The organism is Pseudomonas sp. S3_B11, from assembly GCF_054667715.1.
In genome coordinates this window covers 5,559,947-5,615,963 of sequence record NZ_CP162749.1, presented here as the reverse complement: position 1 = coordinate 5,615,963, position 56,017 = coordinate 5,559,947, and the positions used below count along the sequence as shown (strand labels likewise).

Below are 56,017 nucleotides of genomic sequence, written 5' to 3'. Positions count from 1 at the left end.
ACTGCTGGCGCTGATGCAGGACCAGTTGGCGTTCCTCAAGCGCCACGGCATCGCGGCGGCGAGTATCGATTCGGCCCAGGGGCGTGACGAAGCCAACGATGCCATGGCGCGGGCCCGTTCGGGCGAGTTGAAGATCCTGATGATCTCCGTGGAGCGCCTGAAGAACGAGCGCTTTCGCAATTTCTTGCAGCAGGTGCCGATCTCATTGCTGGTGGTGGACGAGGCCCACTGTATTTCGGAATGGGGGCATAACTTTCGACCTGACTACCTCAAGCTTCCCGATTACCAGCGTGAGTTCAATATTCCTCAGGTCTTGCTGCTGACGGCCACCGCGACACCCAAGGTCATCGCCGACATGCAGGCGAAGTTCGCCATCGCCGCCGTGGATGTGGTGACAACCGGTTTCTACCGCTCGAACCTCAATCTGCTGGTCGAGCCCGTGCTGGGAGCCGACAAGCGCGCACGGCTGGTGCAGTGGCTGGGCGAACGTGCCGGGCAGCCGAGCATCGTCTACGTGACCTTGCAGCGAACCGCCGAGCAGATCGCCGAACACCTGGGCCGGCACGGGATCGAGGCCGAGGCCTATCACGCCGGTTTGCCCCATGAACAACGCGAAGATATCCAGCGGCGGTTCATGGGCGGGCAATCCAGTTGCATCGTCGCGACCATCGCTTTTGGCATGGGCATCGACAAGAGTGACATTCGCAACGTCGTGCATTTCGACCTGCCCAAGTCCATCGAGAACTACAGCCAGGAGATCGGCCGCGCCGGGCGGGACGGGCAGCCTTCCGATTGCCTGGTGCTGGCCAACCGCGACAGTCTCAACGTGCTGGAAAACTTTGTGTATGGCGATACGCCGGAGCTTGCAGGCATTCGTTGCGTGCTCGATGAGCTGCAGGCCGCCGCTCCCGATGGGCAATGGGAGTTCTTGCTGGGCCCCCTGGCGGACCAGAGCAACATCCGGCAGTTGCCACTCAAGACGTTGCTGGTCCAGTTGGAGCTACGTCGGCTGATCGCGCCGCGCTATGCCTATTTCGCGGAGTACCGCTTCAAGTTCCTGACTGAGCCACAAGAATTGCTGGCGCGCTTCGAAGGCGAGCGAAGGGACTTCGTCTCGGCCATCATCCAGACCTCCAGTCGCGCCCGGGCCTGGGCCACGGTGAATTTCGACGGGATGTACCAGCAATATCACGCTGAGCGTAATCGCGTGGTCAAGGCGCTGGATTATTTCCAGGAAAAAGGCTGGATCGAGCTGGAAAGCAAACAGATGACCGAGGTGTACAGCGTGCTGGAAGGGGGCCTGGATACGCAGGTCTTGAGCTCCGAGCTACACGCCTATTTCACCCGGCACGAGCAAGGTGAAATCGCGCGGATCCACGCCATGCTCGAGTTGTTCGCCACCGACCGTTGCCTGGGTTATCGCCTGGCGCAGTATTTCGGCGATGACAATGCGCCACGCGAGTGCGGCCATTGCTCGGTGTGCCATGGTCATGTCGCTCGCCTGCCGGAGCCGCCGGCGTTGCCGGCGCTTGTGGATAAAAACTTCGAGGCGCTGTGTAGCGACTTTATCCACAAACATGAGCAGCACAGCGGCAGCGTACCGTCTGCCGAGCGCCTCACCTGCTTCCTGTGCGGGATCGGCATGCCGCTGTTCACCCGATTGAAGGCGCGGAAAATCCGCGGATATGCCGCACTGGAGGCGTATCCATACGCTGAAGTTCGTCAGTGGGCCCAGGCGCACCTGTGAGCTGCATCCATCCGCTGAATGCCCTGCATCACACGAATAAATTTCAAAAATATTCGGTGGCTGACTAAGGTGAAGGCTGTCTTTGGATCGCCAACAAGAGAGCAAACATGAGCCAGACACCTTTTGATATTCAGCGTGCCGCGGTGGTCGGTGCAGGCACCATGGGCCGGGGCATCGTGATGTGCCTGGCCAATGCCGGCGTGGCGGTGCAATGGGTCGACAACAATCCACAGATGCTCGAGCAGGCACTGGTGGCCGTGGCCGAGACCTATGCCCATGGCGTGCGCCAGGGCCGTATCGATCAGGGTGAGGCAGACGCGCGTATCGCCCGTGTCACCCGGGCGGATGATTACGCTGCGATCCGCAATGTGGACCTGGTGATCGAAGCGGTTTACGAAAACCTCGAACTCAAACAGAAAATCTTTCGTGAGCTGGACGGCCTGCTCAAGCCCGAGGCCATCCTGGCGAGCAACACCTCGGCGCTGGACATCGATGCCATCGCCGCTGCCACCCGCCGGCCGGCCCAGGTCCTGGGCCTGCATTTCTTCAGCCCGGCGCACATCATGAAGCTGCTGGAGATCGTTCGCGGTGCACAAACCTCCAAAGCGGTGCTGGACGCGGCGCTGGTGCTGGGCAAGCGCATGGGCAAGGTCAGCGTTGTATCAGGCAATTGCCATGGATTCATTGGCAACCGAATGCTTCATCCTTATGTGCTGGAAGCGCGCAAGATGCTACTGGAGGGGGCATTCCCCTATCAGGTGGATGCGGCGTTGCAAGGCTTTGGCTTCGCCATGGGGCCGTTCCGTATGTACGACGTCGTTGGCATCGACCTGGAGTGGCGCGCCCGTGAGCTGGCGGGCAAGGGCCAGGATGCGCCCGAGGTGCAGGTGGACAACCGGTTGTGCGAGCTGGGACGGTTCGGCCAGAAAAGCGGCAATGGGTACTATCACTACGAGCCGGGCAGTCGACAGGCCGAGCATGATGTCGAGGTCGATGCGCTGGTGCTACGGGTCAGTGAAGCGCTGGGTTTCCAGCGGCGCGAGATTGGCCCGGAGGAAATTCTCGAGCGATGCTTGCTGGCGCTGGTCAACGAGGGAGCGAAGATCCTGCAGGAAGGCATTGCCGAGTCAGCCCATGACATCGACCTGGTCTACCTCAACGGCTACGGCTTTCCTGAGGACAAAGGCGGGCCGATGGCCTGGGCCGACGGGCAGGGGCTGGAAGATATCCACGCACGCCTGCTGGAGCTCGAAACGAAGCAGGGCGACCAGTGGAAGCCCGCGCGCCTGATCGGCGATCTGGCAGCGCAAGGCAAGGGCTTCGCGCAAGCCTGAGGCCGGGCCACGCCAAGATCATTGAACAACCGTAAAGGACACCTGATGCCCCAACGCAACGAATACCGACACTTGCAAACCATTACCACGCGCTGGCACGACAACGATGTGTACGGTCACGTCAATAACGTCACCTATTACAGTTTTTTCGATAGCGCAGTGAATACCTACCTGATCGAAGTCGGTGGCCTGGATATCCATGATGGAGAGGTGGTGGGGTTCGTAGTGAGTTCAGCCTGTGACTACTTTGCCTCGATCGCTTTTCCTGACCGGATTGAAATCGGCCTGCGGGTCGGGAAGTTGGGCAGCAGTTCGGTGCAGTACGAGCTGGCGGTGTTCAAGGTCGGCGAGGAGGAGGCCTGCGCGGCGGGACGTTTTGTTCACGTATTCGTGGACCGGGCATCGAATCGGCCGGTGGCGATTCCGGACCGGCTACGTGGGGCTTTGGAATTGTTGGTGGTCTGAAACAAAAAATCGCAGCCTCCTGTCAGCTCTGGGAGCTGCCGGAGGCTGCGATCTTCAACGGCGGTTATCAGTCAGCCGTTAGTCGCGGTAGTAGCGATGATGTTTGCGATGCCCGTAGGCATGGCCACGACCTGGGTGGCCATCACGGTAGTAGCGGCGATCACCGCGGCGACCGTCGTAGTGACGATCATCGTCATCGTCCTTGCCCATGTAGTTGCCCAGGGCGCCACCAGCGCCGCCGCCTGCTGCCGCACCGATCAGGCTGCCTGTGGTGCCGCCGACGCTACGACCGACCACGTTGCCGCCGGCTGCGCCCAACGCGCCGCCGATCGCCGCTTCGCCGCGGCTGTGTTTGTCTGCGCCGACTGCACTGCCGCCCGCGCCGCCCAGCGCCGCGCCGATAGTGGAGCCGGTGTTGCCGCCCAGGGACTGGCCGACGACCGAACCCAAAACCCCGCCCAATGCGCCGCCCACACCTGCTTCGGCAGTACCGCCGGCAGAAGCGATGCCACTGGCCAGGCTAAGGGACAACAAGAGAATGGAGGAGAACTTCATAGAGGAGCCTCAAAGGGATGACGGCGCGATCCTGAGGCTGGCTTCGTTTGGTTACAATAGAAATCCGACGAGTAACACGACTTGTGCACAATTCTCTAAGTTATTGTTTTTTGGTGGGAACTTAAGGCAAATCGGCCGGTCTTTAGCTACTTCGGACAGGCCGTTTTTTATGGAAAACGGCCTTTTTTGTGGGCGTTCGAAAAGTACGATCATGGGAGCAAAACTGTGAGGGAGCAAAGCTTGCTCGCGAAACAGGCGACTCTACTTCTGCAAGACCGCACCGCTTCCATCGCGGGCAAGCCTTGCTCCCACACAACCTAATCTACTCGCACGTTATATCAGGCCGACTTGGCCAGGATCAGTCCATTCTCGCTCGCCGCTTCCAGACGGATCGCGACGAATTTCGACGTTGGGGTGTGGCTGCCGTCGCCCGTGCTTTCCAGTGGCACCAGTGGGTTCACTTCAGGGTAGTAGGCCGCAGCCTGCCCGGCAGGAATGTCGAATGCCAGCAGGGTAAAGCCCTTGACCCGCCGTTCGCGGCCGTCATCCCAGAGCGAGACGATGTCGGCTTTCTGCCCCGGCTTGAAGCCCAGGCGAATGATGTCCGCTTCGTTGACGAACAACACGTCACGCTGGCCCTTCACACCGCGATAGCGGTCATCGAGGCCATAGATGGTGGTGTTGTACTGATCGTGGGAACGCATGGACTGCATGATCAGGTCGGGCAACTGGCCGGTGGCCCGGGTGCGTTCATGCACAAGGTCGGTCGGTAACCGGTTGGGCTTGAAGTTGGCGCGGCCCGACGGGGTGTTCCAGCGCCGCGAACCGGCGCTATTGCCCAGGTAGAACCCACCAGGGTTCTTCAGCTTTTCGTTGAAGTCCTTGAAGCCGGGTACGGTGTCGGCGATCAGGTCGCGGATGCGACTGTAGTCGGCCACCAGCCAGTTCCAGTCCACCGGACGGCTACCCAGCGTGGCGGCCGCGATGCCGGCGATGATCCACGGTTCGGAGCGCATCTGGTTCGACAGCGGCTGCAGCTGGCCCATGGAGGCATGCACCATGCTGAAGGAGTCTTCCACGGTCACCGCTTGCGCACCTTCGGTTTGCAGGTCGATGTCGGTGCGGCCCAGGCATGGCAGGATCAGCGCTTCCTTGCCGTGAGCCAGATGGCTGCGGTTGAGCTTGGTGCTGATCTGCACCGTCAGGTCGCAATTGGCCAAGGCCTGGAACGTTCGATGGCTGTCCGGCGTGGCTTGGGCGAAGTTGCCGCCCAGGGCGATGAACACCTTCGCCTGGCCGTCGGCCATGGCGTGGATCGCCTCGACCACGTTGTGGCCGTTTTCACGCGGTACCTTGAATTGGAAACGCCGCTCCAGCGAATCGAGGAACGCCACTGGCGGACGCTCGTTGATGCCCATGGTGCGGTCGCCCTGGACGTTGCTGTGGCCGCGTACCGGACACAGGCCTGCGCCTGGCCGGCCGATGTTGCCGCGCAGCATCATCACGTTGGCGATTTCCTGGATGGTCGCCACCGAATGACGGTGCTGGGTGATACCCATCGCCCAGCACATGATCACGTTCTCGCTCTTGGCGTACATGCGCGCCGCTTGCTCGATGTCGACCAGGGTCATGCCCGATTGCTCGACGATCTGTTCCCACGGCGTGTCGTCGACCGCCGCCAGGTAATCCAGCACGTTGGTGCTGTGCTCATTGAGGAACGCATGGTCGAACACTGCCGCAGCGCCGGTGTTCTGCGCTTCGCGCTCCCACTGCAGCAGGAACTTCGCCATGCCGCGCAAGATCGCCATGTCGCCACCCAGGGCCGGGCGGAAATAGGCGGTGTTGGTCGGCTTATTGCCGTTGGTGAGCATTTCGATCGGGTTCTGTGGATGCTGGAAACGCTCCAGGCCACGTTCCTTGAGCGGGTTGATGCAGACCACTTGGGCGCCGCGTTTCACCGCCTCGCGCAGTGGTTCGAGCATCCTCGGATGGTTGGTGCCGGGGTTCTGGCCCCAGACGAAAATCGCATCGGCGTGTTCGAAATCGTCGAAGGTCACTGTGCCCTTGCCCACGCCAACGCTCTGGGACAGCGCTACGCCGCTGGCCTCGTGGCACATGTTCGAGCAGTCGGGGAAGTTGTTGGTGCCATAGGCACGCACGAACAGCTGATACAAGTAGGCCGCTTCGTTGCTGGCTCGGCCCGAGGTGTAGAACTCGGCCTGGTTCGGGCTGGACAGCCCTTGCAGGTGCTTGCCGATCAGGTCGAACGCTGCTTCCCAACTGATGGGTTTGTAGCGGTCGGTTTCGGTGTCGTAGCGCATTGGCTCGGTCAGGCGACCCTGGTACTCGAGCCAGTAGTCGCTCTGCTCCAGCAGCGAGTTCACGCTGTGCTTGGCGAAAAATGCGCCATCGACGCGGCGCTTGGTGGCTTCCCAGTTCACGGCTTTGGCGCCGTTCTCGCAGAACTTGACCACGCCGCTTTCCGGCGAGTCACCCCAGGCACAGCCTGGGCAGTCAAAACCGCCATTCTGGTTGGTCTTGAGCATCATACGGATGTTTTTCAGTGCATTGTCGCTGGTCAACCAGGCCTGAGCGACGCTGATCAGCGCACCCCAGCCACCGGCCGGGCCCTTGTAGGGCTTGTAGCGCGGTACGGGTTTCTGGTCGGCTTGTTGATGATTGCTCACGCTTGTTTCTCCATCGCAGGGCTGTAGACCCGCGGCGCACTTTTTTGCGGCAGGTGGATGAGGTTGAGGTTGTGTTGGCGAGCCCACTGCACCGCAAGGCCGGTGGGCGATGACAGGCTGACCAGGGTCTGGATGCCGGCCCGCAGGACTTTCTGGATCAGTTCGAGGCTGCAACGGCTGGTGACGATCGCCACGCCGCCGGCCACCGGGATCTGCTGCCGGACCAACGCGCCGATCAGCTTGTCGAGGGCGTTGTGTCGGCCAATGTCTTCGCGACCCAGCAGCAATTCGCCTTGGGCGTTCATGAACAACGCGGCGTGGACTGCGCCGCAGTATTGGCCCAGGGGCTGAAACTGGCTGATACGGTCACGCAGGCCATCGAGCCATTGCGCCGGTGGTAGCGGTGCGCCGGGCAGCACCTTGAGGTTTGGCAATGCCTGTTCCACTGCTTCCACACCGCACAAGCCGCAGCCACTGGTGCCCGTCAATTGCCGGCGTTGCTGCTTGAGGTTCCAGAAGGCGCGGTTGGCGATGCTCACCTCGGCATGGTGCGCAGCACCCGTGCCGCTCAGTTGCAGGTCATAGATGTCCGATGCGTCTTCAATGATGCCGCTGCCGAGGCTGAAGCCGACGATGAAGTCTTCAAGGTCGGTGGGGGTGACCAGCATGACCGCCTGGCTGATGCCGTTATAGGCAATCGCCAGCGCCACTTCCTCGGCCAGCGCGGTGCTGTCCGATTGGGAGTGGTCCAGATTGCAGTAGCGATAGCTCTGGCTGGCGGCCGGCGCGGATGTTTCCATCGCTGGCGCTGGACTGACCGGAGGCTTGTCGTTCATAGGCATCACTGAAAGTAGGAATAGTGTTAAGACTAAATGCGGCAATCTGCCACGTCTAATCGCTATTACTGATCTCTCAATAGATGACGTCGATCAAGATGTTGTCGATGATTTCTGGTAGAGGGCAAAACAGGCCTCTGCCAAGGCCGAGCGTGGGGCGCCGCGCCGCATGATCAGGCCCAGCGGGACCAACGTTTGCGCGCTTTCGATGGGCTGGATGCGCAAATCTTCGGTCAGCACATTCAGGCCGCTGTCCAAGGGCATCACCGCGCAACACAGTCCACCGTGCACAGCTTGTAACAATTGATGCACCGCGTCGGTTTGCAACAGCGGTTGAGGCGTGAGGCCCCGGCTGTGGAAATTGTGGTCGATGGATTGGCGAAAGTGCATGCCGCTGGTGAGCATGCCCAGGGGCAGCTCTATCAGCGCTTCCCAGCTCAGCGGTTGTTCGCCAAAGAAGAAAAAGCGCTGGTCGTAGAGCAAACCCATGCGGGTGTGGCTGAAGGGCAGGGCTTCGAAGCGTTCGTTGTCCAGGCGTTCCAGGTAGGAAATACCCAGGTCGATACGGTTGTTCGCCAACTGTTCGAGGATGCGTTCGGAGCTCAGGGACGACAATTCGAAACGCAGGCTGGGGTGCTCGGCGTGCAAGCGCTGCATCATCGCCAGCGGGTCGAAGTCCGACAACGGCACCACGCCCAGGCGCAGCGTACCCACCAGGTTGCCACGACAGGCCGCCGCTTCGGCCTGCAGCCCGTCATAGGCCGCCAGCACCGTGCGCGCCCAGGCCAGCACTCGTTCCCCCGGCGCGGTGAAACCTTCAAAACGCTGGCCGCGGTTGACCAGCGGCAGGTCGAGTTCTTCTTCAAGGCTGCGCAGGCGCATCGACAGGGTCGGCTGGGTGATGTGGCAGCGTGCGGCGGCTTGGCCGAAGTGGCGGGTTTCGTCGAGCGCGATGAGAAATTTCAGCTGCTTGATGTCCATCTTCGCTCCAGGGCGCAGGAAGGTTCGGATTCTAGCGCTTGCGCGTGGCGGGGTCATTGGTCGGTTGGGAACCGGGTTCGTCTCGCCTGGTCTAGTCTTTGCGTCTGGACACTTAAATCAAGGAGCGTGTGCCATGAGTATTTTTAGCTTTGTGAAGGAAGCAGGTGAAAAACTGATCGACCTGCTGACCCCCGGCAATGCCAATGCCAGCGAACAACTGAAAGCGCATATTGAAAAGGTCGGCCTGGGTAATCCGAATGTCCAGGCGACCATCGACGGCGACAAAGTCATCGTTACCGGTGAGGTAGCGAGTCAGGAAGAGAAGGAAAAGATCCTGTTGGCGGTGGGCAATATCGCCGGTGTCGGCAGTGTCGACGACCAGATTACGGTGACTGGCCCGGTGGCACAGGCGGCGCGTTTCGTGACCGTGAAGAAGGGCGACACACTCAGCGCCATCTCCAAGGCCGAATACGGCGACGCGAACAAGTACAACAAGATCTTCGAGGCCAACAAGCCAATGTTGGCGCACCCGGACAAGATTTATCCGGGGCAGGTGTTGCGTATCCCCGAGTAACCTTCAGGACTGTGGTGCCTTCATCGCGAGCAAGCTCGCTCCCACACTGGATCTGTGGCGAACAGGGATCCAACTGTGGGAGCGAGCCTGCTCGCGATGAATACGGCGCGGTTCAAAGCCCGGCAATCAAGTCCCGATAATCCCTCAACGCATCAAACTCCCCCGTGTCCTTCGGCCCTTTGCGGCTATCCGGCTCGCTCACGGCCAGCAAGTGCGCCACGCCGAAATCCCGGGCGCTGCGTAGCACCAGCAGGGTGTCGTCGATGAACAGGCTACGGGCCGGGTTGAAATTCAAGTCGGCTTGCAGCGCGTCCCAGAATTGCGGGTTTTCCTTGGGAAAGCCGTAGTCGTGGGAGCTGATCAAGCGGTCGAAGTAAGGGGCCAGTTCGATGCGTTCCAGCTTCAGGGACAATGAATCGCGATGGGCGTTGGTGATCATCACCACGCGCTTGCCAGCCCGCTGGATCGCCGCCAGGAAGGTATCGGCGTCCGGGCGCAAGGCGATCAGGTGCGCGGTTTCCAACTTCAGTTCGCGCACCGGCAGTTTCAGCTCGGCGCTCCAGAAATCCAGGCAATACCATTGCAACTGGCCGGCGTTGCGCTCGAACAGCGGCTGCAGCTCCATCTCGGCCATCGCCCGGCTCACGCCATGCAGTTCGGCGTAGCGCTGGGGCAGATGTTCGAGCCAGAAATGGTTGTCGTAATGCAGGTCCAGCAGGGTGCCGTCCATGTCCAGCAGAACCGTATCGATCTCATGCCAGGGCAGCAAAGCCATAAAACTTCTCCAGCGATAATCGGATATCCGACACAAACAATCAGAATAGGCCGGGTATAGTAGCCCGCTATCGCCCAGGGAGCCGTTTATGCGCCAGAAACCCACCATACTCGATCGCCAGATCGTCGCTACCAGCCGCCTGTTTTGCGTGGAAGAACTGAAATTGCGGTTTTCCAACGGTGTGGAGCGCACCTATGAACGTCTGGCGAGCAAGGGCGCAGGTTATGGCGCGGTGATGATCGTAGCGATGCTCGATACCGACCACGCGGTGTTGGTGGAAGAGTATTGCGGCGGCACCGACGCCTATGAACTGTCCCTGCCCAAGGGCTTGATCGAGCCCGGTGAAGATGTGCTGGCTGCGGCGGAACGGGAGCTCAAGGAAGAGGCCGGTTTCGGTGCGCGCCAGTTGGAACACCTGACCGAACTGTCGCTGTCCCCCGGCTACATGAGCCAGAAGATCCAGGTGGTGCTGGCGACCGATCTGTATGAAGAACGGCTGGAGGGTGACGAGCCCGAGCCGATGCGTGTGGACAAGGTCAACCTGCGTGAGCTGTCGGCCCTGGCACAGAACCCGCAGTTCACGGAGGGCCGGGCCTTGGCGGCGCTCTACCTGGCCCGTGACCTGCTGACCCAGCGTGGAGCGTTCCTGTCATGACTTTCCCTCATTCGTTGATGGCTCCTGTGGTCGAACTGGCGCTCCAGGCCGGTGAGGCGATCCTGCCGTTCTGGCGCGCCAATGTGCAAGTCAACCACAAGGCCGACGAGTCGCCGGTGACCGCCGCGGACATGGCCGCTCATGATGTGATCGTAGCCGGGCTGATGGCGCTGGCCCCGGATATTCCGATCCTCTCCGAAGAAGACGCCGATATTGCCCAAAGCGTGCGCGCCGGCTGGCATCGCTGGTGGCTGGTAGACCCGCTGGATGGCACCAAGGAATTCATTTCCGGCAGCGAGGAGTTCACCGTCAACATCGCGTTGGTGGAGCAGGGCCGTGTGGTGTTCGGCGTGGTGTCGATGCCCACCAATGGGCGCTTTTACGTCGGCGGCGCAGGGCTGGGTGCCTGGCGTGGCGACAAGGGAGGGCAGCCCTTGCCGATCGCGGTTCGTGGCACACTGGCGCCAGGTGAAGCCTTCACGGTGGTTGCCAGTCGCCGGCACACCAGCCCGGAGCAGGAACGCCTGCTGGACGGCTTGAGCGGAAGCCTGGGTGAGCTGCAACTGACCAGTATTGGCAGTTCGTTGAAGTTTTGCCTGGTGGCCGAAGGCGCGGCAGATTGCTATCCACGGCTGGCGCCGACCTCCCAATGGGACACCGCCGCCGCCCAGGGTGTATTGGAAGGTGCGGGTGGCGAGGTGTTGGACTTGAGCGGCGAACCGTTCTGTTATCCACCGCGTGAGTCGCTGTTGAATACGTCGTTCCTGGCGTTGCCGGCGAAAGCGGCGTGGCGTGCAAAGTTGTTGGAACTTGCCCGTTCTTAAGCTGGCGCGATCCTTTGTGGCGAGGGGGTTGTGGGAGCAAAGCTTGCTCGCGATACAGGCGCCTCGATCTCTGCAAGACCGCAGCGCATCCATCGCGGGCAAGCCTTGCTCCCACACAGATATACCTCGCCACAGGGGGCGGCGGTGTTTTAGCGGTGCAACACGTACTGCCCCTCAAACTGCACCGCCACGTCCTCGCTGCCGGTATTCATCACCCGCGTCTGCAACGCCAGCCGCGCCCGTCCGTAACGCCGGTAGGTAACCAGGAAGCGCTTCCAGACCTTTTCCTCGGGCGCTTCGCAGACGACGGTCGCATCGCGGGTCACTGGCAGCGGATAACTGATCTGCCCTTCCTGAATCACGATATGCCCGTCTTCGATGCCTTCCTCGCGCAGGGCCAGGTGCAGCCAGCCCCAGCCGCCGAGCACCGCGCCACAATACAGGCTGCCACCGAACATGGTGCTCTTGTGGTTGACGTTGGCCGCAAGCGGCAAGAACAGGCGCAGTTGCCGGGTCTGCCAATCGAGCACCTTGAGGCCCATGTCCCGGGTCAAGGGGATGTCGTGGTGCAGGATCGATTCCAGGTAACGACTGTCGCGGTTCATTGCGGGGCCTTTTGCTTGAAAGGGACATGACGATAACTCAATCGGACTCATCGGCCGAACCATGGCTGCTGTCGCCGAAGTGCAGCCCATGTTTGCGTAACTTGTCGTGCAAGGTCTTGCGTGGAATGCCCAAGGCTTCGGCCAGGCTGCGCACCGAGCTGTGGGGGCGGGCCAGTTCGGCGGCGATCAGGGTTTTCTCGAAGTTTTCCACCTGTTCGCTCAAGCCGCCACTGACCACTTCCACCGGTGCGCCGGGGCTGCCGTCGGGCGCGCTGTTGTCCAGGGCCAGTTCCAGGCCCAGGGCAAAACGTTCGGCGGCGTTCTGCAGTTCCCGCACATTGCCCGGCCAACTGTGGCGCAGCAGCAGCGCCCGTTGTGCCGGTTGCAATTCATGGGGCGGCAGCCCGTGGCGAGCGCTGGCTTCGTCGGCAAAATGCTGGAACAGCATCAGCGCATCCTCCCCCCGCTCACGCAATGGCGGTATGCGCAGCGGCGCGACGTTCAGGCGGTAATACAGGTCGGCGCGAAAACGCCCCTGGTCGGCGGCCTGGCGCAAGTCTTCCTTGGTCGCGGCTATGATGCGGATATCCAGCGGGATCTGTTGATTGCCCCCCAGCCGCTCCACCACGCGCTCCTGCAGCAGGCGCAGCAGCTTGACCTGGACATCCAGGCTCATGCTTTCAATTTCATCCAGGAACAGCGTACCGCCGTTGGCGAATTCGAATTTGCCGATGCGGCGCTTCTGCGCGCCGGTAAAAGCGCCGGGTTCATGGCCGAACAGTTCGCTTTCCACCACCGACTCGGCCAAGGCCCCGGCGTTGATCGCCACGAAGGGGCCGTTGCGCCGGCCTGAAAGGTCGTGCAATGCACGGGCGACCACTTCCTTGCCGGCACCGGTTTCACCGAGGATCAGCACGTCGGCGCGGGTGGCGGCCAGTGCACCGATCTGCTCGCGCAGGCGCAACATGGGTGTCGATTGGCCGACCAGGCGGGCGCTGAGTTCATGGCGATCGCTCAGGGCCAGGCGCAGGCTGCGGTTGTCCAGGACTAGCCGGCGCAGGGCCAGGGCCCGGCGTACGCTGTCGAGCAGGTGATCGCTGGCGAAAGGTTTTTCCAGGAAGTCATAGGCTCCGGCGCGCATCGCCTGCACCGCCAGTGGCACGTCGCCGTGGCCGGTGATCAGCAGTACCGGCAGCTCCGGGTCCTGGGCGTGGAGTTCGCCCAGCAGTTCGAGGCCATCCATGCCCGGCATGCGAATATCGCTGACTACCACGCCCGGCCAGTCACGGGGCAGTTGCACGGCCACACCCTTGGCTTCGGCCAGGGGCAGGATTTTCAGGCCGGCCAGGTCGAGGGTCTGGCTCAGGGCCTGACGCAAATGGGGATCGTCGTCGATCAGCACCACCTCAATCCGGTTGTCGATGGTCATACACTTCGGTCCTCGGACGGTTGCAGGCTCACCCCGGGGGCGCCGGCTCGCAGTTTCAGGGTAATCAGGGCGCCGCCTTCCTTGTGGTTGGCGAACGACAGTTCGCCGCCAAAGGCGCGCATCAGGGTGTCGCAGATCGCCAGCCCCAGGCCAAGGCCCTGGGTGCGGGTCTTGGTGGTGTAGAAGGGTTCGCCGGCACGGCCCAGGGCTTCCATGCAAAACCCCGGGCCGTTATCGCGGATGTACAGGTTGACGCCGGTTTCGGTGGCCTGGGCACTGAGCCAGAGTTTGCGTGGCGGGCCTTTCTCGGTGAGCGCATCGAGGGCGTTGGCCAGCAGGTTGCCGAGCACCTGGCGCAAGCGGGTTTCGCCGGCCTCGACCCACAGCGTGGCGGCCGGCAAGTCGCGGATCAGTTCCACTTCCATGCTGCGTCGGCGTTTGGCGAGCAGCGCCAGGGCGTCGTCCAGCGCCGGTTGCAGGGCGACGCTTTCCGGCGCATGTCGGTCGCGGCGGGCGAAGGCGCGCAGGTGGGCGATGATCGAGGCCATGCGCCCGGTCAATTCGCTGATCAGCTTGAGATTGCCCCGGGCGTCTTCGGTGCGTTGGTGGTCGAGCAAAATCTCGGCGTTTTCCGCGTAGCTGCGAATCGCTGCCAGCGGTTGGTTGAGTTCGTGGCTGATGCTCGCCGACATGGTGCCCAGGGCCGACAGCTTGCCGGCCTGCACCAGGTCATCCTGGGCGCGGACCAACTCCTGCTGAGCCTGTTCGCGCTCCAGCACTTCCTGCTTCAGCCGTCGGTTCAGTCCTTCCAGGTCGCTGGTGCGCTCGGCCACCCGGCCTTCCAATTCGTGACGGGCCTTGGCTTCGAAGGCGATTCGATCCAGGTAATGACGCCGGCGTTGCATCATCAACCCGAGCAACAACATCAAGACCAGCAATGCCGCGCCACCGATGGCGACCACGGTGCGCACCGGACGATCAATCAGCGTGCGCGGGGCGAGAATGCTCACGCTCCAGCCGGTTTCCTCGATGGACTGGGTCTGGGGCAGCCAGGCGTTGGCGTCCAGGTTCAGCGGCTTGGGATCGCGGGTCGGATACGGTTGTACCGCGCTGATGGCCTCGCGCTCGGCGTCACTCAAGGGCCGGGTCGCGCGAAATCGCCACTCTTGTCGCGACGTGAGGATGACCACGCCGTTGTGGTCGGTCACCAGCAATTGTTCGGGAGTCTTGCCCCACAGGCTTTCGGTGTGGTCGAGGTCGACCTTGACCACCAGCACGCCGATGACTTTTTCGCGGTCGCGCACGGCGGCGGCAAAGAAATAACCACGTTTGGCCGATGTCGTGCCCAGGCCGAAGAAGCGGCCCAGGCGTCCGGCCATGGCTTCGATGAAGTACGGCCGGAAGGCGAAATTGCGTCCGACGAAACTGTCGTGTTTGTCCCAGTTCGACGCGGCCAGGGTCTTGCCGGAAGGGTCCATCAGGTACATGACTTCGGCGCCGGTCTGGGCGCTGATATTTTTCAGCAGCCGGTTGGCGTTGCCTTGAGTCACGCCATCGTCCGGCGCCGACAACGCGGAACGCAAGGCCGGCAGGTCGCCGAGAATCTGTGGCAGCACCTCATAACGGTGCAGCGTGCCCAGCAGGTTGGCGACGTAGAGGTCCAGGGTCTGGCGGTTCTGCCCGGCCAGCTCACTGCGGTAATAACGTTCGGCCAGGTGCTCCAACGGCCACAGCAACGGCGCCAGGCACAGCGCGAGCAAGGCCAGGCTGCGCCAACGGGGTCTGCGGGGAAGGGTGGAATTCATGAGCCTCGGACGCCTGTGGTGACAGGCGTATTATGCCTAGTTGCCTTGCAAATACTATTTGTAAGGCAGTACTAGGCTTGTCCGGCAAGGCACTGCTGCAACGCGCTTCGCCAGTCCGGTTGGCTCACCCCCCACTCCTTGAACAGGCGCGTGCAATCCAGGCGCGAGTTAAGTGGCCGCGGGGCTGGAGTCGGATAGGCGCTGGATTCAATGGGCTCCAGCAGCGCACACGGTTTGTGCCGATCGAGCAGGTTTTCGCCGATGGCCTGGGCGAAACCGAACCAGGACGTCTCGCCCCGGGCTGTCAGATGATAGGTGCCCCAGGGGCCGGGTTGGCCGGCCTGCCAGCGCTCGATCAGTTGCGCGGTGCTGTCGGCAATGGTGCCGGCCCAGGTCGGTGCGCCGACCTGGTCGGCGACCACCCGCAGTTGCGGTTTTTCCTGCAACAGGCGCTGCATGGTCAACAGGAAGTTGCGGCCCTCGGTGGAGTACACCCAGCTGGTGCGCAGAATCAGGTGCTGGCCGCCAGCCTGGCGGATGGCATTCTCGCCGGCCAGTTTGCTGCGTCCGTAGACACTCAGCGGGTTGGGCGTGTCGTCTTCGGTGTAGGGGGCCGGCTTGAGGCCATCGAAGACGTAGTCGGTGGAGTAATGAATCAGCGGGACGCCCAGCGCAACCGCTGCCTGGGCCAGGATGCCCGGTGCCGTAGCATTGATGGCGAACGCCCGCTCCGGTTCACTTTCGGCCTGGTCGACGGCCGTGTGGGCGGCGGCATTGATGATCAGGCCGGGCTTGAGGGCTTCGATGGGCGCGCGCAGGGAATCCGGTTGTACCAGGTCGAGCTGGTCGCTGCCGCGTACGGTCAACTCGCCCAGGCCGCTCAGGCGCGATTGGAGCGCCCGGGAAACCTGGCCATTCTGGCCGATGATCAGGATACGCAAGGGGGCACTCATGGAAACAGGTCGGCCTCGTGCAGGGCTTTGCCATTTAGGTCCTTGGCCGAGAGGATCGGCGCGCCTTCGAACTCCCAATCGATGGCCAACCGCGGGTCGTCCCAGCGAATGCAGCGCTCGGCCGAGGGTGCGTAGTAATCAGTGGTCTTGTAGAGGAAGTCCGCTGATTCGCTCAGTACGACGAAACCGTGGGCAAACCCTGGCGGGACCCACACCTGCCCGTGGTTCTGCGCCGACAGGCGTACGCTGGCCCATTGGCCGAAGGTCGGCGAGCTGCGGCGGATGTCCACCGCGACATCCAACACTTCCCCCGCCGTGACGCGCACGAGTTTTCCCTGGGCCTGTTCGATCTGATAGTGCAGGCCCCGCAGCACGCCCCTGGTGGAGCGTGAATGGTTGTCCTGAACGAACTGCAGAGTGCAGCCAGTCGCTTCGGTAAACGCCCGGGCATTGAAGCTTTCGTAGAAAAACCCTCGGTCGTCGCCAAAGACTTTCGGTTCGATGACCAGGACGTCTGGCAAGCGAGTGGCGATGACATTCATCGTGTTTCTCCGGCGATCTTGAACAAGTACTGGCCGTAGCCGGTCTTGCCAAAATACTGGGCGCGTTCAAGGACGTGCTCGCGGCTGACCCAACCTTGCTGGTAGGCAATTTCTTCCAGGCACGCCACTTTCAGGCCTTGGCGATGTTCGATGGTCTGCACGTATTGCGAGGCTTCCAGCAGGCTGTCGTGGGTGCCGGTGTCCAGCCAGGCGAAACCACGGCCGAAGCGCTCGACGTGCAGATCGCCGCGTTGCAGGTAGGCATTGTTGACGTCGGTGATTTCCAGCTCGCCGCGCTTGGACGGCTTGATGGCCTTGGCGATCTCGATCACGTCGTTATCGTAGAAATACAGGCCGGTCACCGCGTAGCTGGATTTGGGCTCGGTGGGTTTTTCTTCGATGGACATCGCCCGTCCTTCGGTATCGAAGTCGATCACGCCAAAACGCTCAGGGTCCTTGACCCAGTAGCCGAACACTGTCGCGCCACCCTGCCGGTTGACGGCGGTCTGTAATTGCTCGCCAAAATGCTGGCCGTGGAAAATGTTGTCGCCCAGGATCAGGCACACCGAGTCGCTGCCAATGAACTGTTCGCCAATCAGGAACGCCTGGGCCAGGCCATCGGGCGTCGGCTGCTCGGCATAGCTGAAATGCACGCCAAACTGATGACCGTCGCCCAAGAGGGCGCGGTATTGCGGCAGATCCTGTGGGGTGGAAATCACCAATATGTCCTTGATCCCGGCGAGCATCAGCACCGAGATCGGGTAATAGATCATCGGCTTGTCATAAACCGGCAAGAGTTGCTTGGAAACCCCAAGGGTGATCGGGTGCAAGCGTGTGCCGGAACCGCCGGCCAGAACAATGCCTTTCATCATGCCATTGCATCCTTGTTGTCGAGCGAGCCCAGGCGCTCGCCTTGATAGCTGCCGTCCTGGACACGTTGACACCACAGCAGGTTTTCGAGGTACCACTGCACGGTCTTGCGCAGCCCGGTCTCGAAGGTTTCCCGTGGTGTCCAGCCCAGTTCCCGTTCGATCTTGCTGGCGTCGATGGCGTAGCGCAGGTCGTGGCCGGGGCGATCCTGGACGAAGCTGATCAGGTCGGCGTAGTGCTCGACCCCTTCGGGTTTGCGTGGCGCCAGTTCTTCGAGCAACGTGCAGATACTGCGCACCACGTCGATGTTTTTCTGCTCGTTGTGGCCACCAATGTTGTAAGTCTCGCCGACCGCGCCTTCTGTAACGACCTTGAGCAGTGCACGGGCATGGTCTTCGACGAACAGCCAGTCGCGCACTTGCTGGCCGTTGCCGTAGACCGGCAACGGCTTTCCGGCCAGTGCGTTGAGAATCACCAGTGGAATGAGCTTCTCGGGGAAGTGAAACGGCCCGTAGTTGTTCGAGCAGTTAGTCAACAGCACGGGCAAGCCATAGGTGCGTTGCCAGGCGCGGACCAGGTGGTCGGACGCCGCCTTGCTCGCCGAATACGGTGAGCTTGGGGCGTAGGCGGTGGTTTCGGTGAACAGGTCATCCACGCCGTGCAGGTCGCCATACACTTCGTCGGTGGAAATGTGGTGGAAGCGAAACGCGCGCTTCTGCGGCTCGGGCAGGACCTGCCAATAGGCTCGAGTGGCTTCCAGCAGGCTGTAGGTGCCCACGATATTGGTCTGGATGAAGTCCGCCGGGCCATCGATGGAGCGGTCTACATGGGACTCGGCCGCCAGATGCATGATGGCGTCGGGCTTGAATCGCGCCAGCACTGCACTGACGGTTGATTGATCGACGATATCGGCCTGGACGAATTCGTAGCGGCTGTCGTGATCGATGCTGCTCAGCGATTCGAGATTGCCGGCATAGGTCAGCTTATCGAGGTTCAGGACCTGGTGCCCGGTATCAAGAATCAAGTGCCGTATGAGAGCCGAGCCGATGAAGCCAGCACCGCCAGTGATGAGAATACGCATCCAGTAAGCCTTTTGGACCAGAGAGTAGAGCGATAAGAGCATAGCTTGTAGGCATGGCGGGGGCGGCGCAAGAGGGATATTGCTGCGTCGACAGGCGACCAGCGCAAGAATGAACCTGCGCATTGGGATAGATCCCCGCACCGCAGGCCCAGTACCAGGGTGCGTAAGTAAGAGGGGTTGCTTATCCCCTGACTCAGTGGCGTGATAGGCATCCGATCAAAACCACCTCAGGGGTCGTTGTATGCCACTCACTACGTTGGTTCACCGTGCCAGTTTGCCAAGCCCACAGATCAGCGCCGAGCAGGCGTTGGTGCTGTTGCGCTTGAATTACGGACTCAGCGGTGACCTGCGACCCCTTGGCAGCAACCAGGACCTCAACTACCGCGTAGACAGCGAGCGCGGGCGCTTTGTGCTGAAAATTTGCCATGGCGACTACGCCGTCCAGGAGCTCCAGGCCCAACACGCAGCTCTCAAGCAGTTGGCCGGACACGGCGTGGTGAAGGTGCCGCGGGTGATTACCGCCAGTAACGGCCAGGACCTGCTGACATTGGACGTCGACGGCCAAGCGGTTCACATGCGACTGCTTGAGTACATCGATGGTGAGTCCGTCACGCAGCTCAAGCACTTGCCGCCTGAGCTGGTGACCGGCCTGGGCCGCCTGTGCGCGGAAATGGACTTGGCCCTGGCGACGTTCGACCACCCAGGCCTGGAGCGCACGCTGCAATGGGACGCTCGCCACGCCCCTGCCCTGGTCGATCACCTGTTGCCGGTCATCGACGACGATCAACGGCGACAACTGATCGCCGAGGTTGCGCAACAGGCCGAGCGGCGCTTGCAGCCGCTCAAGGCCAGCCTGCCGGTGCAGGCGATCCACATGGACATCACTGATGACAACGTGGTCTGGCAGCGCGATGCCCAGCGCCAATGGCAATTGCAGGGCGTCATCGATTTCGGCGACCTGATCCGCACCTGGCGCATCACTGACTTGTCGGTGACGTGCGCGGCCCTGCTGCACCACGCCGACGGCGACCCGTTCTTCATCTTGCCGGCGATCAAGGCCTACCAGGCGGTCAACCCCTTGCAACGCGAAGAACTGTTGGCGCTGTGGCCACTGATCGTGGCGCGCGCCGCGGTACTGGTGCTCAGCGGTGAGCAGCAGGTTTCCATCGACCCGGACAACCAATACAGCCGCGACAACCTGGCCCATGAGTGGGAGATTTTCCGGGTCGCCCACTCGGTGCCCTTCGAGCTGATGGAAGCGGCGATTCTCACCGCCGTCGGCCACAGCCTGCCGCCCATCGCCAGCGAAGGCTTTGCGCCGTTGTTGCCGACCCTGGTGGGGAGTGAGTTCGCGCTGATTGACCTGGGTGTACTGAGCCCGCATTTCGAGGCCGGCAATTGGGAGCAGCCGGGGATCGACCAGCGCCTGCTGAGCGAGGCCGCGGGCGTTCATGGCCTGGCCGCCAGTCGCTATGGGCAGTACCGGTTATCCCGCACGAGGCCGGACAGCCCCGTCGAACCCGATACTTATCCACTGCACGTGGAGTTGAGCGTTCCTCGGGGGACGCCGCTCGAATCCCCGTTCGCTGGGGTCGTGCACAAGGCGGCCGACGGTCTGTTGCAGCTGGACAGTGCGCAGTTGAGCGTGCGGCTGTGGGGCGTGACGTCGCCGCTGCATTCCGGCGCGGCACTGGTCAAGGGGCAGGTGCTGGGCGAAGTGACGGGGCCGTTGCGGGTTCAGTTGTGCCGTGGTGCCCAAGTGAATCCACCGCTGTTCTGCACGCCCTCCAGGGCACTGGCCTGGCAGGCGCTATGCCCTTCGCCGGCGGTGCTGCTGGGGCTGGCTTGCGATGCCGAGCCGGAGATCGATCCCGAGGTGCTGCTGGCCCGTCGCGATGCGAGCTTTGCCCGTTCGCAGAAGCACTATTACGTCGATCCGCCGCGTATCGAGCGCGGCTGGCGCAATCACCTGATCGACATGCAGGGCCGCTCCTACCTGGACATGCTCAACAATGTCGCGGTGCTGGGCCACGGCCATCCACGCATGGCGGCAGTGGCTGCCCGGCAGTGGTCGCTGCTCAATACCAACTCGCGTTTCCACTATGCGGCGATCGCCGAATTTTCCGAACGCTTGCTGGCGTTGGCGCCGTCCAACATGGACCGGGTGTTCCTGGTCAACAGTGGCACCGAGGCCAACGACCTGGCGATCCGCCTGGCCTGGGCCTACAGCGGCGGGCGGGACATGCTCAGCGTATTGGAGGCCTATCACGGCTGGTCGGTGGCGGCCGATGCGGTCTCGACGTCCATCGCCGACAACCCCCAGGCCCTGAGCAGCCGCCCGGACTGGGTGCATCCGGTGACCGCACCGAACACCTATCGCGGCGAATTCCGTGGCGCCGACACTGCGCCAGACTACGTGCGCAGCGTCGAACACAACCTGGCGAAAATCGCCGAAAACAAGCGCCAACTCGCCGGCTTCATCTGCGAACCGGTGTACGGCAACGCTGGTGGGATCGCGCTGCCGCCCGGTTACCTGAAGCAGGTCTACGCGATGGTGCGCGAGCGCGGTGGGGTCTGCATCGCCGACGAAGTACAGGTCGGTTACGGGCGCATGGGCGAGTTTTTCTGGGGCTTTGAAGAACAAGGCGTGGTGCCGGACATCATCACCATGGCCAAGGGCATGGGCAACGGCCAGCCGTTGGGTGCGGTCATTACCCGCCGGGAGATCGCCGAGGCGCTGGAAGCCGAGGGGTATTTCTTTTCGTCGGCCGGAGGCAGCCCGGTCAGTTGCCAGATCGGCATGGCGGTGCTGGATGTCATGGAAGAAGAGAATCTCTGGGAAAACGCCCGGGTGGTGGGCGGGCACTTCAAGGCGCGGCTGGAGGCCTTGATCGACCGCTATCCATTGGTCGGCGCGGTGCATGGCTCCGGGTTCTACCTGGGCGTGGAACTGATCCGCGACCGCGACACGTTGGAACCGGCCACTGAAGAAACCACGGCGCTGTGCAACCGCCTGCGCGCGTTGGGGATTTTCATGCAGCCGACCGGCGATTACCTGAACATCCTCAAGATCAAGCCGCCGATGGTCACCACGCGCCAGAGCGTGGATTTCTTCGTCGATATCCTGGTGAAGGTCTTGGACGAAGGGCTGTAACTAATCTGGAACGCCAAGCTGTTCCCCTTAGTGGGAGTGAGCTTGCTCACGATGGACGGTGCCCAAGCCAATATTGATTTGGCTGACTCGCCGCTATCGCGAGCAAGCTCGCTCCCACAGGGTTTGGCACAAACTTTATGAAATCGATTTTTGTCGGTTTTTTTCGCCATTTTTTGATGGTGCTTAGTTTTTCTGGCTTTATTAGTCGATATTTATCGTTTATAAAGTTGCCACTGCCCATCGCCCAGGAGACGACCCATGACAACGTTGCACAGCACTCCCCGCGCGGATGGTTTCCACATGCCTGCCGAGTGGGCGACCCAGACCCAGGTCTGGATGATCTGGCCTGAGCGCCCGGACAACTGGCGCTTGGGCGGCAAGTCCGCGCAGGCGGCCCACGTAGCCGTCGCCAAGGCCATCGCCCGTTTTGAACCGGTGACCGTGGCGGTGTCTGCGGCCCAATACGAAAATGCCCGGGCGCGTCTCGACGTGCCGAATATCCGCCTGGTGGAAATGTCCAGCGACGACGCCTGGGTTCGCGACACAGGGCCGACGTTCGTCATCAATGACAACGGCGAAGTGCGCGGTGTCGATTGGGATTTCAACGCCTGGGGCGGTTTCGACGGTGGCCTGTATGCGCCGTGGAACCGTGATGCGCAAGTGGCCGGCAAGATCCTCGAGATCGAGCGCAGCCCGCGTTATCGCACCGAAGGTTTTGTGCTCGAGGGCGGCTCGATCCACGTGGATGGTGAAGGCACCCTGATCACCACCGAAGAGTGCCTGCTCAACCGCAATCGCAACCCGCACTTGAGCCGCGAAGAGATCGAGGCGGTGCTCAGCGCGCAGTTGGCGGTGGACAAGATCATCTGGCTGCCGGACGGGCTGTTCAATGACGAAACCGACGGCCATGTGGATAACTTCTGCTGCTACGTGCGGCCAGGTGAAGTGCTGCTTGCCTGGACCGACGACCCGCAAGACCCGAACTACACCCGCTGCCACGCGGCGATGAACGTGCTGCAAAACAGCACTGACGCCAAGGGACGCCCGTTCACAGTGCACAAAATGCCGATTCCGGGGCCGTTGTACGCCACCGAGGAAGAATGTGCCGGCGTCGATGCGGTGGAAGGTTCCCAGGAGCGCAACCCAACCGTGCGGCTGGCCGGTTCCTATGTGAACTTCCTGATCGTCAACGGCGGCATCATCGCCCCAAGTTTTGACGATCCGCTGGACGCACCGGCCAGGGATATCCTGCAGAACCTGTTCCCGCAGCACGAAGTGGTCATGGTGCCAGGGCGCGAACTGTTACTGGGGGGCGGCAATATCCATTGCCTTACTCAACAGCAACCTGCACCGCGGGCAAAATGAGTGGCGATGTAACAGCTGGGTGATATCGAACGCGTCGGCTCTAGGTCGGCGGTTTTGGATCCACCCTGGCAAGCCCGCGGCCCGATTGGCGCGCGGGTTTTTTTGTGCCTGTTTATTGGCGTGGCGGATACATTGGCATAGCTCTTGTATCTGTGCTTCGGCAGTTCTGGGGAGAGAACTGAGTTGTTTTGTCATAAACCTTGGATAAATTGGCCGCTCATCAACCAGGAGAGGGCGCTGGAATGAATATGACAAGCGAGCGCACATGCCATCCCTTGGCCGTTAATGGTGAGTCGCTTCAAGCCTTGGCGCAGTGGTTGAAGTCCAACGGAACGCGTCAGATCAGAGAACCTGATCCGCGCCGGATGATCGTTGAGCGTTACCCCGCTGGCCTGTTCAGCGAGGCGGAGCTGGAAGCGTTGTGGGATGTGATGCAAGGATAGAATTCGACGGATTGATAAAAAGCGCTGGCCGGGATGGCAGCGCTTTTTTTGTGTCCGCTGGCTTTCGAATTCACGCAAATCCCTGTGGGAGCGAGCTTGCTCGCGATAGCGGTGGATCAACAACACTGCTGTTGACTGACACACTGCCATCGCGAGCAAGCTCGCTCCCACAAGGGGTGGTGTTCAAATTCAGTGGGCATTCGACCGATCCGCGAAATAGATTGAAAGCCATTCCGGCGTTTTTCCGCAGCTCTCCCGAGGCTACCCTGCTGTCATCGAATCCTGACGGCTAGCGGAGTTCCCATGACCACCCTTCACTACATCTACGACCCTCTGTGCGGCTGGTGCTACGGCGCCAAGCCGCTGGTGCAGGCCGCCCGGACCGTTTTGCCGGTCACTGCCCATGGCGGCGGCATGATGACCGGTGCCAATCGCCAGCAGGTTTCGCCGCAATTGCGCAATTACGTGATGCCCCACGACCGGCGCATCGCCGAATATTCCGGGCAGCCATTTGGCGAGGCCTATTTCGAAGGTTTGCTGCGTGATCACAGCGCCGTGTTCGATTCGGCGCCGCCGACCGCCGCCATCCTCGCTGCCGAACAGCTCGGCGGCCACGGCCTGGAATTGCTCGGGCGCCTGCAAACCGCGCACTACGTCGAAGGCCGGCGCATCGCTGACGAAGCCGTCCTGCTGGAGCTCGCTCAATCCATTGGCCTGCCGGCCCAGGCGTTCCTGGCGGCGTTGCGCGCGGTTGACGTGCAGGCCCATATCAAGGCCAGTCGTACCTTTCTGGCCCAGGTCGGCGGCCAGGGTTTCCCGACCTTTGCCCTGGAGCAGGACGGCCAGTTCATGCTGATCGACATCGGCCCTTGGCTCGGCAAACCCGAGGCATTCGCCCAATGGCTGACGCAAGCCTTGTCGGAGCAGGCCTCTACGCCATCGGCGGCCTGCGGTCTGGATGGTTGTTCGTTTTGATCGATTCTTAGATGTTTTTCGCCTAATTACAGACGATTCACGAAATTGACACACCGTTGAGGGCGCGACTAGGATTCGTCCTACGCCTGTGGCTAACAGCCATGACTCTTAAATAATAAAAAGGCCCGACACGATCATTCGTGGGCGGGCCTTTTCATTATTTTCAGGAGCAAGAGTCCGAAAAAGAGCGCAAAAGCGCCATTTCGGTTGCCCGCCGCAGTGCGTATCAACCCGTACAAGGAAAATAATCATGTTGAACAAGCGCATTAGTTTGATCGCACTGGGGATCTTGAGCACGACACACGCCATGGCCAACGACCAGGCTGAGTCCAAAGGGTTCGTTGAAGACAGCAGCTTGAAAGTGCTGTTGCGCAACGCTTATATCAACCGCGACTACAAAGATGGCAACGAAGACAAGGCCGAATGGGGCCAGGCGGCCATAGGTACCTTCTCGTCCGGTTTCACCCAGGGCACCGTGGGCGTAGGTGTGGATGCGTTCGGCCTGTACGCGCTGCGTCTGGACGGCGGTAAAGGCCGCAGCGGTGCGGGTGGCATCGACTTCTTCAAGCAAGGCGACAGCGGCAACGCGGCCGATGACCTGTCCAAGTTCGGCGCAGCGGTCAAGTTCCGGGTCTCCAACACCGTGCTGGCCTACGGCGACCAGATGCCGGCTCTGCCGGTGCTCAGCTACGACAACTCGCGCCTGCTGCCGGAAAGCTACACCGGTACGCTGATCACCTCCAAGGAGATCAAGGGCCTGGAACTCAATGCTGGCCGTTTCACCGCCGAATCGCGCAAGAGCGCTGAAGGCCGCGACAGCGGTGGCCTGAAGTCGATCAACGTCTTGGGCGGCAGCTATCAGTTCACCGAGCAGTTCAAGGCTTCGCTCTACGCCTCGGATGTCGAGGACGTATTGAAGAAGCAATACGTGAACGCCAACTATGTGTTCCCGCTGGCCAAGGATCAGTCCCTGACCCTGGATTTCAACGGCTATCGCACCAAGCTGGATAACAGCTACGTTCGTGAAAACAACGTCACCGGCGATGACAACAAGATCTGGAGCCTGGCTGCCACCTTCGCCACGGGCCCGCACAGTTTCACGCTCGCCCATCAGCGCAGCACCGGCGACAGCAACCTGGGTTATGCCTACGGCGGCTATCAGCGCGAGCAGAATCGGGTGGGTGATGGTGGTAACACGATCTACCTGGCCAACTCCTACTGGTCCGACTTCAACGCTGAAGACGAACGCAGCTGGCAGTTGGGCTATGGCCTGGACTTCACCACCTTCGGCGTGCCGGGCCTGACCTATAACGTCGCTTATGTGCGTGGCGACAACATCACCACCTCTACCAGCGAAGGCGGTACCGAGCGCGAGATATTCAACCAGTTCAAGTACGTGGTCCAGAGCGGCCCGGCCAAGGACTTGAGCGTAAGGTTGCGCAGTTCCGTGCTGCGGGTGTCGCAGAAGTCCAGCGAGTACAACGTCAGCGGCAATGAGCTGCGGGTGTTCGTGGATTACCCGATCAACGTCTTCTGATGCCTGATCGCGTTGTAAGTGGATAAACCGTGGCGAGGGGGCTTGCTCCCTCGCCATGCCTGAAGTGAATAGCGTTGCGGCCTCAAACTCGGGTGCTTTTGGCTTTTAGCGCAAAAAACAAGGCTGGAACCGCCTGTTTTCCCGAGCAAAAGTCGTACTAATGCAGCTTTATCCGCCGTTTCAAGCACCGCTTGAAATGCCTCAAATACTTTCTCATGGACGTAAATCCTGCACCTACTAGATTAGGCCGCTCAATGCAGCGGAGACCTATGAAAAATGATCGTTCTGAACAGGGAAGTGGGCGAAGCGCTAAGACGTGACAAATACGTCAACGTTCGCGGTGGGGACTTCAACCTCTACGGTCATTTCGGCGATTTTGTCCGGCTGACCAAAAGCTGGGAAAACATGGAGCCCGACAGTTACTACGGCCAGGCCGAGTCAGGCATGCGTTTTCGCCGCTACAGCGACTTCGAATACAACCCTACGACCCGTGAGCTCACGCAGCTCGAACACCGGGCCTACATTCAGTCCAAGGCCAACAACAGCTATGTCGGTGGACTGGAGCGACACTTCCAGGACTTCTCCAACGAAGTGATCAATTCGCCGGTGATGCGCAGCCTGATCGACACGGACTTCGAGGTTTACAAGAACGTCCTGCCACAGGAACTGCACGATGAAATCTGGCAGTGCCAGATCCATCAGATCCGCATCGAGATCAAGCCGGGCAAACAACTGGAAATCACCCCCGAAGGGATTCACTGCGACGGCTATCCGTTCAGCGGCGTGCACTTCTGGGGCCGTCAGAATGTGGCGGGTGCGGAAAGCCGCCTGTACAGCGCCCAGGAAGAACAGCTGGCGGCGACGACCTACGAGGACATCCTCGACACCACGTTCTTCCTTGATCGTGACATGCGCCATTACGTGACCCCGGCGCGCAACACCCATAGCCATGACATGGCGTACCGGCAGATCCTGGCCATCTCCTTCTCGCGGCCCGGGACCGCTTTCGACATTGTTCGCTGAACGGCTCGAACCCATGGACGAGCCGGCGCAGCAGGTCCTGTTGCGCCGGACCATGGTCCGGGACGCCGAGCGACTGGAGCGGTTTTTTCGCGGTTTCGACGAAGTGTCGTTCTGCGAGTGGCAGGACGCGCGATTCTTGCGCGGTGTGTTATTGCAGGAAACCACCACCGCCTACCTGGCCATCGATGCGAGCGGTGAAGTGGTGGGCGCGGTGATCGGCGGCATGCTCGGTACCCGTGGCACCATCAATCACTTGGCGGTCAGCCCGCAGCATCGCACCAAAGGCCTGGGCCAGCGCCTGGTCGAAGCCGCATCGGCTGACATGAAGCGGGTCGGTGTGCTGCGCATGTTCCTTTTCGTCGACGATGCTAATCTGGCCGGCAAGCGCTTCTGGGCTGCCCAGGGCTTCTGTGAGCCCCGGGGTGAAATCACCTTCGAGAGGGATTTATGAACAAGACTTCCAGCCAGCCGCTGGCGGTCGAACCACAAGCCTCGCGTACCTTTGCTGAAGCCAGTCCGGTGGTAGCGGGTTATTTCACGGTTTCGTTTGTGTTCGGTCTGATGGCGGTCAACGCCGGGTTGCCCCTGTGGTTGCCGGTAGCGATGTGCCTGTTCGTTTACGCAGGCGCTTCGCAATTCGCGGCGCTGGCGTTGATTTCCAGCGGCGCGTCGCTGACCACCATCGTGCTCACCACGTTCCTGATCAATGCCCGGCACATGCTGATGTCGGTCTACATGGCCAAGGCCCTGCGTGCGCTGGGGCTCAGTCGTTTCGAGCGCTGGTGCTACGCGGCGGGGCTGACGGACGAGTCGTTCGCGTTCCACAGCGTCAAGCTCGGTAGCGGGGCGCCGGTGAGCGTGCGCTACCTGGTCGGCTTCAACCTGTTCTGCCACACATCCTGGGTGCTCGGTGGCTTGCTGGGCGCCGTGTGTGCGCAGTACGCGGCGCACCTCATCAAATACCAGCTCGACTATGCCCTGACGGCGATGATGCTCTATGTGCTGGTTTCGTTGTGCAACACCCGCAACAAGTTGATCGCAGCCCTGGCGGCTGTCGTCTGCATGGGCGGGCTGAGCCTGCTGGGCAGCTCGCCGTTCAATGTCTTCATTGCCACGTTCGTTGGCTGCGGGGTGGGTGTATGCCTGACCAAACGTTCCTGATTCTGGTCGTGGTCCTGATGATGGCCGTGACCTTCCTGCCACGCGCCCTGCCGCTGCAGATCAATACCGAACACTGGCCGCCCTTCGTCGCCCGCGCCCTGGAATACCTGCCAGTGGCGATCGTCGCTGCCATCAGCCTGACTCCCTTGTTGATCAAGGATCAGCGGATACAACTCGACCGCCCTGAGTTTTATGCCGCGATTCCGACGCTGTTATGTGCGTATTTCAGCCGCAACCTGTTTCTCAGTGTGGCGGTGGGCACGGCGGCGTACATCGCGCTCGGTTCGTTCCTGTAGCGTCAGGCCCACCACATCGTGCAGTGCCTGGCCGGACAACTCCGGATTGTTCACCGCCAGGCGGACCTCAAGGAAGTCCTCGAAATCCGGGAAAATCGCCAGGCCGTTGCGCAGCGCGGCTTCCCGGGACACCAGCCCCAAGCCATCGAGCTGAGTGATCAACGACAACGTCAGCGTCTCACTGCAGGAATACACCATGCGCTGGCTCGAGCCGTATTCGCCCAGGCCGGCGTCGAGAAAGCGCAGGAAACTGTGGGAATACGGACATTCTTCTGCCGGACGCACCTGAAACTTGTCACCGAGCAGGCCAAGGGAATCGTCTGCGTCGCCACAATGGGCGCCAACCACCCGCACCTGCACATCGGGCATGGTGATGCTGGTAAAACCGCCCTGCTGCTGGCCGATCAGGATCGCCAGGTCAAAATCTTCATTCCTGAGCTTGCTCAGGTTCTCCATCGACTCTGCGTAGCTGAATTCCAGCTGATACTGGGGGAACACAGCGATCAACCGGTCGATCATTCGCCGGTTGAACTCCGCCGGCAGGGTGGTATTGAGCGCCACTCTGAGCGTGCGCTGTCGCGGGGTCTTGAGCGCCGCGACTTTCTCCTCCAACTGCCGGGTGGCAACCAGCACCTGATCCATGAAGGGGGTCAGTTCCGAGCCTTGGCTCGTCAACGTCAGGCCCTTGTTCGAGCGCCGGAACAACCGGAAACCGAACTGTTCCTCGACCTTGTTCAACTGCGCCGCCAACGCCTGCACCGTGAGGCACGAATGCTCGGCCGCTGCCGACAACGAGCCGGTCTGCACGATACGCATGAGGTTGCGTAGGGTTCTGCTATCCATGAGGTAATGCCCTCTGCTTAAGTGGGCTCGCTATTGTTGTGCACCTGGTCCGGGCCAGGCAGTGCATGCTGGCTATCATCATGCACCTTGCCACGGTTGTCGCGATTTTGTGCCGAAAAGCGCCGGGAGGCGATGGTTGGAGCTTATGCGGGATTTGGGGATTCTGCCCAGTCGGTGCTGGCCGGGATCAGTTAGCAGGGTCATAGGTGGGCTGTCTTGCGAAAAATCCTGCGTGAGTCTCGGAACACTCCCAACATCATGGCTGATCGCTCTGATATCCGTCCTTGGAAACTCAGGTTGAAATACGCCCCTTAATACAGGCGATGCCAAACCTGCCGTTATCCATGCAAGGCCGCTTATCCACCTGACGTTGACCCATGGCGGCAATCCCACCACAATGTTTTTGAGGTAGCGCCAATGTAGCTACAAATTTAGCGATGAGGTTTATTTCATGGGTGCATTATTAAAAACCACCGACGTGCGTTGCCGCATTGATGAGGACTTGAAGGCTCGTGCCACCGAGGTTTTGAACGCCTGCGGATTGAGTGTTAGCGACGCGATGCGTCTTTTCCTGCGCCAGGTTGTTGAGACTCAGGGGCTTCCATTCGAGATACGAGTGCCTTCGGACAAGACCGCCCGGGCCATGATTGAGGCACGGGATATCCGTCAACGATTCAACTCGATAGACGACATGCTGAGAGAGGCTGATGGCGAAACCGGGAGAAAAGCAAAAACGCGCTGAATTGCCGAAGCAATGTGCATATACGTCTGAATTCAAAAAGTCCTGGGAGCGTTACAAACGGGCAGGGCGGCGCGATATGAATGAAGTGCGTCATGTGATGGTCATGCTTTTTTTGGGTGAGCAGTTACCGAGCGAATACATGGATCATGCCTTGACTGGTAACTGGGTTGGATTTCGAGAGTGCCATATTGGCGGTGACTTTCTGTTGATTTATGAGCATTCACGCCCGGACCTGGTTACGTTTGTTGACTTGGGAAGTCATGCCGAATTGTTCAAATAGGGGATCTGTCGAGTCCACTTGTGAATAAAAACTTAAAAATAATCCACATCTGTACTATCCTCTAGGCACCACCCCGCGACAAAGGAGCCCAAACCCATGGCGACTTCCTCCATTACCCTCAACGCACAGCAACAATTGGATTCCCCGGATGCGGGTCGAGTCGCGTTGAAGTTTTTCTTCAACCTCATGGCGCTCTGGGGCTGCAGCGTCGAGCAGCAGCGAACATTGCTGGGCAAGGTGGGGAACACGACCTTCTACAAATACAAACAATTGCCGGAAAACGTGAAGCTGCCTCGCGATACGCTCGAGCGCATTTCCTACCTCATGGGTATTCACAAGGCGTTGAGCATCATCTTCAGCAACAGCCGGGACCGTGCTTATCAATGGGTCAGCAGCCCGAACACCGCGGCACCGTTCAACGGCCAGTCGGCGCTGTCCTACATGCTGACAGGGCGGGTGGTGGACATCGCCGATGTGCGGCGATACCTCGACGGAGTGCGCGGTTAATGGTGCCACCACTGGCGGACCCGCAATGGAAACGGGCCTATCGGATCGTCAACAGCAGCTTCCCGCCGATTTCGCTGTTTGAAGACGTACTCGACCCGGAAGACCTGCCCACGGCCTACGCTCTGGAAGCGTTGACCAACGATCGGCTGATGGAACAAGCCGGCGTGCTGTCCCGGGTACGCCCCGAAGACCGCATTTCCGGGCCCGGCTCCTCGCCGGTGATGGCGGCGTTTACCCACATCGGCAAAAGCAGCCGCTTCAGCGACGGCACCTTCGGTGTCTACTACGCGGCCAGCAGCCAGGAAGCCGCCATCGCCGAGACCTGCTATCACCAGGCGCGATTCCTTGGCGCGACCAACGAGCCGGACCTGGAGTTGACCATGCGCACCTACGTCAACAAGGTCGTCAAACCCCTGCACGACATCCGCCACGACTACCCCCACCTCCACAACCCGGACCCTACCGCCTACGGCCCGTCCCAAGTGTTTGCCCGGCAGCTGCGTGAAACCCTGTCCTGGGGGCTGCTGTACAACAGCGTCCGCCTGCCCGGCCACGAATGCGTGGCCGCGTTTCGCCCGCCGGCGGTTTCGATTCCGACGCAGGGCAAGCACATTCGGTACGTCTGGAGTGCCCAGAAGCGGGAGATTTCGTTTGTGTTTGAGGTGAGCGAGGTGTGAGTCAGGTTTCTACGGTGTTTTATGGCTGGGCAATAATTATTGCCCGGCCATAATTTTCAACAATTCGTGATTATTGAAATCAGAGGTTGCCACGCAGCCAACAGGAGCAAGCCTCGTCACAGAAGCGCAGTCGATTGATCAAATCTTGAACTGCTGCACCGAAGCCTGCATCGACCCCGCCGCATTGTTCAATTGATCCGCTGTTTGCGTCAGGGTGTGAATCGAGCGGGTGTTCTCGCGGGACTGCTCGGCAATCGACTCCACCCGCTGAGCCATCTCATCACTGGCCTTGGACTGCTCGGCAATGGTGTGGGAAATTTCCTCCACCACTTCGGCCGCATGCCGGGCACCGGTGCGGATTTCGCTGATGGACACCCCGGCCTGCTGGGCCAGGTTGACGCCTTCGTCCACACGGCTGACGCACGCCTGCATGTTCGCCACCGCGTCCCGGGCGCTGGACTGGATGCGCTCGATCATCGCGGTGATTTCCTGGGTGGACTGCGTGGTGCGCGCCGCCAGGTTGCGCACCTCGTCGGCCACCACCGCAAAACCACGCCCCGCCTCACCGGCACGGGCGGCTTCGATGGCGGCGTTGAGGGCCAGCAAATTGGTCTGCTCGGCGATGCTCTTGATCACCTGGATGATGGAATGAATGTCCTCGGACGATGCGTCCAGTGCCGTGATCTTGCTGGACGACTGGTTGACCACTTCAGCGATCCGGTTCATGCCCTCCACCACCCCGAGAATCACCTGGCCACCGCTGCTCGCCAAATGTTCGGACTGCGCGGAAATCGTCCGGGCGCTGTCGGCGTGCTGATGGATCTGGCTGATGTTCGATATCATCTGCTCCATGCTCGCCGCCATGCTGGTCGCGCTCTGGGCCTGCTGATCGGCGCTGGACACAATCTGCCGCGCCGTATCGCCCAGATGCCGGGACGTGCCGTGCAACTCATCGCTCTGACCGCGGATAGTGGCGATCATCTGCCGCAGATTGGTCTGCATCTGCTCGATCACACCTTGCAACTGACCCAGCTCATCCTTGCTCTGGGCCCCCATCGAGCGCTGCAAGTCCCCTTGGGAAATCGCCTGGGTATTGAGGATGATCTTGTTCAGCGGCGTCAGCACCGCCTTGAGCAAACTCCACGACAACAGCGCCAGCGCCACACAAGTGGCCAGCAAGGTAACGATCAGCCAGGTTTGCGAGGTTTGAATGCTGCTGTCCTGATGCTCGCGGGATGACTGCGCCTGGTTCTCGATCAGTTCGCTCACCGCCTCGTTGCGTTCCTCCAGCGCTGAAAACGCCTTGTCGAACTCTGCGCGCAACGCATGGCCATCCTGGGAACCACTCAGTGCCTTGCCGATTATTTGCTTGGCTTTGTCGATATAGGTTTCGACCTGTGGTTTGAGCTCGCCAATCGCCTTGGCGACATCCCCTGGCAACTTGGCCTCGGCGTTTTCGGCGATGACCTTGCGCATCCGCTGCGTATGCTCATCGAATGCCTCCGTCACCTCCTTGGCCGCCTGAGTGTCCCCCGGTGCCACCAGCAATGCAGCCAACACATCGGCACGAATGGCGTCGTGCATCATGTCCGCCTCCATGTGCTTGCGCATGGCCGAAATACTGGTCTCGTTCTGCACCAGGGCCTCGGTCATGGAGTGATAACCCCACAACCCGATACCGCCGAGCAATAGCGCAAAAGAAAGACTGACCAACCCCGAGCCTATGATCTTGCTGCGGATCTTCATCGCTTACTGCTCCTGAAGCGGGGAATTCTGGGAAAGTGTAGTCGAGTGCCGGCGGAGCCTTGGGACGGGCCAGGCTCCTATTTGGGTATCGGCGGGGTAAATGATTAGATGAATACGCCGCAGACTGTCTGGACAGGAGGCAGGGTCGAGGGAGTTTTTCTCGCGAGTGTGCCAAGCAAGCGCCTACGCCTTCGCCACGATCTCGTCCCACGCTGTGGGGGTGGGGAATAGCTCGCTCAGAAAACCCACAAACGCTTTAACGTTAGGACTTCCCCGACGGCTTTCAGGCCACAAGGCGGTGATGGAGAAACGGTCGACGGCGAACTGTGGAAAGAGCGGCTTCAGTTCTCCCCGGGCAACATAGGGCGCTGCGACATAAGTGGGTGAAATGCCGATGCCACCGCCCGCTGCGAGCACCGCGGCAACCGCATCGCTCGCGTCGATGACGATGGCTGCGTCGGGTGCGATCTCCACCATTCGGTCTCCCACGCTAAATGGCCAGCGCAGCGCTTGACCCGAACTCTGGTAGCGAAAATTCACGCAGTCATGGTCGGCCAGATCACTGAGTTCCAGTGGCGTGCCGCGTTTGGCTAGATAGGCTGGCGAGGCAAAAGCGCAAATTCGATGCGGTCCCAGCGTACGAGAAATGAGTCGCGAATCGGCCAGATCGCCCACGCGCACGGCCACATCGATGCCTTGTTCAACGATGTCCGAAAACTGATCGCCCAAGCGCAAGTCGATGGCAAGCTTGGGGTAGCGCTCGCGAAACCTGGGAATCGCCGGCGCCAAGATGTTCAGCCCGATAGGCGGTGGCGCTGTCACTTTCAAGGTGCCGGAGGGCTCGGCGCGAGAGGCCACTGCGGCCTGCTCGATGTCCTCCACCTCACGCAGAATCCGTAACGCCCGTTCGTACAGGTCCCGTCCTTCAGCCGTCAGGGTGAGCGAGCGGGTGGTGCGGCTGAATAGGCTCAGCCCAAAATGCTGCTCCAGGCGTTGCACGCTCTTGCTGATGGCGGACGGCGACACGGATAAATCCCGCGCGGCAGCGGTATAGCTGCCCAAAGAGGCCGCGCGCGCAAAGGCAATGAGACCGGTCAGGCGGTCCAATCCTATTTGTTCCTTCATGGCATCAGTAAAGCGACTTCCGCCCTAATTATCAATGTTGTATCGAGCCTTTAGTCTTTGCCCATCGACGCCATCAAGGCGTTCAAGGAGAGAGACCATGAGCCATTCCACTGCCCCACAAAACCCATTGACCCAACCGCTTCCTGCCCAACTGGAAGGCCGCACCGTGGTGATTTTCGGCGGCACGTCCGGCATCGGCCTGGCCGCTGCGATCCAAGCCAAAGCTGGCGGGGCACTCGTGATCGTGATCGGCTCCAATGCCGAACGTGCCGAGCAAGCAGTCCTGCAACACGGGCTCGCCGGCTGGCGTGCTGCTGATGTCACCCATAGCGAAGCCATCTACGCCGCCTTGGCGGACATCCCGCACGTGGATCATTTGGTTCTACTCGCCGGCACATTTGTGGGTGGTAAGGTGTTGGATGCTGAAATCGATCACCTGCGCCGGGCGTTCGAAGAGCGGATGTGGGCTTCTGTGCACGCCATTCGCGCGCTCGGGGATCGTTTGTCCAAGGACGGCTCCATCACCTTTATCTCTGGCTGCTTGGCCGACCGGCCCAATGCGCACGGCACTGCTGTGCTCGCTGCTGCTTCGGCCGCGATGGAAGCATTGGCACGTGGCCTGACCCTCGAACTGGCGCCCATTCGCGTCAACACCCTGTCCCCAGGCCCGATCGATACCCCCCTTTTCAGCAAAGCCCTGGGCGAGGGGCGCGATGCGTATGTTCGCGCATGGGAACAAGCGTTGCCATTGCATCGTGTGGGTACTGCTGCTGAAGCAGGTGCGGCTACCGTTTTTCTGATGACCAACACGTTTATGAACGGCGCCACGTTGAACATTGATGGTGGGGCTCGGTTGGTCTGACTGGTACGAGAAGGGGTTAGGCCAGGGCCTCTACCGAGGGGGCAACGAGGGCGATATTTCGAGGCCATTTAGAAATGAGTAGAAAATATTATTTTCAGGTGTGGACGCTTGTTGAACGCTATCGTGGCCCGATCCAAGACCCCAGATAGGCCATGCCAAGTTTGGCTCTACTCAATCAGCATTGGTTACCTATCGCGAACGGTATCATAGTGTAATACCATGAATGGCAAGCAGCTCAGCCCCCGTCTTCTCGATGACCACTCCGGCGACATTGGAATGGGCTCGCATCGAATCGCTGTTTGGTGCCGCAGGCGCCAAGACCATTGAAGGCAATGGATCGCGAGTACGGTTTGAACTGAATGGTGTGGTCGGTACCTTCCACCGGCCACACCCCGATAAAGAAGCAAAGCCCTATCAGGTTCGTGATGCTCGGGCTTTCCTTGAACTAGCAGGCGTTACCCCATGAACGTGATGAGTTACCAGGGCTATGCCGCCCGAATCGAATACAGCGAAGAGGACGGCCTGTTTGTAGGCCATATCGCAGGCATTAAAGATGTTGTTGGCTTCCATGGAGAGTCGGTTCAGGAGTTGCGAGCTGCGTTTGAAGAGGCAGTTGTCGATTACCTAGACACTTGCGCCAAGCTCGGCCGTGCTCCACAGAAACCCTACTCAGGAAAGCTGAGCCTACGACTGGCTCCGGCTCTTCATGCCACAGTGGCTGCCAAGGCAGAGTTGGCTCACAAGAGCATCAATCAGTGGGTTTCCGACGTTCTGGATCGCGAAGTCCACGCCTGATCCTGGCACCAAAACGGGGACTGACTAGATTGATTTAGTGTTTGTCCGTAACCCCGTGGCGAGGGAGCTTGCTCCCGCTGGGCTGAAGCCGCCCTTTTTTTAATCCGCTCCCGTAAATGAAATCCAATGCTGCCCCGCTCGGAGCAGCATTGCACAGCGACTCTTAAGCAGAATTGCTCCCCGGCGCCTCCAGCACCTTCACCACATCATCGATGACGGCCTTGCTCATATCCTGCAAATAACACGACGCCCAGGCATACCGATCCGTGCCGCGAATCATCGCCGCGTCCTCGGCCAGGACCTTGGCAACGTGGAGCAGGTCGGAGGCGTGGGACAGGGCTTCGCCGATGGGTATGCCGCTGTTGACGCGGAATAGCGGGCGGTCGGAGTGGTAGGAGAAGGGGGTTAGGCCTGGGGTTTTGAGGTCTTGCGGGTTTGGCATTGTCTGGCTCCTTGACTGTGAGAGCCGCAACCGTCCTTTCCTACGGGATTGGGTGGCGGCCATGCACGGGGTAGGAAAACCGGGAATCAAGGCACCCGGCACACCCGAAGGTGTCCCGCGCACAGCCGCCATAACGCATATCGCAGACACAAAAAAAGCGCCTGCAATAGTAAGCGAGGCGCAGCTGATGCGCCTTGATTTACTTCGGGTTTCCTACGCCCGGTCGCTGAATTGGCAGCGACGGTCAGAGAGTAGCGGGCGATGGGAGAGGCTGCAATCGTGGCGCGATGCTGGCGGGGAGAGGTTTAGGCGGTGATGGGCGTTCTGCGTGGCTACGTCGAATACGAGAAGCTCTTGACCACACAGATCGAACTGGCTGTAGAGGCCGCCGATCATCAGCGCTGGAGCAGGAAGGCGAGCTAAGCAGTTAAAAGAGTCCTCAAAAGCACCTCTGAGAAGCCAGCGTAGGGGCAGCCCAGTCTGTCCGCCAGTAATCGTGGTCTGTCCCTGAATTCCCGTGGCTTATTACGTATAGCAGAAACAACAAAGCCCTCGCATTTCTGCGAGGGCTTCGTCTTGTATGGTGGCACCAGACGAACGGTATGTTTCTGCGGGGCTAGGTTTTTCGGGCGTCTGGTGTTCGCTGGAAAATTCGGCGTACCCCAACTAGTAACTATAAACAAATCAGCTAGTTATGGCGTTCGGTGGAATCGAACTCGGGATTTTTTAGATGTCAGCACGTTGTCGGTCTGCAAGTAATTCAGAGCCGCATACGGAATGGTAAACCTCCCGAATTCGAACGTTGTTGATCATCCCCTCCGTCGAGAATAGGTAGGAATCCGCCAAAAGCTGCCGTGGCGACAGGCAGCAGACGGCCAGAAGCAGCCGCTCAGCCCAGATCGATCATCAGTCAAAAGCGGATCGCAGTGAAAAGTAGCCATCAACGCATCGAACAAAATATGACGGAATGTTGTGCATAGAACCTTCGGTCGTACCGAGGAGATCAGGGTCGATCCAGCCATAGCGTTAATCGGACCTAAAAACCGTGTAAAACCTCGGAGACAAGGACGTAAACGTGTTTTTCCTTGTGATCTCGATTATGCTTGCTGGCACTTTGATTCGACATGGAATTACGTCAGTCATGGCAGACCCAATTTGTGCTGACATTTACGCACTTAAGCAACTCAATTTAATAGTAGGTTCCAATTGACCACTCAAAACATATCTGTGACTTTGATCACGCAAGGGGAGCATAAATTTTATTCGGGCACTATGGAGATTGATATAATCGCCGCCACTTGCTCGACTAATCCTCGTGAAGATGATCCGCAAAAAGGCTTTCAAAGAACCCTTGACGAAAAACGAGCACTGTCAATTGCTGAATATATTAAAGTTGGCGGAACAATACCGTCGAGTATAATTCTGTCAGCGCAGCCTGATTCAAATTTGACTTACAACTCCAAAAATAAAACTATTTCTTTTAATGATACTCATGGTTCTTTTTTGATACTGGACGGACAGCATCGTGTCTACGGCTTCAGAAAACTAATGAATGAAGGTGTCAAGTACCGAGTTCCGGTAATTATTTATAACGATCTCAGCCCCACGCAAGAGGCTAGGATATTCATTGATATAAATACGCTCCAGCGACCAGTGCCGAAAGAACTTCTTTTGGATATTAAGCGATTGGCTCAGCGTGAGTCCAGCGACGAGCGAATGCTTGATGAACTCTTCACTAATTTTGAAATCGAGCCAAATAGTTACCTGTTCAACAAGTTGAGTCGAATTGACAAGAAAAAAGGGAAGCTATCTAAGGTCACATTTTACGACTCGATGAAGCCGCTGCTTAAAGAGTTTAATATTTCGAATACTGATCGACTATATAAGATCATAAACTCCTATTTTATGGCGGCTAACGATGTGGCAGAGGCCGACCAATTTAATCTTTCCGATGTAATTACAAAAGCTACATTGTTCAAAATTTTGGTTGCTCATTCGAGAGCTGTGATAACAATGATCTCGGACAACAATCCAGAAGACATAGATAAAATTAGCGAGCACAAAAAATACCTCAGAAGGTCCTTGCCTGGCTCATTTCAAGAAATATCCGACTCAAAGACTTATCTGAAGTCTGTTGAAGTCCTTGATAGGAAACTTCTACGCCGCAACATTACTATCTGATGGAAATCAACAAACTAATTCGCTTATTTACGCCCTTGGCAGTGGAGGGGGTGTGGGCCGTCAAACGTAACTCGCACGGACGCTTGGTCGAAAAATTGAATGATTTAGAGTTTGTGGTAAGAGGTCTAATCAAAACAGATAAAACATTAACAGTAGAACTGCAAATTTTAGACGAGGCATTGCTGTATAGATTGCTTGCAGGCGAGGCAAATAAATTTCTACTGGCCTCAAGACTGACATACAACCGCTCTGCTCAGGACCAAGTAGCAAACGCTTCTTGGCAAGCAGTTGAGCACTATTACGCCGCTTATTATGCCGTGCATTATTTGTTGCGAATCACTGGTGTAAGCGTTACCAACTTAGATGACAGCGGCGCACGAATCATTGAGTCTAGCAGTTTGGGTACGCTTGCACCGAACACGGTTCCTTCGGGTCTTTATTTGATGAGTTATGATAAAGGCTTGAAGATATTGACCTTGAAAAAAGAACTAAAAAAAGCAGGCGGCGGATCGCATCAGCAACTTTGGAGTTTGTGGGAGAGATTAGTAGAAAAATTGGACGCCGGCACAAGCCAAGACCCTGTTGAGTATACTAGTGTTTCTGTTGCGCTTGCGGTGCACAAAAGCTTTCTCGTGAGGTCGACAGCCAAATACAATCCACCCGACATAAGAGGGGAAATAAATTATCAGTTCAAAGGTGGCTCTTGGAAATTTGAGGATAATGCAAAAAATGTGGTAGGAAGATTGCAGCGCGCAATATCAAGCATGCAGGTGTCTGCACCAACCAATACCGCGACACCAGAAGGGTTGGTTTCGCACAATAATTTCATTATTGAGTTTGCTAAGCTCGTTTTTGTCCACTCATCTAAGAACTATCCAAGCGGGATTGGTCACTCTCTGGCAAATCAATATGCAGATTATCTAACCTGATACAGTAAATCTAGATTTTTGTTTCCAGTCTTCCGATATTGCATCGTGACTTTTTTGCTCGTGCATTCTGGAAATCACCAAGCCAAAGACGAGTTACCATTGAGTACTGTTCTTATTTAGTCGGTAGTGTCGCTGGCGAAGGGCTGCTCTCGTCCAAAAGCGGTCCCGCGCTTTGATTCTTCAAACTAAGCGAAAATAGAATATGCGATCCATACATCCCATCTTGCGGTAGGTGCGGGTTATGGAGCGCTTACGTTTGTTCAAGAAACGTTGCTTTTTCGAAGCTCGTCCGGTTCGATTTCAGCAGGTCCCATAAAGATAAGGCAAGACCGACGCTTCTTTAATGGATTGAAAACTAAAAAATGACACCACTTTTCTCAAGGTACTTTATTAACTCTGAGACCCTAATAAAAGTGTTTTTGCCGTGGGGATTTCCCTCGGCTCCTTTAGCTGCAACACCTACAACGTGGTAACTGGAATTAATTACAGGCCCGCCGCTATTGCCCGAATAAAGATTTTTATCGACTTCGCTATGTTGCACATCGTGTAGCGGGTATTTGTTTGTCAAGCGGCATTTCAGAATGCCGACATGATGACTTCCAGGTTTATGGTTCGGAAAGCCTAGCACCGCAACACGCTCGCCAATGTTTGGCTCTTTTGAAATCTCTAGTGTAAAGTGCTTTAAACCTAACAGTGGCTCTTGAATTTTTAGTACGGCAAGGTCAAGTTTTTTGTCGCGAATAATTACTTTGGCCTCATACATACTCTCGCCTTCACCTACTTTATAGACAAGGCATTCGTTGAACTCAATCCACTTATCACCAATCTTGTGACTGAGGTTGTGTTCGCATGTAATCAGTAGACTCCCTTGTATCATAAAAGCGCTACCCTGAATCTGCACCAGTTCATTGTCTAGCTTTTGCTCGACTTCAGTTATCCAGCACTTGTCCTTTATAAACTCGCCGACCTTAAAGTTATCAGAGTCTTCATCAGTCGCTTGGGGGGTGTTAGGCACTTTTGATTTAGTTGGTAGCATGTTGTAGCGCTGCGCGAGCCGCCGATAAACCACCGAGCTTTCTCCAACAACCTGTTTAATGAAAAGCAAGCGGCCATGAATATGGGACTCAAGCACTCCACTAGTGTTCGGGTTTTTGTCTTTATATATGGCATTTGCTGCCTGCTCTCCGTGTTTCTCTATGGAGTGAATCAGGGCTGCTGTTTTTCTAATGTAGGGGCGGGGAACATTGGGCTTTTGATTTGTAACTAGCCCAGTTACAGTTCGGCGTTCACCAGGGCCTTGCAATCTCACCTTTTTCGTGTTGATAGTAAAACCATGTTTATCTATCATAGACCGCAGTTCACTTCCAACTTTACTATGGTAATGGTTGGGCCTGTCGTTGGAAGCTGAGCTTTCTACCATGTTGCTAGGAATAAAATCAATCGGGCAATAAAAAGAAAACGTTATATCGTCAGCGTAACGTGTGTAAACAGCTCGATTATGCTTGGCTAGTGAATAAAGGTCGCTATCCATACTTGCGCACAGCATATTTGAGAGAATAGGTGAGCTAGGTGCACCTTGAGGAAGAATCCCGTTTACTGTAGTAAGGTGGGCTATAACGGTTGCGGTTTCTGGGGGAAGCGAATAAGGTTTGGCGATCAACATTCCGCGGATACGCGAAAATGTAATGGTGCCGAAAAAATTTTCAAGATCGATGTTGAAAACAAATTTTTTCCGGCAATGCGGCCAAGCGTTGGCAACAATTGAACTTCCCTCTCGAAAAGCCTTAACTGGTTCGCGTGGATTGTAAATGGTCTTCAGAAGCCCGGCTAAGCGGGATTGAAGAGTTTTTAACTTATCCGAAGGTGCCAGAATCTTGCGCTTTCCCCCATTTTTCTTTGGTATCTCAAACTCAAGGTAGTGACGCAGCATTCCTCCGCGATAGTATAAATGTTTAATTTTTCCGTAGTCTGTGCCGAGAAGTACAGCAAGCTCGATCGGTGTAGTCGATTGATTCAAGGCGACGAAATTTAAAAAGAAGCCTCCATTCATATTTCACCCTATTCCTTTAAGCATAACGTCTCTGAGTAGCTCATCGCCGTTGCTTGTGGCTTTTTTGAATCGGGTCGCATTTGAACAACCCTATTTAATACCTGAATGGAGGCTGGGTGACATTACGTGAAAAATTCGAGCGGTTCAAGCCATATGCCACCACGTTACGTGGAGGGAGCAAAGGATGGTGCTTCCAGACGAATCGCCTCGATTCCATTGAATAACTGGAGTTGAAGGTCTCCTTTTGGCCGTTTTCTGACCTTCGTTTAGAGGTTGAACTGCCAGGATTTTCCTAAGCGATGAGTGAGTAATTGCATGGTCAGCAAATAGTAATAGCGCGTCGATTGAGTGTGCTGGTTTAGGTGGTGATTCAAAAACCACGCAAGGTGTTTTCTCTGCCAAGTCCATGGATTGTCGCGTTGCCAGCGCTCAGCGATCGCCGTTTGGATGGCCTTCGCCTGACGCAGGTGGCGTTGGCGCGTGGTATGCGACCCGGTCAGGACGCCCGTCAGGAACAGATCCATATCGAATACCGTGCTCATGCGCGACCACCAATGTAAGCGGCCACCACGACGATACGGTTGTGCCCCAGCTCATAGCTGATTTGTACTCGGGCTTCCTGATCGAGACGTCGGTCGAGTTGATAGCAATGGCCACCGTTGATGGGGGCGGGATGGTGGGTGATTTGCTCATAGCGTTCGCACGCATAGGCTGCCCGCAATTCGTGGAAGCCTTTGAGGTTGTACTGATGGAGGATGTCCCGTGCAGGACGGACGATTCCCCGTTGGAAATCGAGGTAGGTTTCGTTCGGTGCAAGTAGGTTGCGGCTACCGTCGGGTGAGACCTGTTCGGCGAATCTCAGCGCCTCGCGAATATGATCATCCGCCCTGATCCAGCGAGGTGCCGAGGCACCTGAGCGGCCCCCCTTGGTGCCATCTTGGATGTTGATCTTGCCGTATTGTTCGGCCTCACGTTTTAAGCGCGGAAGGTCGGCCAAAATGGCCTCACGTAAGCGCATGCCGGTGGCTCGCGCTAATTGAGCGATGGCCGCGGCACGCGGCTGCTGGTGTGCGCAAAGCACCTCTACGACCCTCTTCACATGTTCGCGTTCTTGGCCTTGCGGCACCGAACGACGAACACTGGTGCGCCGCATTCCTAGCGCCTTGCTCGGACTCGGTACTTTCACATACTGATCACCGCGAAGCGCTGCCAGGGTTCGATTGACGCTGGACAATCGGTTTTGCGCAGTGGCGATGGCGAGATCGCTGCGCTCAACCAGGTGACGCAGATGCTCCGCGTAATCCAGCAAGGTCTGCCGATCAATCTGCCGCGCGTCGTTAAGCCCGGGTCCATCCTCCGATCGACACCAGCGCACAAACGCCTGCCAGCGATCACTGTGCGCCTTGACCGTGCCGTAATGCCCGCCGCCAAACATGTCCCGCAACGCCTGTGGCCCGGCATAACTCAATTGCCGGCCATAGCCAAAATTCCGCCCATCCCTTTTGCCTACCAATGCCATGATCAAACTCCTCTCGAAGCCAAACCCTTAAAACCTTCCCCACGTCATCCCGCCAAGAATGTTGAGTGTTGTCAGGGATCAAGGCCCCTGCGGCCTGTGAGGGTTGTCCACTAACGCGGGACTGGCGGCTCCTTACGACCGGGAGCTTGGGCATCTCATGATCTGGCCTCCTGAACACTTCCGAAGACGTGGGCGGGTGGAGGCTGCACTGGCTGACGAGACCAGCGCCGCGAGATCCGAGTCAGGTGAAGGCAGTGAGGCGATGACCGGGGCATACCTGACTGTCAGTCAGGTGCAGTCCATTCCGTGGGCTGCGGCACCATCATCTGCATCGCTGTTGCTGGTGACTTCGATGTTTGTCACGCCGATTGTCACGAAGGGAGATGCCGCAATGCCTTGTACGAGGTGGGCTGCAGCAGTGGCAGGAGCGCCCGTCTCTTTCCGGAAGAAAGAGACGGGCGCAGGTTGGCGCAGTGAAATGGCCAAGCGGATAGGTTGCTGCAGGGCAGCTGGGTAGGGGGATGTATTTGCCGCAATGGCAATGATCTGAAGTAGGCATCCATCACTCGGTGAGTGACCGTGCGAGCCGCCGGACGCTAATCGCACTTTGGGAGAACCACCACGGTGTGGCGTAACCTTAAAGGTTCTGGCTACCTGGGTTGCTGTCAAAGACAGCGCTTTGCCCGATCGTTTCTACGCCTGTGGATAATTTGGGTCAAGGCTCGAATTTTCGGGAGTTCTGCGGCTGTGCATGAAATTATCCACCGGTGGAAATCCATGGTTTTCCACAGACAATTTGCGTGGGCTTTAGATTTTTTAAATGAGGTCCATCCAAGCAGGGCGGCTTTGCAGCCCCGCTTGGATGGACCCGCGTGGAAGGGCGGACAACGGTGATCTCACAGGCTTACCCACGTTTGGATGCGCCACGGTTATTTTGTAGGGCCGTGATGTTGTCGCCGACTGTGTGAGCGAATTCGTGGGGTGTCACATGCCCATGGCGGTTGGCGTCGATGTAGTTGCTCCACCACGCCATGATCAGCCTGCGCTGCTCCAGAAATTCAGCTTTGTGGATATACGCGGCGCGCACGCGGTTGCGTTCCTTGTGGCTCATTTGTCTTTCGATGGCTGCGTCGGTCCATAACCCTGACTCAAGCAGGGCGCTACAGGCCATGGTCCTGAAGCCGTGGCCGCACACGTCCTTGCTGGTGTCATAGCCGACGTTGCGGAGCATGGTGTTCACCGTGTTCTCGGACATGGGCTTCCAGTACTTGTGGTCGCCCGGTAGCACCAACTCTGAAAAGCGACTCAGGCTGCGCAGGCGCTCCAGTATTTCGATGACCTGCGGCGATAGCGGAACCATTTGAATGTCGCCGTTCATCTTGGTCCCGCGCGTGGAGTTGCGTACCCCTTCAATCGGTGCGCGCGTATCGGGGATTTCCCACATGGCGCGTTGGAAGTCGAACTCACTCCATCGAGCGAAGCGCAGTTCGCTGGAGCGGACGAATACATGCAGCGTGAGCAGGACGGCAAGGCGCGTCAGCTCGCGGCCGTTGTAGTTGTCGATACGGTGTAGCAGTTCGGGTAGGCGGTTGAGGGAGAGGGCCGGGCGATGGACTGTGCGCGGCGCGTGAATCGAGCCTGCCAGATCCAGTGCAGGATTCATGGTGATCTGCCGAGCCCTTTTGGCCCCGCGCATGATGGTGGATAAGTAGTTCTGTACCCGTAACGCCACATCCATGGTGCCGTGTTCCTTGATGCGCTGGGTGATCTCTAGCAGGTCATGGGTATCGAGTTCAGCGATGGGTCGTTGGCCGATCAGCGGGAAGACGTGGGTACGCAGTCGGCTCATCACGGTTTTTGCGTGTCCTTCGGTCCAGCGACGGGACATGTCGGCGTGCCACTCCAGAGCAACAGTTTCGAAAAGCAGTGCCGCTCGCTGGGCTACGATCTTGGCCTTCTTCTTTTCTTCCATTGGGTCGAGGTTGTCGAGCAGCAACGCCTTGGCTTCGTCTCGCTTACGTCGTGCGACGGAAAGGGTAACGATGGGGTAATTGCCGATGATGAGCGTGCCTTCCTTGCCGCTGGGCTTGGTGTACTTCAAGCGCCAGGTCTTCACGCCATTGGGTTTGACGAAAAGGTACATGCCTCCGCCGTCGAACAGTTTGTAGGCGCGTTCGCGGGTTTTGGCCGTGCGGCATTGCAGGTCGCTGAGGGGGATCGCTAGACGTGGCATAGGGGTACGCGCTCCTGACCGGGAAATCGCAGTACCCCTAACATACCCTCGGGGAAGGGGGATTTTGTTGGATCCCGACGGAGGGTCCTGGAACGAAAAAACCCGCCAAAGGGCGGGTTTTCGGGGCTTCCAGAGCATTCAGTGGAATGCAATGGAGCCTAATGTGGTGCCGGCACCAGGAGTCGAACCCGGGACCTACTGATTACAAGTCAGTTGCTCTACCAACTGAGCTATACCGGCGTGTGGGCGACGATTATAGCGATTGGGTGCGTTCTGTAAACCCCTGAATTCTGACTATTTTTGCACGACCCATGCTCAAGCGCGGCGCAGCAGGGCGCGCATTTTCTGCAAGGCTCGCCACGCACGACTGTTTTGCATGGCCTGGAGTTGGGCTTCGGCCTGTTCAGCCCGTTGCAGGGCGGCGCTGAGCTGTTGGTCTGCGTCGTCGATGGGGTGGCTGAATTTGTGGCCTTTGCAGAGTTGGAAACCGTCGAGGTTGCACGGGGGGATGTCGAAGGCGGGTTTGAGGGCCAGGTGTTCTTCGGCGAGGTAGTAGGTGTTGATGCCGTCGAACAGGATGGACTGGTAGCCGGCACCGGTCACCAGGGTTTCCCAGGTCTGGTCACGGGCCCATGGGGTTTCGATGAGGATGATCCAGGGGCGCCAGCGGCTGAAGTCCATGCCGCGCAGGACGGTTTCCTCGTGGCCTTCGACGTCGATTTTCAGGAAGTGGATGGGGCGGTCCTGGGCGTATTGCTCGCAGATGGAGGCCAGGGTGCGGGATTGGACGGTCTGGTTGCGCACGTCCATGCCAGCGTCGCGGTGTTGTTGGGCGACGCTGGCTTCTACTGTGGATAAGCCGGTGTCAGCGATGGTGTAGAAGGTCAGGCTGTCGGCGTTTTCGCCGGCCACGCATTGCAGGTTGATGTCGTGGGGGCGTTGTTGGCAGAGGGCGTCGTAGTAAGCCGGTACCGGTTCGATGTTGATGCCGCGCCAGCCACGATCGTAGAACGCTCGGGTGACCGAATCATCTGTCGGATGGTTGGCGCCGACGTCGAGGTAAAAGCCGTTTTCCACCGATTGAAGGGCGCGCCACAGGCGTATGTCTTCGAAATTCTGTGCGTAGGAAATGAACGTCACGGCCAGTCCTTGAGTGTGTCGGCATTGTGTCAATCACGATACGTTTGGCTGTTGTATAGCACGGGCGCGGTGGACGCAATTACTGGCGCGGGGCAGCACTGAATTCGGCGGTTATGTCGTTTTGCTTAGACGCTTATGCACAACGGGCAGGATGAGGCGGATGGAACCTTGCGGTTTTGTGACCGCTTTCGCGTTTCGTCGCAAATCCCTGTTTTCATGGTTTTTTATCCATATGAACAAAAAATGACCAATGTTGAATCGGTCAGGAAATCGCGAATTTCTTGGATCCAGGTTTATTTCATCAACAGAGTTATCCACAGGGTGTTTCGTCTCAGCAACGCTCTGCCAGCAGCATCAGATTGCGCGGCGTAAGCGGTGTTTCGCAGAAGGTGCCAAGGCGAACCTCGTAGCCTTTTTGACTGAGGAACAGCGCCCGATCCAGTACCAGCCAAAGCTCCAGTGGCCGCCGGAAAAGGCCTCGCAACAACTCCAGGTTGCGCACTTCGGCCAGGCGCTGATGGCCTGCTGCTTCCAAGGCGAGCCAATCCGGCGTGCCGACTGTGGATAAGTCTTTCAGGGCCGCCAGATCGATGCAGTATTGGGCGAAGGATTTTTCCAGCCAGGTGCTGGGCAGTGAGGGGGTGGGTAGGTAGTCGTCGCACTCTCTGATGTGCCGTTGCAGCAGGTCGAAGCCCAGGCGCCGGGCCATGGATTGGTCCCGTTGTCTTCTGACGCGGGCGCCAGCGGTGACGGTTTCGGTCAGCGGCAGGCTGAGATCATCGAGCGACAGCTGTAGGACAGAGCCCTTGGCGGCGTCGGACAGTGCTTGATAACGCTCGGTGTTGATGCGGTTGTAACAGCACGGTGCGATAGCCAGTTGTGCACAACCAGCGGCGCTGGCCAGTTGCATCAAGCGCACATGCAGGTCGCCGCAGGCGTGCAGGGCCACAGGCGTGTGTCCGGGGTGGAGCGCCTGGGTTGCGTCCGCCGCCAGCACGTCTTGTTGCAGATGTGTGGCGGGCAGGCGATGGCGCAGGCTCAGTTGTTGGCCGCTGGCGACCAGTGCGGGGTCGTATTCCAGGCAGGTCAGTTGCTGCTCACCGTGCAGCAGGCGTCGACCGAGGTGGCCTTTGCCGGCGCACCAATCCAGCCAATGGGTCGGTTGGGTGGTGAAGTGCAGGCGGCTGGCGAAGGCTTCGATCTGCTGCCACTTGCGTCCGGGCACGTCGACGTTGAGGCGATGGCTTGGTGCTTCAAGCGTGCTGGCCGGCAATTCTGCGACAGCGCTCAATGCACGGGAGATAGCGGCCAATTCGGGGAATGGAGCTGGCGCGTCTTCCATCAACCACGGCTGATGATGGTCGTTTTCCGCGGCCTCCAGAGAACGCTGGCGTAGCCATTGGGACAATTCCGGGTGGGACGTTTCCCAAGGCAGTTGCAGATGGGTGAACGGACGCGGTTTCCACAGTGCCTGGTGCGCCGTGAGAAAAGTATCCAGCGCCGTGAAGCGGGCGAGTAGAGCCTCGCCCGTCAGCACGCCACTGTCAGCGCCCTTGGCAGGCATCGACGCGCAACCAGCGCTCCAGCTGCTTGAAGCCTTGCACCAGGACGAAGGACATCAACAGATAGAACATGCCGGCCGCGAAGAATATCTCCACCGGCATATAGGTCCGGGCAATGATGGTACGGGCCATGCCGGTGAGTTCCAGCAAGGTCACGGTACTCGCCAGGGCACTGGCCTTGAGCATCAGGATCACTTCGTTGCTGTAGGCCGGCAGGCCGATGCGCGCGGCGCGGGGCAGCATGATGTAGAGCAGCGCCTTGGGCCGCGACATGCCCAGGGCCCGCGCGGCTTCGATCTCGCCACGGGGGATGGCCTGGATCGCGCCGCGCAGGATCTCGGCGATGTAGGCGGCGGTGTGCAGGGTCATGGTGGCCGTGGCGCACCAGAACGGATCCCGCAGGTACGGCCACATTGCACTGCTGCGCACGGCATCGAACTGCGCCAGGCCGTAGTAGACCAAAAACAGTTGCACCAGCAGCGGCGTGCCACGGAAAAAGAAGATGTAGGCGTAGGGAAACGCCCGCACGTACCACAGGCGCGAAGAGCGGGCGATGCCCAGTGGAATCGCCAGCAGCAGGCCGGCGATCACGGCGATGGCCACCAGTTCCAGGGTCAGTGTCGCGCCCTGGGCCAGCTTCGGCAGCCACTTGATGATGACGTCCCAGTTCATTGGGTGCTCCTGGTAAATCCACGGGCGGCGCGTCGTTCCAGCAGATGCATGCCGATCATGGCGAGCACTGTCAGGCCCAGATACATGAATGCTGCGACCATATAGAAGGTGAACGGTTGTTTGGACACGGTCACGCCGATTTGCGCATGGCGCATGATCTCTTCCAGGCCGATCACCGAGACCAGCGCGGTGTCCTTCATCAGGATCATGAACAGGTTGCCCAGGCCAGGCAGGGCGATGCGCCACATCTGCGGCATGATCAACCGGGTGAAGATCCGCCACTTCGACAGGCCCAGGGCTACGCCGGCCTCACGGTGGCCCTTGGGGATCGCCAGGATCGCGCCGCGAAACACTTCCGTGGCGTAGGCGCCAAAGCACAGGCCCAGGGCAATGACCCCGGCGGCAAAGGCGTCGAGGGCGAGGTCCGGTTTGCCGAAATACTCACCCAGGGCACGCATCAGGTTGACGGTGCCGAAATAGATCAGCAGCACCCAGAGTAATTCCGGGATGCCGCGAACCAGTGTCGAATAGGTGCCACCCAGCCATTGCAGCGGCTTGTACGGCGAGGTCTTGGCCAAGGCGCCGAGCAGGCCGAGCCCCAGCCCCAGGCAGAGGGCCGTGAGCGCCAGTTTGACGGTCATCAGCGCGCCGGCGGCGAGCGCCGGGCCGAATCCGTAGAGATCGATCATCATGGGTAAGAGTTCATATCGCGGCAGGCTTTGCTAAGGGCCGGCGTTGCCAGGGAACAGCGCCGGCCAGGCACGTCAGTATCAATAGATGCTGAACGGGAAGTACTTGTCGTTGATCTTTTTATAGGTGCCGTCGGCAATGATTTCCTTGAGGGCGGCGTTCAGCTTGTTGCGCAGCTCGTCGTTACCCTTGCGCACCGCAATGGCGATCTTGTCGCCTTCCACCACCGGGTCGCCCTTGAATTCGTAAGCACGGCCAGCTTCGGTTTTCAGCCAGTCGTAGTTCACGTATTTGTCCGCCAGGATCGCGTCGACGCGACCGGAGGTCAGGTCCAGGTAGGCGTTTTCCTGGGTGTCGTAGAGCTTGGCGGTGATATCGCTGCCCAGTTCGTCTTCCAGCCAGGTACCGGCGAGGGTAGAGCGCTGTGCCCCGATGACCTTGCCTTTGAGAGACTCTTTATCGACTTTGAAATCGACGTTTTTCGGTGCGATGAATTGCAATTTGTTGGAGTAGTACGGGTCGGTGAAGTCCACGGCTTGCTTGCGCTCGTCGTTGACCGACAGCGAAGAAATCAGGAAGTCGAACTTCTGGGCCAACAGGGCGGGAATGATGCCGTCCCAGTCGGAAGTGACCACTTCGCACTCGACTTTCATCTTGGCGCACAGGGCATCGCCGATGTCTTTATCGAACCCCACGACCTGGCCGCTGGCGTCCTTGTTGTTGAACGGAGGATAGGCCGCTTCGATGCCCATCTTCAGTTTGTCGGCCGCCATGGCGCTGGCCGAAAAGACCAGGCTGGCCGCTGCGGCCAGGAGGAATTTCTTGTAGGTCTGCATGTGTACTGCTCCGTTAGCGGTTGCTGGACATGAATTGTTTGCAGCGCGCCGAAAGCGGGTTCTCGAAGACCTGCTGTGGCGATCCTTGCTCCTCGACCAGACCTTGATGAAGGAACACGACTTCGCTGGAAACCTGACGGGCGAACCCCATTTCATGGGTGACCAGCAGCATGGTGCGTCCTTCTTCGGCCAGGGCGCGGATCACACTAAGTACTTCCTGGACCATTTCCGGGTCAAGGGCGGAGGTGGGTTCGTCGAACAGAATCACCTTGGGCTGCATCGCCAGTGTGCGGGCGATGGCGGCGCGTTGTTGCTGGCCGCCGGACAGTTCGGCCGGGTAGGCGTGGCGCTTGTCGGCGATACCGACCTTGGCCAGCAGGGCTTCGGCCACTTCGACGGCTTCGGCCTTGCTCTGGCCAAGCACCCGGCGCGGCGCTTCGATGATGTTATCGAGCACGCTCATGTGCGGCCAAAGGTTGAAGTTCTGGAAGACAAAACCGATCTCGCTGCGCATGCGGTTGATCTGTTTGCCGTCGGCGGCCACCAGTTCACCGTTCTTTGCGGCCTTGAGCTTGAGTTCTTCGCCGGCCACCAGGATCTGGCCTTGGTTGGGGTTTTCCAGCAGGTTGATGCAGCGCAGGAATGTGGATTTGCCGGACCCGGAGGATCCGAGGATCGAGATCACATCGCCGTCGCGGGCGGTCAGCGAGACGCCTTTGAGCACCTCCAGCTGTCCGTAGCGTTTGTGCAGGTTGCGGATTTCAAGCGCGGGCGTGGCCTGGGCCATGTGCGGTCCTCATGGTATGTGCTCCCTTGCTGTTGGCTGCCTTCCTTGGCGAGGCGGCCAAGCTAGCATGCGTCCGAATGGCCGCCAACAGCGCTACGGGTGGTAAACCGGTGATGTGCGGCAGGTTGTCGCATCGGCGCAGCAGACTGTCGCGCCATCAACAACCTAACGGCCGTTTGATCCTGGGTTACCGGTGAAAAGTCCGGGGAGTCGCGTAAAAAAAGGCGCGATGGTGCCAGCTTTGGGCGGGGGTTGGAAGGGTTAAACGGATGAGCGTTGCCGCGATCAAAAGTCTGTTGGGTTATTCGGGCGCGTCCCACAGTATTTTGAGAACCTCTCTGAAGCTGACCCATGCAATTTTGAAGTCCGCCTGCACTTCAGGGCTATGAAGCCAATGCTTCGCTGCTTCCTGATCGATATCGTCAGCCCAACTTCGGTAAGCGATCAGGGTATTTTCGACCAGGTTTTGGACTGCCATGGCCTCGTTTTCGGCATTTTGACTGTCCAGAAGCTCGGGCTGTTCATCCGTCATCGCAATGAGTAATCCGAGCATCCTGACCATCATGTCGATGCGCCCCGTCTTTTCTTCGGCGTCTTGCATCTCATAAAACAGTGACAGGAAATCTCCGGGGCGTTCTTTGAATTCGTCTTGCAGGGCATCCAGGAAATACGGATCGTCGTATTCGGGAAGATCAAACGTGACAGCAGCAGGCTTGGTACGGCTGACGCGTATTTGCTTGGCTTTTGCTTTTGCACGCTTGGCGCGTTTTTGTTGCTTGTTCGCGGAGGCCATGGGTGTGGTCCCGTTATTTGTAGTGGAAGTTAGATATTGGCATCGAGCATGAACTCGATCCATTGGAATCAGTTAAAAGCATAGGGCAATGAAGGGGCATGTAAATGGTATATGCCGGTTGTGCGATGGGTTCGTCCTAGTCAATAGTCCCAATCGATCTAAACCTTAACCCGCTACGGTGCTCCAAAAAGAACTCATGTGAGTTGTTTCCAGAACCTGGAGTCCTCGCCATGAAGCTCATTCATTATCTTATATTACCTTTCATCGCCATCAGCATCCTGCTGTTCCCCATCGCCCTCAACGCCACCGACCTCGCGCCCATAGACAACGCAGGCGTGCAGGTTCAACCCATGCAGCAGAACGGCATCACTTATCTGTCGGGCGGTATCGGTGAGGACGAAGCCCGGGCCATTGGGCAGGCCCAGGGTTACAACCTGCACATGACATTCGCGGTCGGCCCGGAAAACAAATACATCCCGGATGTGGAGGTCGTCATCCAGAACGCGTCGGGGCAAACGCTGCTGACGCTGACTGAGGTCGGACCGCTGGTTTATGTGCAACTGCCGCCGGGCAAGTACAGCGTGGTGGCGACGCGCAAAGGTGAGGCGCGGCGCGACACTGCTGAGATAGGCAGCGGGGCCGCGCGCAACCTGGTGTTCCATTGGAACGGTGACGAATAACCGGCCGGCTTATTCGCTGGCGGGTTCTTCCATCGACTGGCGATACCGATCCAGCGCCTCGCTGAAGTCCTTGATGAACTCCGGTGTGCTGAGCCAGCGCTGGGCGGTCTCGCGGTCCATTTCATCGACCCACATGCGGTAGTCCACCAGCATGTCGGCGGCCAGGTTGGTCGCTGCCATGCTTTCGTTTTCGGCGTTTTTCAGGTCGAGCAGGCCTGGGCGTTCGATGATCATCTCGCTCAGGGACGCGAGCAGCGTGTCGAGCATTTCACTGCGGCTGATGGCCTCGGCTTCGCGCAGCTTGGCGAACAGTTCCAGCACGTAGACCGGTGGTTGGGCGGTGGCGTGGGCCGGGTCGCCATACATTGGGATCGATTTGCGCCCGGTCATGCGGATCTGCTTGGCTTTGTCTTTGGCGCGCTTGGCGCGTTTTTGCTGCTTGTTCAGTGAGGCCATTGGGCTTCGGTTTCCAATTCGTTAGGGGACGGTGCCTGGCTCAGTCGATTTTCGGCACGGTAAAGCGGAATTCGCTGCCCTGGCCTGGCTGGCTTTCGGCGTGCAGTTTACCGCCATGGGCCTGGACAATCCCCTTGGAAATGTACAACCCCAGCCCGGTGCCGTTCGGGTTGCCTTCCTTGGTCGTCCAGTAGCGCTCGAAAACATGAGGCAACTGCTCTGGCGCGATCCCTTCACCAGTGTCCCGAACGCTGAACACGATCTCATCGCCGACTGACATCGCACTGATGCCCACGGTGCCTTGTTGCGGTGTGAACTTGATGGCGTTGCCAATCAGGTTCGACAGCACTTGGAACAGCCGCTCGGGGTCGGCATTGATCCTCAGGTTGGGTTCGGCATGGAAGGAAATGTCGATGGCCTTGGCAGTGGCCAGCGGCGTCAGCAGCGAGCAGGCGTCTTCGAATATCTGGCTGACGTCCATCGGCTGGGGATTGATGGTGTAGCGTCCGGCATCGATGCGCGAGGTGTCGAGCAGGTCTTCCAGCAGCGCGTTCATGCGGCTGGTGGCCTGTTGCATGGTGTCGATGGCTGAAGAGATTCGCTTGGAACTGTGGGAGCCGTCGGAGCTGAAGGCCTTTCGCATCATGCCGCAGAGCATGGAAATGACCGTCATCGGGCTGCGCAGGTCATGGGACACCACGGCCACCAGTTCATCGCGGGCCTGCACGGCCTGGCGCTCCTTGCGCACCTGTCGGGCCAGATCGTTTTCCAGGGCCGAGCGCCGCAGGTCGTTGGCGGCGAACAGATCGCCATGGGTCCATTTGGTGCTGATGCCGGCCATTTCGACTTTCCAGATCTCGAAAGACGTCCGGGGCCGCAGGCGCAGGCCGGTCTCGCTGTTTTCCAGGTCCAGGGGTTTTTGCGGGTCGCCGCTCCATTGGAGGGTTTGTTTCACCTCGGGACGGAACCACAGCACGCCGTTTTCCACTGGCTTGGGCAGGTGGATCGCCAGCACGCCGCTCGCCACGTCCTGATAAGCCTGGGCAGGCGCGAAGTCGCTGCTCAGGTTGTGGTGGGATAACACCGGTTTGCCGGTTTCCAGGATCCATTTGTGCAGCTCGCGGATCTGTTCCGGTTCCGGGCACTGGCCGTGGCGGTGCAGCTTGTTGTCTTCGAAAATCGCCACGCCGCTGGCGCCGGTCAGGTCCATGAGCCGTTGTGGCTCATGGGACAGGCCATCGAAGACGTTTTCGCTGGACTCCGCCATGACGGTGGCGAGGACCTGGAGGTCTTCCAGCTTGGCGTCCCGTTGCCGGTTCAGTTCCAGGGCCTGCATGGCGCTGATCTGCAACGACAGCACCTGGCCGATGGTCTGGCAGGCCATGCGCATCTCATGGGGGACCAGCAGCGGCTGGCGATTGCCGCAACTGATCAACCCCCACAGGCGTTCGCCTTCCATCAGCGAGATGCTCATGGAGGACAGCACGCCCATGTTTTTCATGTATTGGCGGTGGATCGGCGAGACGCTGCGCAGCGTGGCAAAACTCAGGTCCAGGGGCGCCTGGGCGTCGGGCCGCAGTTCCGGGACCAGCGGCACCGGCGCGTAGTCGGCGTTGGGGATGATCCGCAGCCAGTTGGTGCGATACAGCTCGCGGGCCTGTTCGGGAATATCCGAGGCCGGGAAAAACAGGCCCTTGTAGAGCTCCATCGACGGCGCGCTGGCCTCGGCGATCACCTGGCCGTGGCCTTCTTCCTCGAAGCGGTAGATCAGTACCCGGTCGTAACCGGTCATGGCCTGGATTTCCCGCACGCTGATTTCGTACAGGGCCTGGAGGGTTTTCGCACTTTGCAGGCGTTGCAGCATGCGGCCCAGGTTGGCCTCGCCGCTGACGCCTTCAGGGCGATAGTCGCTCAGGTGTTGCTCCAGCTCGACGATCAGGGCGCCCTGATGGCGATGCACCAAGGCGTCAAAGCGCTGCTGGTTCACGACAATGGCCACGGGCACGTTGTCGCTTTCCGGGGCGGCGCGACAGGCGACCAGGATCGCCTCGGCCTGTTCCAGCCCCAACAGTGCGTCCAGCGTCTGGCCCAACAGCCTGTGGGGATCCTGACCCATCAATTGCAAGGCGTTGGCGCTGACCTGACGGATCACGAAATCGGGTTCGGACAGCATCAACAGCACGCCATGAGGCTGGATGGCCCCGGGGAAGCGAATCGGTTCATCTGCGCAATTGGCCAGCAGCTCTTCGAAGGCTTCCTGGTTTTCCGGGGTCATAACAGTACCTTTTGGCTGTCCAGCCAGTGTTCGAAATGAGTGAACGTCGCCTTGGCGGCGCTTGTGACTTCGAGCGTCTGGGTCTCGCCAAGGTTCCTGTCGTCCAGGTACTGAAGGAAATCCTTCCAGCGTCGGCCGGTGAGTTCGCCATACACATTGAGAAAGGCAGCACCGCTGCAAGCATCAAGACCGAGCTGCTCGGCCACCCTGCGCCGCAGGATCTGCCCGCCGAGAGTCGCACCTTCCAACACATAGGAAACGCCGAGGGCGGCGGCCCGGGAGTCGATGCGCGGCAGCGCCTGGCAGGTGGGCAATGCCTCGATAGCGGTTTCATCCAGGCCCAGTGCCGTGAGGTCGGCCCGCAATACCGGAAGTTTGATGCGCAGGGACTGGTCCAACCCGGCCGGAATCAGTGCCAGCACATGTAGCCGTTGTTCCAGCGGTTGATAAAAACCGTAGTAGGCCGCCATCAGGCGTCGGTACAGATCCAGGTCCAACTGTGGCGAGAAAAACGGCAGGCGTT

Annotated in this window: 55 protein-coding genes and 1 tRNA gene (2 of these 56 cut by a window edge); 25 read left to right on the top strand and 31 right to left on the bottom strand. The window is 59.0% G+C overall.

What is annotated here, in order from left to right:
* The 3 genes from AB4O22_RS25195 to AB4O22_RS25185 form a co-directional block, all read left to right on the top strand.
* A protein-coding gene (locus AB4O22_RS25195) for a RecQ family ATP-dependent DNA helicase (protein ID WP_460097399.1) crosses the window boundary here: on the top strand, window positions 1–1,747 show its 3' portion. The gene continues 182 nt to the left of window position 1, outside the view; the window shows 1,747 of its 1,929 coding nt (coding positions 183–1,929); its start codon lies beyond the left edge, outside the window; it ends in the stop codon at window positions 1,745–1,747.
* A gap of 107 nt (window positions 1,748–1,854) precedes the next feature.
* Window positions 1,855–3,081, top strand: a complete 1,227-nt coding sequence (locus AB4O22_RS25190; protein ID WP_460097398.1) for a 3-hydroxyacyl-CoA dehydrogenase — start codon at window positions 1,855–1,857, stop codon at window positions 3,079–3,081.
* A 45-nt stretch (window positions 3,082–3,126) separates the two neighbouring features.
* The gene (locus tag AB4O22_RS25185; protein ID WP_003196715.1) at window positions 3,127–3,546 is read left to right on the top strand and encodes an acyl-CoA thioesterase; all 420 of its coding nucleotides are present in this window, start codon (window positions 3,127–3,129) and stop codon (window positions 3,544–3,546) included.
* A gap of 78 nt (window positions 3,547–3,624) precedes the next feature.
* Here AB4O22_RS25185 and AB4O22_RS25180 read toward each other — a convergent pair whose 3' ends face one another.
* From AB4O22_RS25180 to AB4O22_RS25165, 4 genes are all read right to left on the bottom strand, one after another.
* The gene (locus AB4O22_RS25180) at window positions 3,625–4,101 is read right to left on the bottom strand and encodes a glycine zipper domain-containing protein (protein ID WP_223471137.1); all 477 of its coding nucleotides are present in this window, start codon (window positions 4,099–4,101) and stop codon (window positions 3,625–3,627) included.
* A 338-nt stretch (window positions 4,102–4,439) separates the two neighbouring features.
* On the bottom strand, window positions 4,440–6,788 hold the full coding sequence (locus tag AB4O22_RS25175) for an FdhF/YdeP family oxidoreductase (RefSeq protein ID WP_460097395.1): 2,349 nt from the start codon (window positions 6,786–6,788) through the stop codon (window positions 4,440–4,442).
* On the bottom strand, window positions 6,785–7,624 hold the full coding sequence (gene fdhD / locus AB4O22_RS25170; RefSeq protein WP_223471133.1) for a formate dehydrogenase accessory sulfurtransferase FdhD: 840 nt from the start codon (window positions 7,622–7,624) through the stop codon (window positions 6,785–6,787). Before fdhD ends, AB4O22_RS25175 begins: the two co-directional genes overlap by 4 nt.
* A 93-nt stretch (window positions 7,625–7,717) precedes the next feature.
* Complete coding sequence (locus AB4O22_RS25165; protein ID WP_003196722.1) at window positions 7,718–8,605, bottom strand: LysR family transcriptional regulator; 888 nt, start codon at window positions 8,603–8,605, stop codon at window positions 7,718–7,720.
* A 133-nt stretch (window positions 8,606–8,738) separates the two neighbouring features.
* On the opposite strand from AB4O22_RS25165, the gene lysM reads away from it, so the two are divergent.
* Entirely contained in the window at window positions 8,739–9,179 is a 441-nt protein-coding gene (gene lysM / locus AB4O22_RS25160; protein WP_223471129.1) for a peptidoglycan-binding protein LysM, read from the top strand.
* A 112-nt stretch (window positions 9,180–9,291) separates the two neighbouring features.
* Here lysM and yrfG read toward each other — a convergent pair whose 3' ends face one another.
* Window positions 9,292–9,954, bottom strand: coding sequence for a GMP/IMP nucleotidase (yrfG, locus tag AB4O22_RS25155; protein WP_460097393.1), 663 nt, complete (start codon window positions 9,952–9,954; stop codon window positions 9,292–9,294).
* Window positions 9,955–10,042: 88 nt separating this feature from the next.
* On the opposite strand from yrfG, the gene nudE reads away from it, so the two are divergent.
* Window positions 10,043–10,609, top strand: coding sequence for an ADP compounds hydrolase NudE (nudE, locus tag AB4O22_RS25150; protein ID WP_100263828.1), 567 nt, complete (start codon window positions 10,043–10,045; stop codon window positions 10,607–10,609).
* Window positions 10,606–11,433: a 3'(2'),5'-bisphosphate nucleotidase CysQ gene (cysQ, locus tag AB4O22_RS25145; protein WP_100263829.1), complete on the top strand. Its 828-nt coding sequence runs from the start codon at window positions 10,606–10,608 to the stop codon at window positions 11,431–11,433. Before nudE ends, cysQ begins: the two co-directional genes overlap by 4 nt.
* A 149-nt stretch (window positions 11,434–11,582) precedes the next feature.
* Here the strand turns inward: cysQ and AB4O22_RS25140 are convergent, their stop codons facing one another.
* From AB4O22_RS25140 to rfbB, 7 genes are all read right to left on the bottom strand, one after another.
* Entirely contained in the window at window positions 11,583–12,038 is a 456-nt protein-coding gene (locus AB4O22_RS25140; protein WP_100263830.1) for a YiiD C-terminal domain-containing protein, read from the bottom strand.
* 37 nt (window positions 12,039–12,075) lie between these two features.
* Window positions 12,076–13,467 carry a sigma-54-dependent transcriptional regulator gene (locus AB4O22_RS25135; protein ID WP_460097391.1) on the bottom strand — a complete coding sequence of 464 codons (1,392 nt, stop codon included), beginning with the start codon at window positions 13,465–13,467 and terminating at the stop codon, window positions 12,076–12,078.
* Window positions 13,464–15,272 carry a sensor histidine kinase gene (locus tag AB4O22_RS25130; RefSeq protein WP_013692047.1) on the bottom strand — a complete coding sequence of 603 codons (1,809 nt, stop codon included), beginning with the start codon at window positions 15,270–15,272 and terminating at the stop codon, window positions 13,464–13,466. The genes AB4O22_RS25135 and AB4O22_RS25130 overlap by 4 nt, the downstream gene beginning before the upstream one ends.
* 71 nt (window positions 15,273–15,343) lie before the next feature.
* Window positions 15,344–16,225 (bottom strand): dTDP-4-dehydrorhamnose reductase, encoded by an 882-nt coding sequence (gene rfbD / locus AB4O22_RS25125; protein ID WP_223471119.1) that lies wholly within the window; start codon window positions 16,223–16,225, stop codon window positions 15,344–15,346.
* Window positions 16,222–16,767, bottom strand: a complete 546-nt coding sequence (gene rfbC / locus AB4O22_RS25120; RefSeq protein WP_460105885.1) for a dTDP-4-dehydrorhamnose 3,5-epimerase — start codon at window positions 16,765–16,767, stop codon at window positions 16,222–16,224. Before rfbC ends, rfbD begins: the two co-directional genes overlap by 4 nt.
* Window positions 16,764–17,639: a glucose-1-phosphate thymidylyltransferase RfbA gene (rfbA, locus tag AB4O22_RS25115; RefSeq protein ID WP_223471116.1), complete on the bottom strand. Its 876-nt coding sequence runs from the start codon at window positions 17,637–17,639 to the stop codon at window positions 16,764–16,766. Before rfbA ends, rfbC begins: the two co-directional genes overlap by 4 nt.
* Window positions 17,636–18,718, bottom strand: coding sequence for a dTDP-glucose 4,6-dehydratase (gene rfbB / locus AB4O22_RS25110; protein WP_223471115.1), 1,083 nt, complete (start codon window positions 18,716–18,718; stop codon window positions 17,636–17,638). Before rfbB ends, rfbA begins: the two co-directional genes overlap by 4 nt.
* Before the next feature lie 241 nt (window positions 18,719–18,959).
* On the opposite strand from rfbB, the gene AB4O22_RS25105 reads away from it, so the two are divergent.
* The 9 genes from AB4O22_RS25105 to AB4O22_RS25065 all read left to right on the top strand — a co-directional run bounded on the left by AB4O22_RS25105 (window position 18,960) and on the right by AB4O22_RS25065 (window position 28,672).
* On the top strand, window positions 18,960–21,872 hold the full coding sequence (locus AB4O22_RS25105) for an aminotransferase (protein ID WP_223471114.1): 2,913 nt from the start codon (window positions 18,960–18,962) through the stop codon (window positions 21,870–21,872).
* A gap of 258 nt (window positions 21,873–22,130) precedes the next feature.
* Window positions 22,131–23,237, top strand: a complete 1,107-nt coding sequence (gene aguA, locus AB4O22_RS25100) for an agmatine deiminase (protein ID WP_460097389.1) — start codon at window positions 22,131–22,133, stop codon at window positions 23,235–23,237.
* Window positions 23,238–23,479: 242 nt separating this feature from the next.
* Window positions 23,480–23,680, top strand: coding sequence for a hypothetical protein (locus AB4O22_RS25095; RefSeq protein ID WP_057449186.1), 201 nt, complete (start codon window positions 23,480–23,482; stop codon window positions 23,678–23,680).
* 303 nt (window positions 23,681–23,983) lie between these two features.
* A complete protein-coding gene (locus AB4O22_RS25090) occupies window positions 23,984–24,655 on the top strand; it encodes a DsbA family protein (protein WP_460097387.1) in 672 nt (223 codons plus the stop codon).
* 250 nt (window positions 24,656–24,905) lie between these two features.
* Window positions 24,906–26,192: an OprD family porin gene (locus AB4O22_RS25085; protein WP_003196762.1), complete on the top strand. Its 1,287-nt coding sequence runs from the start codon at window positions 24,906–24,908 to the stop codon at window positions 26,190–26,192.
* Between the two features lie 276 nt (window positions 26,193–26,468).
* Entirely contained in the window at window positions 26,469–27,215 is a 747-nt protein-coding gene (locus AB4O22_RS25080) for a 2OG-Fe dioxygenase family protein (RefSeq protein WP_003196764.1), read from the top strand.
* Window positions 27,216–27,228: 13 nt separating this feature from the next.
* The gene (locus tag AB4O22_RS25075) at window positions 27,229–27,666 is read left to right on the top strand and encodes a GNAT family N-acetyltransferase (RefSeq protein WP_460097386.1); all 438 of its coding nucleotides are present in this window, start codon (window positions 27,229–27,231) and stop codon (window positions 27,664–27,666) included.
* Complete coding sequence (locus tag AB4O22_RS25070; protein ID WP_003196767.1) at window positions 27,663–28,376, top strand: AzlC family ABC transporter permease; 714 nt, start codon at window positions 27,663–27,665, stop codon at window positions 28,374–28,376. Before AB4O22_RS25075 ends, AB4O22_RS25070 begins: the two co-directional genes overlap by 4 nt.
* On the top strand, window positions 28,355–28,672 hold the full coding sequence (locus AB4O22_RS25065; protein ID WP_013692053.1) for an AzlD domain-containing protein: 318 nt from the start codon (window positions 28,355–28,357) through the stop codon (window positions 28,670–28,672). Before AB4O22_RS25070 ends, AB4O22_RS25065 begins: the two co-directional genes overlap by 22 nt.
* Here the strand turns inward: AB4O22_RS25065 and AB4O22_RS25060 are convergent.
* The gene (locus AB4O22_RS25060) at window positions 28,589–29,515 is read right to left on the bottom strand and encodes a LysR family transcriptional regulator (protein ID WP_460097384.1); all 927 of its coding nucleotides are present in this window, start codon (window positions 29,513–29,515) and stop codon (window positions 28,589–28,591) included. The two genes, AB4O22_RS25065 and AB4O22_RS25060, sit on opposite strands and share 84 nt — an antisense overlap.
* Before the next feature lie 451 nt (window positions 29,516–29,966).
* Here AB4O22_RS25060 and AB4O22_RS25055 point away from each other — a divergent pair, with 451 nt between their 5' ends.
* The 4 genes from AB4O22_RS25055 to AB4O22_RS25040 all read left to right on the top strand — a co-directional run bounded on the left by AB4O22_RS25055 (window position 29,967) and on the right by AB4O22_RS25040 (window position 31,721).
* Window positions 29,967–30,257 (top strand): type II toxin-antitoxin system RelB/DinJ family antitoxin, encoded by a 291-nt coding sequence (locus tag AB4O22_RS25055; RefSeq protein WP_041475661.1) that lies wholly within the window; start codon window positions 29,967–29,969, stop codon window positions 30,255–30,257.
* A complete protein-coding gene (locus AB4O22_RS25050) occupies window positions 30,223–30,537 on the top strand; it encodes a type II toxin-antitoxin system YafQ family toxin (RefSeq protein ID WP_041475662.1) in 315 nt (104 codons plus the stop codon). Before AB4O22_RS25055 ends, AB4O22_RS25050 begins: the two co-directional genes overlap by 35 nt.
* Window positions 30,538–30,633: 96 nt before the next feature.
* Window positions 30,634–31,044 carry an MbcA/ParS/Xre antitoxin family protein gene (locus tag AB4O22_RS25045; protein WP_003196771.1) on the top strand — a complete coding sequence of 137 codons (411 nt, stop codon included), beginning with the start codon at window positions 30,634–30,636 and terminating at the stop codon, window positions 31,042–31,044.
* Window positions 31,044–31,721, top strand: a complete 678-nt coding sequence (locus AB4O22_RS25040) for an RES family NAD+ phosphorylase (protein WP_003196773.1) — start codon at window positions 31,044–31,046, stop codon at window positions 31,719–31,721. The genes AB4O22_RS25045 and AB4O22_RS25040 overlap by 1 nt, the downstream gene beginning before the upstream one ends.
* 138 nt (window positions 31,722–31,859) lie before the next feature.
* On the opposite strand, the gene AB4O22_RS25035 is transcribed toward AB4O22_RS25040, so the two are convergent.
* A complete protein-coding gene (locus tag AB4O22_RS25035) occupies window positions 31,860–33,467 on the bottom strand; it encodes a methyl-accepting chemotaxis protein (protein WP_460097382.1) in 1,608 nt (535 codons plus the stop codon).
* Between the two features lie 183 nt (window positions 33,468–33,650).
* The gene (locus tag AB4O22_RS25030; RefSeq protein WP_460097381.1) at window positions 33,651–34,592 is read right to left on the bottom strand and encodes a LysR family transcriptional regulator; all 942 of its coding nucleotides are present in this window, start codon (window positions 34,590–34,592) and stop codon (window positions 33,651–33,653) included.
* Between the two features lie 97 nt (window positions 34,593–34,689).
* Here AB4O22_RS25030 and AB4O22_RS25025 point away from each other — a divergent pair, with 97 nt between their 5' ends.
* The 3 genes from AB4O22_RS25025 to AB4O22_RS25015 all read left to right on the top strand — a co-directional run bounded on the left by AB4O22_RS25025 (window position 34,690) and on the right by AB4O22_RS25015 (window position 36,249).
* On the top strand, window positions 34,690–35,454 hold the full coding sequence (locus AB4O22_RS25025; protein WP_460097379.1) for an SDR family oxidoreductase: 765 nt from the start codon (window positions 34,690–34,692) through the stop codon (window positions 35,452–35,454).
* A gap of 223 nt (window positions 35,455–35,677) precedes the next feature.
* Entirely contained in the window at window positions 35,678–35,920 is a 243-nt protein-coding gene (locus AB4O22_RS25020) for a type II toxin-antitoxin system HicA family toxin (RefSeq protein WP_460097377.1), read from the top strand.
* The gene (locus AB4O22_RS25015) at window positions 35,917–36,249 is read left to right on the top strand and encodes a type II toxin-antitoxin system HicB family antitoxin (RefSeq protein ID WP_003196781.1); all 333 of its coding nucleotides are present in this window, start codon (window positions 35,917–35,919) and stop codon (window positions 36,247–36,249) included. Before AB4O22_RS25020 ends, AB4O22_RS25015 begins: the two co-directional genes overlap by 4 nt.
* Before the next feature lie 163 nt (window positions 36,250–36,412).
* Here AB4O22_RS25015 and AB4O22_RS25010 read toward each other — a convergent pair whose 3' ends face one another.
* Entirely contained in the window at window positions 36,413–36,691 is a 279-nt protein-coding gene (locus AB4O22_RS25010; protein WP_100263867.1) for a DUF3077 domain-containing protein, read from the bottom strand.
* Between the two features lie 1,206 nt (window positions 36,692–37,897).
* On the opposite strand from AB4O22_RS25010, the gene AB4O22_RS25005 reads away from it, so the two are divergent.
* Complete coding sequence (locus tag AB4O22_RS25005) at window positions 37,898–38,872, top strand: DGQHR domain-containing protein (protein ID WP_460097375.1); 975 nt, start codon at window positions 37,898–37,900, stop codon at window positions 38,870–38,872.
* Window positions 38,872–39,801 (top strand): hypothetical protein, encoded by a 930-nt coding sequence (locus tag AB4O22_RS25000; RefSeq protein WP_460097374.1) that lies wholly within the window; start codon window positions 38,872–38,874, stop codon window positions 39,799–39,801. Before AB4O22_RS25005 ends, AB4O22_RS25000 begins: the two co-directional genes overlap by 1 nt.
* Window positions 39,802–40,156: 355 nt before the next feature.
* On the opposite strand, the gene AB4O22_RS24995 is transcribed toward AB4O22_RS25000, so the two are convergent.
* The 12 genes from AB4O22_RS24995 to AB4O22_RS24940 form a co-directional block, all read right to left on the bottom strand.
* Window positions 40,157–41,851 (bottom strand): reverse transcriptase domain-containing protein, encoded by a 1,695-nt coding sequence (locus tag AB4O22_RS24995; RefSeq protein WP_460097373.1) that lies wholly within the window; start codon window positions 41,849–41,851, stop codon window positions 40,157–40,159.
* Window positions 41,852–42,117: 266 nt separating this feature from the next.
* On the bottom strand, window positions 42,118–42,393 hold the full coding sequence (locus AB4O22_RS24990; RefSeq protein ID WP_046040835.1) for a hypothetical protein: 276 nt from the start codon (window positions 42,391–42,393) through the stop codon (window positions 42,118–42,120).
* Window positions 42,390–43,370 carry an integrase domain-containing protein gene (locus AB4O22_RS24985; RefSeq protein WP_460105891.1) on the bottom strand — a complete coding sequence of 327 codons (981 nt, stop codon included), beginning with the start codon at window positions 43,368–43,370 and terminating at the stop codon, window positions 42,390–42,392. Before AB4O22_RS24985 ends, AB4O22_RS24990 begins: the two co-directional genes overlap by 4 nt.
* A 904-nt stretch (window positions 43,371–44,274) precedes the next feature.
* On the bottom strand, window positions 44,275–45,603 hold the full coding sequence (locus tag AB4O22_RS24980) for a tyrosine-type recombinase/integrase (protein ID WP_460097371.1): 1,329 nt from the start codon (window positions 45,601–45,603) through the stop codon (window positions 44,275–44,277).
* Between the two features lie 164 nt (window positions 45,604–45,767).
* Window positions 45,768–45,843: transfer RNA gene (locus AB4O22_RS24975), tRNA-Thr, on the bottom strand.
* A 75-nt stretch (window positions 45,844–45,918) separates the two neighbouring features.
* Window positions 45,919–46,743 carry an FkbM family methyltransferase gene (locus tag AB4O22_RS24970; protein WP_039013495.1) on the bottom strand — a complete coding sequence of 275 codons (825 nt, stop codon included), beginning with the start codon at window positions 46,741–46,743 and terminating at the stop codon, window positions 45,919–45,921.
* A gap of 331 nt (window positions 46,744–47,074) precedes the next feature.
* A complete protein-coding gene (locus AB4O22_RS24965) occupies window positions 47,075–48,307 on the bottom strand; it encodes a methyltransferase (RefSeq protein ID WP_069971232.1) in 1,233 nt (410 codons plus the stop codon).
* Window positions 48,288–48,977, bottom strand: a complete 690-nt coding sequence (locus AB4O22_RS24960; protein ID WP_013692061.1) for an ABC transporter permease — start codon at window positions 48,975–48,977, stop codon at window positions 48,288–48,290. Before AB4O22_RS24960 ends, AB4O22_RS24965 begins: the two co-directional genes overlap by 20 nt.
* The gene (locus AB4O22_RS24955) at window positions 48,974–49,669 is read right to left on the bottom strand and encodes an ABC transporter permease (protein ID WP_003196790.1); all 696 of its coding nucleotides are present in this window, start codon (window positions 49,667–49,669) and stop codon (window positions 48,974–48,976) included. The genes AB4O22_RS24960 and AB4O22_RS24955 overlap by 4 nt, the downstream gene beginning before the upstream one ends.
* Window positions 49,670–49,747: 78 nt before the next feature.
* A complete protein-coding gene (locus AB4O22_RS24950; protein WP_003196792.1) occupies window positions 49,748–50,503 on the bottom strand; it encodes an ABC transporter substrate-binding protein in 756 nt (251 codons plus the stop codon).
* A 13-nt stretch (window positions 50,504–50,516) separates the two neighbouring features.
* On the bottom strand, window positions 50,517–51,290 hold the full coding sequence (locus tag AB4O22_RS24945; protein WP_003196795.1) for an ABC transporter ATP-binding protein: 774 nt from the start codon (window positions 51,288–51,290) through the stop codon (window positions 50,517–50,519).
* A 301-nt stretch (window positions 51,291–51,591) separates the two neighbouring features.
* Complete coding sequence (locus tag AB4O22_RS24940; RefSeq protein ID WP_223471098.1) at window positions 51,592–52,083, bottom strand: hypothetical protein; 492 nt, start codon at window positions 52,081–52,083, stop codon at window positions 51,592–51,594.
* Between the two features lie 230 nt (window positions 52,084–52,313).
* Between AB4O22_RS24940 and AB4O22_RS24935 the strand changes: the two genes are divergently transcribed.
* Entirely contained in the window at window positions 52,314–52,763 is a 450-nt protein-coding gene (locus AB4O22_RS24935; protein WP_460097369.1) for a carboxypeptidase regulatory-like domain-containing protein, read from the top strand.
* 9 nt (window positions 52,764–52,772) lie between these two features.
* On the opposite strand, the gene AB4O22_RS24930 is transcribed toward AB4O22_RS24935, so the two are convergent.
* The 3 genes in view from AB4O22_RS24930 to AB4O22_RS24920 are tightly spaced (at most 40 nt apart) and all read right to left on the bottom strand, a layout consistent with a single transcriptional unit that may run on beyond the window.
* Window positions 52,773–53,219, bottom strand: coding sequence for a hypothetical protein (locus tag AB4O22_RS24930; protein ID WP_003196799.1), 447 nt, complete (start codon window positions 53,217–53,219; stop codon window positions 52,773–52,775).
* A gap of 40 nt (window positions 53,220–53,259) precedes the next feature.
* Window positions 53,260–55,494 carry an ATP-binding protein gene (locus AB4O22_RS24925; RefSeq protein WP_003196801.1) on the bottom strand — a complete coding sequence of 745 codons (2,235 nt, stop codon included), beginning with the start codon at window positions 55,492–55,494 and terminating at the stop codon, window positions 53,260–53,262.
* Window positions 55,491–56,017, bottom strand: the 3' portion of a protein-coding gene (locus AB4O22_RS24920) for a biliverdin-producing heme oxygenase (RefSeq protein ID WP_003196803.1). It continues 79 nt past the right edge of the window; only the last 527 of its 606 coding nucleotides appear in the window; its start codon lies beyond the right edge, outside the window; it ends in the stop codon at window positions 55,491–55,493. The genes AB4O22_RS24925 and AB4O22_RS24920 overlap by 4 nt, the downstream gene beginning before the upstream one ends.

Coding starts and splice junctions, on each gene's coding strand:
- AB4O22_RS24945 (WP_003196795.1), bottom strand. CDS start 51,290: ATGGCCCAGGCCACGCCCGCGCTTGAAATCCGCAACCTGCACAAACGC.
- nudE (WP_100263828.1), top strand. CDS start 10,043: ATGCGCCAGAAACCCACCATACTCGATCGCCAGATCGTCGCTACCAGC.
- AB4O22_RS25065 (WP_013692053.1), top strand. CDS start 28,355: ATGCCTGACCAAACGTTCCTGATTCTGGTCGTGGTCCTGATGATGGCC.
- AB4O22_RS25045 (WP_003196771.1), top strand. CDS start 30,634: ATGGCGACTTCCTCCATTACCCTCAACGCACAGCAACAATTGGATTCC.
- AB4O22_RS25020 (WP_460097377.1), top strand. CDS start 35,678: ATGGCAAGCAGCTCAGCCCCCGTCTTCTCGATGACCACTCCGGCGACA.
- AB4O22_RS24925 (WP_003196801.1), bottom strand. CDS start 55,494: ATGACCCCGGAAAACCAGGAAGCCTTCGAAGAGCTGCTGGCCAATTGC.
- AB4O22_RS24965 (WP_069971232.1), bottom strand. CDS start 48,307: ATGCCTGCCAAGGGCGCTGACAGTGGCGTGCTGACGGGCGAGGCTCTA.
- AB4O22_RS24940 (WP_223471098.1), bottom strand. CDS start 52,083: ATGGCCTCCGCGAACAAGCAACAAAAACGCGCCAAGCGTGCAAAAGCA.
- AB4O22_RS25030 (WP_460097381.1), bottom strand. CDS start 34,592: ATGAAGGAACAAATAGGATTGGACCGCCTGACCGGTCTCATTGCCTTT.
- AB4O22_RS25025 (WP_460097379.1), top strand. CDS start 34,690: ATGAGCCATTCCACTGCCCCACAAAACCCATTGACCCAACCGCTTCCT.
- AB4O22_RS25090 (WP_460097387.1), top strand. CDS start 23,984: ATGACCACCCTTCACTACATCTACGACCCTCTGTGCGGCTGGTGCTAC.
- AB4O22_RS25050 (WP_041475662.1), top strand. CDS start 30,223: ATGGCGAAACCGGGAGAAAAGCAAAAACGCGCTGAATTGCCGAAGCAA.
- rfbC (WP_460105885.1), bottom strand. CDS start 16,767: ATGAATGTCATCGCCACTCGCTTGCCAGACGTCCTGGTCATCGAACCG.
- AB4O22_RS25140 (WP_100263830.1), bottom strand. CDS start 12,038: ATGAACCGCGACAGTCGTTACCTGGAATCGATCCTGCACCACGACATC.
- AB4O22_RS24950 (WP_003196792.1), bottom strand. CDS start 50,503: ATGCAGACCTACAAGAAATTCCTCCTGGCCGCAGCGGCCAGCCTGGTC.
- yrfG (WP_460097393.1), bottom strand. CDS start 9,954: ATGGCTTTGCTGCCCTGGCATGAGATCGATACGGTTCTGCTGGACATG.
- AB4O22_RS25165 (WP_003196722.1), bottom strand. CDS start 8,605: ATGGACATCAAGCAGCTGAAATTTCTCATCGCGCTCGACGAAACCCGC.
- AB4O22_RS25135 (WP_460097391.1), bottom strand. CDS start 13,467: ATGACCATCGACAACCGGATTGAGGTGGTGCTGATCGACGACGATCCC.
- AB4O22_RS25040 (WP_003196773.1), top strand. CDS start 31,044: ATGGTGCCACCACTGGCGGACCCGCAATGGAAACGGGCCTATCGGATC.
- AB4O22_RS25180 (WP_223471137.1), bottom strand. CDS start 4,101: ATGAAGTTCTCCTCCATTCTCTTGTTGTCCCTTAGCCTGGCCAGTGGC.
- AB4O22_RS25010 (WP_100263867.1), bottom strand. CDS start 36,691: ATGCCAAACCCGCAAGACCTCAAAACCCCAGGCCTAACCCCCTTCTCC.
- AB4O22_RS25015 (WP_003196781.1), top strand. CDS start 35,917: ATGAACGTGATGAGTTACCAGGGCTATGCCGCCCGAATCGAATACAGC.
- AB4O22_RS24955 (WP_003196790.1), bottom strand. CDS start 49,669: ATGATGATCGATCTCTACGGATTCGGCCCGGCGCTCGCCGCCGGCGCG.
- AB4O22_RS25105 (WP_223471114.1), top strand. CDS start 18,960: ATGCCACTCACTACGTTGGTTCACCGTGCCAGTTTGCCAAGCCCACAG.
- AB4O22_RS25000 (WP_460097374.1), top strand. CDS start 38,872: ATGGAAATCAACAAACTAATTCGCTTATTTACGCCCTTGGCAGTGGAG.
- aguA (WP_460097389.1), top strand. CDS start 22,131: ATGACAACGTTGCACAGCACTCCCCGCGCGGATGGTTTCCACATGCCT.
- AB4O22_RS24985 (WP_460105891.1), bottom strand. CDS start 43,370: ATGGCATTGGTAGGCAAAAGGGATGGGCGGAATTTTGGCTATGGCCGG.
- AB4O22_RS25080 (WP_003196764.1), top strand. CDS start 26,469: ATGATCGTTCTGAACAGGGAAGTGGGCGAAGCGCTAAGACGTGACAAA.
- AB4O22_RS24960 (WP_013692061.1), bottom strand. CDS start 48,977: ATGAACTGGGACGTCATCATCAAGTGGCTGCCGAAGCTGGCCCAGGGC.
- AB4O22_RS25130 (WP_013692047.1), bottom strand. CDS start 15,272: ATGAATTCCACCCTTCCCCGCAGACCCCGTTGGCGCAGCCTGGCCTTG.
- rfbB (WP_223471115.1), bottom strand. CDS start 18,718: ATGCGTATTCTCATCACTGGCGGTGCTGGCTTCATCGGCTCGGCTCTC.
- AB4O22_RS25185 (WP_003196715.1), top strand. CDS start 3,127: ATGCCCCAACGCAACGAATACCGACACTTGCAAACCATTACCACGCGC.
- AB4O22_RS25070 (WP_003196767.1), top strand. CDS start 27,663: ATGAACAAGACTTCCAGCCAGCCGCTGGCGGTCGAACCACAAGCCTCG.
- AB4O22_RS24995 (WP_460097373.1), bottom strand. CDS start 41,851: ATGAATGGAGGCTTCTTTTTAAATTTCGTCGCCTTGAATCAATCGACT.
- AB4O22_RS25075 (WP_460097386.1), top strand. CDS start 27,229: ATGGACGAGCCGGCGCAGCAGGTCCTGTTGCGCCGGACCATGGTCCGG.
- AB4O22_RS25085 (WP_003196762.1), top strand. CDS start 24,906: ATGTTGAACAAGCGCATTAGTTTGATCGCACTGGGGATCTTGAGCACG.
- fdhD (WP_223471133.1), bottom strand. CDS start 7,624: ATGAACGACAAGCCTCCGGTCAGTCCAGCGCCAGCGATGGAAACATCC.
- AB4O22_RS24935 (WP_460097369.1), top strand. CDS start 52,314: ATGAAGCTCATTCATTATCTTATATTACCTTTCATCGCCATCAGCATC.
- cysQ (WP_100263829.1), top strand. CDS start 10,606: ATGACTTTCCCTCATTCGTTGATGGCTCCTGTGGTCGAACTGGCGCTC.
- AB4O22_RS25035 (WP_460097382.1), bottom strand. CDS start 33,467: ATGAAGATCCGCAGCAAGATCATAGGCTCGGGGTTGGTCAGTCTTTCT.
- lysM (WP_223471129.1), top strand. CDS start 8,739: ATGAGTATTTTTAGCTTTGTGAAGGAAGCAGGTGAAAAACTGATCGAC.
- rfbA (WP_223471116.1), bottom strand. CDS start 17,639: ATGATGAAAGGCATTGTTCTGGCCGGCGGTTCCGGCACACGCTTGCAC.
- AB4O22_RS25190 (WP_460097398.1), top strand. CDS start 1,855: ATGAGCCAGACACCTTTTGATATTCAGCGTGCCGCGGTGGTCGGTGCA.
- AB4O22_RS24930 (WP_003196799.1), bottom strand. CDS start 53,219: ATGGCCTCACTGAACAAGCAGCAAAAACGCGCCAAGCGCGCCAAAGAC.
- rfbD (WP_223471119.1), bottom strand. CDS start 16,225: ATGAGTGCCCCCTTGCGTATCCTGATCATCGGCCAGAATGGCCAGGTT.
- AB4O22_RS24990 (WP_046040835.1), bottom strand. CDS start 42,393: ATGAGCACGGTATTCGATATGGATCTGTTCCTGACGGGCGTCCTGACC.
- AB4O22_RS25095 (WP_057449186.1), top strand. CDS start 23,480: ATGAATATGACAAGCGAGCGCACATGCCATCCCTTGGCCGTTAATGGT.
- AB4O22_RS25055 (WP_041475661.1), top strand. CDS start 29,967: ATGGGTGCATTATTAAAAACCACCGACGTGCGTTGCCGCATTGATGAG.
- AB4O22_RS24980 (WP_460097371.1), bottom strand. CDS start 45,603: ATGCCACGTCTAGCGATCCCCCTCAGCGACCTGCAATGCCGCACGGCC.
- AB4O22_RS25060 (WP_460097384.1), bottom strand. CDS start 29,515: ATGGATAGCAGAACCCTACGCAACCTCATGCGTATCGTGCAGACCGGC.